Source organism: Methylobacterium sp. Leaf125, from assembly GCF_001423085.1.
In the GTDB taxonomy this organism is placed as follows: Bacteria; Pseudomonadota; Alphaproteobacteria; order Rhizobiales; family Beijerinckiaceae; genus Methylobacterium.
Genome location: NZ_LMNU01000011.1, coordinates 1 through 52,555 on the forward strand (window position 1 = coordinate 1; position 52,555 = coordinate 52,555).

The following is a 52,555-nucleotide window of genomic DNA, read 5'->3' on the forward strand; positions in this document are numbered from 1 at the left end:
CCTGAAGGTCACAGGTTCAAATCCTGTCCCCGCAACCAAACCCAAACGCCAAGAGGCCCGTCGCACAACACACGCGACGGGCCTCTCGGCGTTCTAGGATCCGGCCGCGCCCGGGCCGCGTCGATGCAGCAGGAACACGCCCAAGGCGATCGCCAGCACCGTTGCGGCTGCGGCGAGGCTGAGGATTCGTTCGATCAAGGGCGTGTAGATCCCCCGGACGGCGTCGTACCCGTAGCAGAGCAGGGTGAGCCGATCGGCCAGCGTGCTGCCCCGCCCCTCCCCCGCCTCGATCAGCGCGAGGCGCAGGTCGCGGCCGTTCAGCGCCAGGGGCGACAGGATGCGGGCGACGCGCCCCTCGGGCGTCAGCAGGATCGCGGCGGCCGGATGGGCGATGCTGTCGGTATCCCGGTCGACCACGAAGCGGTAGCCGAGCGCCGCCGTGAGGGCGGCGACGGCCGGTGCCGTGCCGACGAGGGCCCGGACCGCCGAGACGCTGGCTTCCGAGATGCTGGCTTCCGAGACGCCTGCCTTTGAACGTCCGCCTCCGTCGTCGTGCAGCATCCGCCGGGCTGCCGCGACGTCGTCCCGTGGGTCGAGACCCACCAGGACGAAACTGACGTCGCGGCCGGGGGCGAGGCCGGTCGCCGCGAGGGCGGCACCGGTCATCGCCAGCATCGGGTCGCAGACATTGGCGCAGGTGTAGTCGACCGGCAGGAGCAGGGCCGCCCGTTCCCCCAGGGCCGTACCCAGGGTGGTCGGTCCGCTCTCCGCATCGGTGAAGGCAAGCCCGAGCGGCACCCGGGCGTCGGAGGCCGGCGTGACGCCGACGCGCGCGAGGTCGTTCTGGGCCAGACGCGCCAACCCGGCTCCGGGCAGCGTTGCGAGTCCCGCGAGGCCGAGCAGGAGGGCCGCCGGCCAGCTTTGCCTCATCCGGATCGCGCGCCTGCGGCTGCCCTGTCGCATGGGTCCTCTCATGCCCGATTCCGGGCCGGGGCGCAGCCCGCAATGGCGCCGCACGGGGCCGGGATCACGCGGCTCGCGAACATCCCGGCTCGCGCACATTCCGGCTCGCGAACTCTTGGATCGCGAAGTTTTGGGTCGCGCCGATCCGGCTCCTGGGGCAACGCTGTCCGGCGCGGCGGGTGTTCCGTTCGGCCGGTGCGGCGCCGGCCCGGGCTGGATTCGCATCCCGCGGGATGAAAGGCCGGACTGAACCGTAGCCGTCAGATCGCGGTTATCGAGACGGACCGGGAGAAGCGAGTGCGGATGAGACGACCCCGTGACATCCCGGGCCTGATGCTGCGTACCGGCGGGCGCCGCGCCTGATGGCGCAACTCTTCGCGCCCGGCGCCGACGCGCTCCTGCGCCTGGCCCTCCTCTCCGGGGCCGCCCTGATCGCCGGCGGGGCCGTGCTGGTGGCCGGGATCGCGCGCTCGGACTACGTCACCGGCGTGGGGATCGCCCCGGCCCAGCCGGTCCCCTTCAGCCACAAGCACCATTCGGGCGAACTCGGCATCGATTGCCGCTACTGCCACACCACGGTGGAGACGCAGGCGACGGCCGGGCTGCCGCCGACCCAGACCTGCATGACCTGCCATTCGCAGATCTGGACCGGCTCCGACATGTTGAAGCCCGTGCGCGACAGCTACGCCAGCGGCGAGCCCCTGCGCTGGGTTCGCCTGAACAAGCTGCCGCAATACGTCTACTACAATCACTCCGTTCACGTGACGAAGGGGATCGGCTGCTCCACCTGCCACGGGGACGTCACCACCATGCAGATGACCTACCGGGCCAACGCCTTCGAGATGCAGTTCTGCCTCGACTGCCACCAGGCGCCCGAACGCTGGGTGCGCACGCCGGACCAGGTCTGGAACATGAACTGGAGCCCGCCGGCCAACCAGGCGACCCTCGGGCCGCAGCTCGTGGCGAAGAACCACATCCACGGGGGCGACCGGCTCCTCGAATGCGGGATCTGTCACCGCTGATGGCTCAGGACCTCGATCTCCCGCAGCTGCGCCAGCGCCTCGCCTCCGGCGACGGCCCCGCCTTCTGGCGCAGCCTCGATGCGCTGGCCGGGACGGAGGCGTTCCAGGCCTATCTGCGAACCGAATTCCCCGGGGCCGTGCCCCTGGCGCAGGGGCCGGAGCGGCGCGGCTTCCTCAAGCTGATGGCGGCCTCCTTCGCCCTTGCCGGGCTCTCGGCCTGCGATGCCTTCGACGGGCGAGGGCGCGAGGTGCCCTACGTGGTGCAGCCCGAGCGGATCGTCGCCGGTGCTCCCCTGGCCTACGCCACCTCGGCCCTGTTCGACGGCTTCGCGAACGGCATCCAGGTCACCACGCGCAACGGCCGTCCCCTGAAGGTCGAGGGCAACCCGGACCATCCCTGGAGCCGGGGCGGTACCGACGTCCTGGGCCAGGCCTCGGTGCTTGGGCTCTACGACCCCTTCCGCAGCCAGGCGGTGCAGCATCTCGGGCGGCCCGCCGCCTGGTCGGCCTTCCGCGGCGCCCTGCTGGCGCGCCTCGCGGTCCTGCGCGAGACGGGCGGTGCGGGCTTCCATCTCCTCACCGGGCCGGTCACGTCGCCCGCGCTGGCCGCCGAGATCGATCGGCTGCGGTCGGCCTATCCGGGCCTGCGCTGGCACGTCTCGCAGACGGTGCCGCGGGACGGGCTCTATGACGGCGCGCGGCAGGCCTATGGCCGGCCCCTGGAAACCCAGTTCCGGTTCGAGGCCGCCCGCACCCTGGTCAGCCTCGACGGCGACTTCCTCGACGTCGGGCCGGGCCAGGTCGGGCTGTCCCGCCGCTGGATCGACGCGCGCCGGGCCGCGCAGGCCGAGGGCCGCCTCCTCACCCTGCACGCGGCGGCGCCGACCCCGGGGCTGACCAGCGTCAAGGCCGACCACACCCTGGCGGCCGGCTCGGACGACCTGGCGCGCCTGGCCGCGGATCTCCTGCGGATCGCCGAGGGCGCACCCCCGCAGCCGGTGGCCGAGACCGCGGACGGGCCGAGGGCGGCGTGGCTCCGGCGGGCCGGCGCGGCGCTGCTGGCCGCGCGGGGCCGGGGTCTCGTCACCGCCGGCATCGGCCAGCCGGCTGCGGTGCACGCCCTGGTTCACCGCATCAACGGCGCCCTGGGCAACACCGGCACCACGGTGGTGCACACCGCGCCCGTTCCGGTGAGCGGGGCCGAGGACGTGTCCGCCCTGATCGAGGCGATGGCCGGAGGGCGCGTCGGCACCCTGCTGATGCTCGGGGTCAACCCGGTTTACGAGGGCTCGGGCGAGCTCGCCTTCGCCGAGCACCTGGCCCGGGTACCGTTCAAGATCCATGCGGGGACGTATTTCGACGAGACCGCCGCCCATGCCGACTGGCACCTGCCGCTCGCGCACCCGCTGGAGAGCTGGGGCGATGCCCGCTCCCTCGACGGCACCGTGGGGCTGATCCAGCCGACCGTCGCCCCGCTCTATGGCGGACGCTCGGCCCACGAGATCCTGACCCTGTTCGGCTCCGAAAGTCCCGAGCCGGAGACCCCCGCACGGGAAGGACCCGAGCGGGGGCTCGGATTGCTGAAGCGCCAGTGGCGCCGTCCCGGCGAGGACGCCGCCGCCTTCGAGGCCCGGTTCGCCGAAGCCCTGCGCCTCGGCTTCCTGCCGGACACCGCCCTGCCCATGGAGAGCGTGGCGCTGACCGGGCGGGTCGCGGACCCCGTGCCGGCCTCCGCCGCGGAGGATCGGGCCGCCGCGGACCGCATCGAGGCGGTCTTCCGGCCCGACCCCTGCGTCTGGGACGGGGCCTCGGCCGATCTCGGCTGGCTGCAGGAACTGCCCAAGCCCCTGACCAAGGTGGTCTGGGAGAACGTCGTCGCGGTGAGCCCGCGCCTCGCCGAGCGCCTGCACCTCGTCACCGGCGACGTCGTGGCGGTGGAGGCGAACGGCCGACGCCTCGAGGGCGCGGCCTGGATCCTGCCGGGCCAGGCCGCGCACACCGTGACCCTCACCCTCGGCTACGGCCGCCGGGTGCCGGACCACCTCGCGCAGGGGCTCGGCTACGACGCCCAGGCCCTGCGCCCCGCCGCCACGCCCTATCGCCTGCCCGACGTCACCCTGACGAAGACCGGCCGCCGCGCCAGGCCCGTGACGACGCAGGATCTCGGCACCATGCAGGGACACGACTTCGTGCGCGTCCAGGCCCTGGGGGCTCCGAGCGTCGGCGACCCGCCGGGCGCGGTGGTGCCGTCGTTCTATGCCGCGCCGCCCTCGGCGGGGCGCGGCGCGGCGTCCGCGGACGCGGGCGCACGCGCCGGCCGGGCCTGGGGCATGGTCATCGACCTCGATGCCTGCATCGGCTGCAATGCCTGCCTCACGGCCTGCCAGTCCGAGAACAACATCCCGGTGGTGGGACGCGAGGAGGTCGCGCGCGGGCGCTGGATGAACTGGCTGCGGGTGGACCGCTACTATGCCGGCGACCTCGACGCGCCCGACACGCATTTCCAGCCGGTGCCCTGCATGCATTGCGAGGCGGCGCCCTGCGAGCTCGGATGCCCGGTGGAGGCGACGGTGCACGACAGCGAGGGCCTGAACCTGCAGGTCTACAACCGCTGCATCGGCACCCGCACCTGCCAGAGCTACTGCCCCTACAAGGTCCGGCGCTTCAACTACCTCGACTACACCGGCGGCATGGCGCCCGTGGCGCAGCAGCAGCGCAACCCCGACGTCACCGTGCGGGCGCGCGGCGTGATGGAGAAGTGCACCTACTGCCTCCAGCGCATCGCCGGGGCGCGCATCGACGCGGCCAAGGACGCCCATGCGCCGATCCCGGACGGGACGGTGGAGACCGCCTGCCAGGGAGCCTGCCCGACCCGCGCCATCGTGTTCGGCGACCTCTCGGATTCCAGCAGCAAAGTCGCGGCGGCGCGCCGGGACCCGCGCAACTACGCGCTGCTCGGCGAGCTCAACACCCGGCCGCGCACCACCTACCTCGCGAGCCTGGCGCCCGGCGCCGAGCCGGGCCGGGAGGGCTGAGGCGTCATGGCCGGAGCCGTGCTCACCCCCGACACCCCGACCCGCCCCGGCGGGATCGGACGCGCCGTCTCCGATGCGGCCCTGCACGACCCCCTCGGCCGGCGCTGGTGGATCGCCTTCGCGGCGGCCTCCGGGCTCTTGGCCCTGTTCTTCGGGGTGATCCTCTACCTGCTCTTCACCGGCGTCGGCATCTGGAACAACAACAACGCCGTCGTCTGGGCCCTCGACATCGCCTCCTACGACTGGTGGATCGGCATCGCCTGCGGCAGCCTCGCCCTGGCCGGTACCCTGCGCCTGACGGGAACGTCACGGGAGGCCGCGTTCGGGCGCGGGGCGATCAGCCGCCTGGCCGAGGCCAATGCCCTGCTGTGCACGATCGCGGCCGGGCTCTACCCGATCATCCATCTCGGGCGGCCGTGGTTCTTCTACTGGAACCTGCCCTACCCCAACACCCTCGGCCTGTGGCCGCAATTCCGCTCGCCCCTGGTCTGGGACGCCATCGACATCGTCAGCTTCCTCGTGGTCACGGTGAGCCTCTGGTACGTCGGGCTCCTGCCGGACCTCGCGACCCTGCGCGACCGGGCCTTCGCGGAGGCGCAGGCGACGTCCGAGCGCGCCGGACGGCCGCGGCGCTGGCCGATGCTGCGGGTGCAGGCCTACGGGATCGCCGCCGCCGGCTGGCGCGGCTCCGCCTCCCACTGGCAGCTCTGGGCGCAGGCCTATCGCATCATCGCCCTGCTCGGCATCCTGCTCGTGGTCTCGCTCCAGACCGGAGCCTCGGTGATGCTGGCGGGCTCCGTGCTGCCGGGCTGGCACGACACCATCCTGCCCGTCACCTTCCTGGTGAACGCCGTCTTCTCCGGGGTCGCCGTCATCGCCGCCCTGGCGATGCTGGTCCGCACGGTCTACCGCCTCGAGGCCGTCGTCACCCTGCGCCATGCCGAGATCCTGGCCCGGCTCCTGCTCGGCCTCGGGCTCGCCAGCCTCTACGGCTACGCGGCCGAGCTCCTCTCGGGCTTCCTGCACGGCGACGCCTACGCGCGCGCCACCCTGGTGCGCCGGTTCACCGGCCCCCACGCCTGGGCGGCCTGGACGGTGCTGACCTGCGCCCTGCTGCCGGTCCAGCTGTTCTGGTGGGCGCGGTTCCGGCGCTCGCCCCTGGCCCTGGCCCTCGTCGGCGGCCTCGTGGCGGTGGGCGCCTATGCCGACCACGTCATGGTGCTGGTGGTGACGCTGTCGCACGACTTCCTGCCCTCCTCCGCCCTCGACTACCGGGTCGGGCTCTGGGGCCTCGCCACCTTCGCCGGGTCCGTGGGGATGTTCCTCGTCCTGCTGCTCCTGTTCCTGCGCGCCCTGCCGGTGGCCTCGCTCAGCGACCTGCGCCGTCAGGCGGACCCGGGCGACGGCCCGGCTCAGGCACAGGCCAGGTCGGACGCCCCCGCGCCCGATGCCGGCACGCCGATCTGGGCGGTCAGCGCGGAATTCGCGACGCAGGACCAGCTCGCCGCCGCGATGCGGGCGCTCGCCCGGCGCCATCCCAGCCGCGGCGGGAACGTCCGCCTCGACGCCTTCGGCCCGGTGCCGATGGCCGATGCCCTGAAGGCCCTCGGCCGCCACAACCGCTCGGTCCTGCCCTACGCCCTCGGCGCGGCCCTCGCCGGCGGGGCCGCCTTCTACGGGATGTGCGTCTACGCCACCGCGTACGGCTACGTCTTCGACGTGGGCGGACGCCCGCGCTTCTCCTGGCCCTCCTTCGTGGTGCCGAGCATCTCCTTCGCGATGATGAGCGGGACGCTCGCCGTGCACGCGGTGCTCCTGTTCGTGAACCGCCTGCCGCGCCTCAACCATCCGGCCTTCAACATCCCGGGCTTCGGGCGGGTCACCCAGGACCGCTACTTCCTGGCCGCCGAAGCGCGCGGCCCGGATTTCGATGCCGACCGCATCGTGCGCCAGCTCGCCGCCCTGCCCGAGGGCGCCGGGCGGCCGCTCGCGATCGCGCGGGTGCCGCGATGAGGCGCCGGTTCCACCGCCTCCCCGGCCTGCTGCCCGGCCTGGGGCTGCTCCTGGCGCTCGCCGGCTGCGGCGAGGCGAACATGCACGACCAGGCCAAGGCCAAGAGCTGGGACGCCAACCGCTTCTTCCCCCAGGGCATGACCATGCGCGCGCCCGTGGCCGGCACCGTACCCCGCACCGACCCGGCGCGCTTCGTGCCGCGCCCCGCCGTCATCGACGCGGCCCTGCTGGACCGGGGCCGGGAGCGCTACGGCATCGCCTGCACGCCCTGCCACGGCCGCAGCGGCGACGGCCGGGGCATGATCGTGGCGCGCGGCTTTCCGGCGGCGCCGTCCTTCGCGGACGAGCGCCTGAGGTCGGCGCGGTCCGACCGGCTCTACGCCGCGATCACGGAAGGCCACGGGGCGATGTTTCCCATGGGGGCGCAGGTGGCACCGGCCGACCGCTGGGCCATCGTCGCCTATCTCCGCGTCCTGCAGCTGAGCCAGGGCGCCGACGTGGCGAGCCTGCCGGCGGAGGACCAGGCCAGGCTGCGGGACAGCGCGATGCGGGCGGCCCGATGACCGCCGCCCGCCCCCTGCTCCGCCTCGCTGCCGGTCTGGCCGCCCTCGCCCTCGCGGTCCTCCTCGGCGACTGGCAGGCCGGCTACCTGGCGGCCTGGCTCACGCTCCTGGCCCTGCCCCTCGGCGCCCTCCCCCTGGTCGCCGGGCTCGACGCCCTGGCGCCGGAGCGGTTCGCGATCCTGCGCCCCGCCCTGGTCGGCGGCCTGCGCCTGATGCCCGTGGCGGCCCTGCTGGCCCTGCCCCTGATCGCGGTGGTGCCGGTCCTCTATCCCTTCGCGACGGGAACCCCCGCCGCGACCCCGCTGGCGGCGATCTGGACGACGTTGCCGTTCCTCGCCGCCCGCCTCGTGGCGGCCCTCGCTCTCTGGCTCTGGCTCGGCCGCCGGGCCGCGGCGGGACGGGGGCCGGCCGCCCTCGTGCTCGGACTCCACGCCGTGCTGGCGACGCTGGTGAGCTTCGACCTGATCACCGCCCTCGACCCGCGCCTCGGCTCCAGCCTGATCGGGCTCCTGATGCTGGTGGCCTGGAGCGGCGCGGCCCTGGCCGCCGCCCTCCTGGTCACGCGCCGGCCCGAGGCCGGGCTGCTGCCTCTGGCCCTGCTGACGGCGACATGGGCCTTCCTGCACTTCGTGCAGTTCCTCGTGGTCTGGTCGGCCAACCTGCCCGCCGAAGTGTCGTGGTACCTCGCCCGCGGCGGCCTGCTCGGGCGGGGCTTGAGCCTCGCGGGCGGGACCGCCGCCCTGCTCGCCGCCGCCCTCACCCTGCGTCCGGGCCCGTGGACGACGCGGGCGGTGGCGGCGTTGACCCTGGCGGTCCACGCCGGCGAGATGGCCTGGCTCGTCACGCCGGCCGCGCGCGGCGCCTTCGTGGTCACGGGGCCGGACGTCCTGGCCGGGCTCGGCGTCGCCGCCGTCGCCGCCGGCCTCGCCCCGATGCTGGCGCCGCTCCGGGCGCGCCGCGCCCCGATGGACGCAAAGGTCGCCGCATGAGCCCGCCCGAGGCCCCGCGCCGCTCCAGTCTCGCCCTCGTCCCGGCGATCCTCGCCGGCCTGATCCTGCGCCGAACGGGCGCGGTGCCGCCGTCCGCCGCGGCCGCGCCGCAGGATCCGCACGGGGACGACTGGGACTACGAGCGCAGCGACGCAGAGGCCGGCAAGACCGCCTGGGTGATGCTCGGGCTCGCCGGCGCGGTGATCGTCACCATCGGGGCGGTGCTCGCCCTCAACCACCTGGTGCTCGGCCGCCAGCGTGCCGCCCTGCCGCCCCTCACGGCCCAGCAGACCGCCGCGATCCGGCCGCCGCCGCCGAACCTGCAGGCGGACCCTTACGGGGATATCGACGCCAAGGAGGCCGACGAGGCCGGCCGCCTCGCCGGCTACGCCTATCTCGATGCGGACCGCACCCGGGCCCGCATTCCCGTCGACCGGGCCATGGCGCTCATGGCCGGCCGGCCGTTCGACCCGGAGCCCGCCGCACCGGCCCGGGACTCGGCGGAGTCTCCTCAACCCCGGACGGGAACGGCACCATGAAGGCCCAGTCCGCCCTCGCGCTCTGGCCGCCGGCGGCCTCCGCCACGGCGGTGGAGACCGACCACATCATCCTCGGCTTCACGGTGCTGACCCTGCTCCTCACGGTGCCGGTCTTCCTCGCGATCACCTACTTCGCCCTGCGCTACCGCCAGGGCGAGCAGGCCGACCGCAGCACCGACGAGCGCCGCAGCTTCCTCATCGAGATCAGCTGGATGCTGATCCCCTACGTGCTGACGCTGTTCTTCTTCGGCTGGGGGGCGAAGCTCTTCATCGCCTCCCGGCATCCGCCGCCGGACGCCATGGTGGTGGAGGCCGTGGGCCGGCAGTGGATGTGGAAGTTCCAGCACCCCACCGGCCAGTCCGAGATCAACGACCTGCACCTGCCCGTCGACCAGCCGGTCCGGATCCGCATCACCAGCCAGGACGTGATCCACGCGCTCTACCTGCCGGCCCTGCGCCTGCAGATCGCCGCCCTCCCCGACCGGACGACGGAGATCTGGTTCAAGGCCGACCGCACCGGAACCTACCGGCTCTACTGCTCGGAATATTGCGGCACCGACCACTCGGTCATGGACGGCAACCTCACGCTGATGACCCAGGCCGAGTACCAGGAGTGGCTGACCCATGGGGGCGCGCAGCAATCGAACCTGGCGGCGGGCCGGGTGATCTACGAAGCCTACGGCTGCGCCGGCTGCCACGACGGCGCCGTCGCGGGCGTGAAGGCGCCCAGCCTCGTCGGCCTCTACGGCCGCCCGGTCCACCTCGCCGACGGCCGCACGCTCACGGCGGACGCGGACTACATCCGCGCCAAGATCCTCAACCCCAACGAGAACCGGCTCGCCGGCGACGGCGAAGGCGAGGGTGGCGGCCAGGGTGGCGGCAAGGGCAGCGGCAAGGGCGGCTACAAGCAGGTGATGCCGAGCTTTCGCGGGGTGATCCCGGCCGACGATCTCGACCGCCTCGTCGGATACCTGAAAGCCTACGACCGCGTCGCGGAAGGAGCCCCCCGATGAGCAGCGCCGGCACCCTGCACGGCGACGCCGCCGCGCGCGATCCCCATACGCCGTTGCCGACCCTCGACCGGCCGGACGACTACCTCCATGCCCAGTCCACCCTGCGCTCGTGGTTCCTCACCACCGACCACAAGCGCATCGCGCTCCTGTACCTCGCCAGCATCACCGCCTTCTTCGTCATCGGCGCGGTGGCGGCCGGCTTCGTGCGCCTCGCCCTGGTCGTCCCCGACGGCGCGATCATGACCAACGACACCTACAACAAGGCCTTCACCATCCACGGGGTGGTGATGGTGTGGTTCTTCCTCATCCCGTCGATCCCGGCGACCTTCGGCAACTTCCTGATCCCGCTGATGATCGGGGCCAAGGATCTCGCCTTCCCGAAGCTCAACCTGACGAGCTGGTACATCTTCATGACGGGGGCGCTGTTCACCCTGGTGGCGGTGGTGCTGGGCGGCGTCGATACCGGCTGGACCTTCTACGCGCCGCTCTCCACGGCCTTCTCGAACACCTGGGTGCTGCCGGCCCTGATCGGCGTCACCATCGTGGGCTTCTCCTCGATCCTGACGGGGCTCAACTTCGTCGTCACCATCCACACGATGCGGGCGCCCGGCATGACCTGGTTCCGGCTGCCGATCTTCGTCTGGACGCACTACGCCACGAGCCTGATCTTCCTGCTCGCGACCCCCGTCATCACCCTGGCGCTGATCCTGCTCATCGCCGAGCGCGCCTTCCACGTGGGCGTGTTCGACCCGGCCTATGGCGGCGACCCGGTGCTGTTCCAGCACCTGTTCTGGTTCTACTCGCACCCGGCCGTCTACATCATGGTGCTGCCGGGCATGGGCGTGATCTCCGAGATCGTGCCGGCCTTCGCCCAGAAGAAGCTCTTCGGCTACCGCTTCGTCGCCTACGCGGCCATCGGCCTGGCCTCCGTGACGTTCTTCGTCTGGGGCCACCACATGTTCGTCAACGGGCAGAGCGACCTGGCCTCCCTCGCCTTCTCGGCCCTCTCCTTCGCGGTGGCGGTGCCCTCGGCGGTGAAGGTCTACAACTGGACCGCCACGATCCATAAGGGCAGCCTACGCCTCGACACCCCGATGCTGTACGCCATGGGGTATATCGGCCTGTTCGTGCTCGGCGGGCTGACGGGGCTCTACCTCGCGACGCTGGCCATCAACCAGCACATCCACGCCACCTACTTCGTGGTGGCGCATTTCCACTACATCATGGTCGGCGGCACGGTGCTGGCCTTCCTCGGCGGGCTGCACTTCTGGTGGCCGAAGATCACCGGGCGGATGTACAGCGAGCCCTGGGGCCGGATCTCCGCGCTGTTCATCTTCATCGGGTTCAACGTCACCTTCTTCCCGCAATTCATCCTCGGCTACCTCGGGATGCCGCGGCGCTACGCGACCTACCCGCCGGAATTCCAGCTCCTCAACGTGCTGTCCTCCGCGGGCTCGACGATCCTGGCGGCCGGCTACCTCTTCCCGATGGTCTATCTCGTCTATTCCCTCTGGTTCGGACGCCGGGCGAGCGCGAACCCCTGGGACGCCAAGGGGTTGGAATGGGAGACCGCCTCCCCGCCCCCGCCCCACAACTTCGCGGGCGTGCCGCAGGTGCCGAAGGTCCCGTACGACTACCCGATCCAGGCCCCCGAGACCGGGAGCCACCACACGTGAGCGCCGATGTCACCGGTGCGAACCCCGCCGCCGACCCCGTCGGCGTCACGCGCGCCGAGCACTTCGCCACGGTCGGTCAGCAGCGCCACGCCGCGACGCTGGGCATGTGGGCGTGGCTGCTGACGGAACTGCTGCTCTTCGCCGGGCTGTTCCTCACCGCGCTGATCCTGCGCCTGCTCCACCCGGAGGCGGTGCAGGCGGCGGCCGGCCATCTCAAGTTCTGGATCGGGGCCACCAACACCGTGGTGCTGCTCTGCTCCAGCCTGACCATGTCGGCGGCCATCGAGCTCTCGCGGCTGGGCTGGCAGCGGATGATGGTCGGCTGCCTGCTCGCCACGGCGAGCCTCGGGGCGCTGTTCCTGATGCTGAAGGGCTACGAGTACTACGCCGACTACGAGGAGCACATGATGCCCTTCCTGGCCCGCCGGCCCTACGCCCTGGCCGAGCAGCCGGCGACGCGGCTCTTCGTCAACCTCTACTACGTGGCGACCGCACTCCACGCCCTGCACCTGTTCACCGGCATCGCCATCCTGCTCGGCATCACCTGGAAGGCGTCGCGTCCGGGCTTCCTGCAGCGGCACCAGAACTGGATCGAGGTCTACGGCCTGTACTGGCACTTCATCGACCTGATCTGGATCATCGCCTTTCCGGTCCTCTACGTGGTCAACCGGTAGGAGGCGGCGCTGCGCAATCCCCTACATCCCCTCTTGCTCCATGGCCTCGGCCCCGCCGACCGCGCGCTCCTTCGGCGCCGCCTGCGCACGCCGGTGCGCACCTTCCTGGCGCTGCTGGCGCTGCTCGCCATGAACGTGGCGCTCGGGGCGACGCGACCGTTCGAGCAGGTCTGGCTCGTCGAACTCGCGGTGGTCGCCGTCATGGCGGCGATCATCATCCTGGTCTCGATGGAGGTCCGCCACGAGCCGCCCCTGGTGCGCCTGTTCGCGGGGGTCGGGTTCTTCTGGGTCGCGATCCTGTTCGGGATGACCCTGACCGATTACCTCGCGCGCTGAACCGCGTGCGCCGAAGCTCGCGACGCAGGACAACGGCGGGGCTCGCGCCCCGCCGTTGTCCGCTCGGGTGGGTCTCGGCCCCGGACCGGTGCGCTCTGCGCGCCGGCCCTCGGCCGTGGCCCCAGGGCCGTCTCAGTAGGCCGGGCCGCCCGAGGTGGTGCCGTAATTGGCGGTGGGCTTGTTGTTCTGCTCGGCGTTGCCGGCCTTGGCCGAATCGTCCGCGCGGCGGGTGATCGAACCGGTGGTCACGTCATCGAAGGCACCGACGACGCGGCTGCCGGGCGCGGCGGTGACGGGGATGCCGGCCGGGGCGTTGTAGCTCTGCGCGAGGGCGGACGAGACGGGAGCGCTGAGGGTCAGGACCAGGGCAGCGGCGGCGGAAGCAAGACGAGTCTTCATGGTCGTGGTATCCAGATGTACAGGTCCGGTCTCCGTCAAACATTCGAGGAATACGTCCAGGATGTCCGGGGGCCGTTCTTCTTGGTACGATCTCGATATACGACGCCCGCGTTCGGGACGGTGTGCGCTGCAACACGCGATGCATGCGCTCGGCGCATTTCTTCCGGGAAATACCCTCTCCCCTATGCGTGTGTTGCATCACACATCGGAGTGGGCGTCGATGTAATGGCGCAGGGCGCTGGCCGCATTGAGCATGTGGGCGCGCATGCGCCGGGCGGCGGCCTCGCCGTCGCCCTCGGCGATCGCCGCCAGGATGGCCCCGTGCTCCGCGCGCGAGCCCTGGATGCGGTCCCCGTGGCGCAGCTGCGTCCGGCGGAAGCCCGAGAGGCGGGTGCGCAGGGCCAGCGCCTGCTCCTTGAGGAAGCCGTTATGCGTGGCGCCGTAGAGGGCCTCGTGGAAGCTGCGGTTCAGGGTGTCGTAGGCGTCGACGTCCCCGGCCGCGACCATGTCGCCGGAGCGCGCATGCAGGTCCATCAGGTGGCTGCGCTCCAGGGGCGTCATCCGGTAGGTGGCGAGCCGGACGCACATCGCCTCGAACTCGGCGGTGGTCTCGAACATGTCCATGATCCGCTCGGGCGTCATGCGTGTGACCACGACCCCCCGGCGCGGGCGCAGCTCCACCAATCCGTTGAAGGCGAGCTGGCGCAGGGCCTCGCGGACGGGCGTGCGGGAGGCGCCGAAGCGGTCGGCGAGGTCCTGCTCGTCGAGGGCGGTGCCGGCGGCGAGGCGGCCGGCCGCGATCTCGTCGGTGAGCGCGTTGCGGATCTGGTCCGACAGGAGCCCGCGCTCCGCCACCGGTTCGTCCATCGCACCCTCGTCCATCATCCGCTCTCCCCCGGCTCGCTCCCTGCCCAGGACGTGCGAGACCCCATCCGTCATCCCACGATGGCCCGAACCGTGAGGTAGAACAGCGAGGGACCGACGAGACAGCCGATTCCGGTGTGGAAGGTCGCCGTCAGGGCGCCGTAGGGCACGAGCTTCGGGTCGGTGGCGGCCAGGCCCCCGGCGACGCCGCTCACCGTGCCCATCAGGCCGCCGAACGCCATGGCCGAGCGCGGATTGTCGAGGCCGATGAGCTTGGCCACCAGGGGCGTGCCGACCATGACCATCACGGCCTTGGTGACGCCGGTGGCGATGGAGAGCGCCATCACGGCCGAGTCCGCGCCGAGCGCCGCCCCCGTCACCGGCCCGACGATGTAGGTCACGGCCCCCGCGCCGATCGTCGTGATGCTGACGGCGTCGGTGTAGCCGAAGGCCACCGCCGTCAGGGCGCCGACGATGAAGGGGATCACGGTGCCGAGGGCCAGGGCCAGGACGCCGAGGAGCCCGGCGCGGCGGGCTTCCACCACGTCGACCTCGAAGGCGGTGGCCACGATGGCGAAGTCCCGCAGCATCGCCCCGCCCATCAGGCCGATCCCGGCGAAGACCGGCAGGTCGGCGACGCCCTTCTTGCCGCCGGTGTAGAGGCCGGCGACGTAGGCGAGCCCCAGCCCGAGGACGATGGCGATGGCCGAGCCGTGAACCCGGCCGGCGGTGAGGCGGCGGCTGGCGAAATTCGAGACCAGCATCAGGGCACCGACCACCGCGAAGGCGGCCACCAGGCTCTGCTCGACGAAGACGTGTTCGATCATGTGCAGCATGGGATCACGCCTTCCCGACGGAGTGGGGCGGCGCGACGGGCGCCGCGTCGTCGTCGTCGAGGTCGCCGCCGATCACCGCGCCGCCGTGGCGGATCTGGGCGTCCTCCGCCGGCTCCGGCCGACCGAAGCGGCCGAGCAGGGCGACGCAGGCGAAGCAGAGCAGCAGCGAGACCGTGGCGGCGATGAGCACGATGGGGCCGCCGCGCACGGCCGCCACCACGTTCTGCTGCGCGGCCATCGCCACCACGATGGGGATGTACATGGTCGACCAGAACGCGACCCCGAGCTTCACCCCGTGTCCGAGCTTGCCGCGCGCGAGGAGCCAGGACCGCGCGGCGATGAGCAGGATCATGGCGAGGCCGACCCCGCCGACATTGGCCTTCACCCCGAGGGCGACGCCCAGCAGGTCCCCGAGGAAGACCCCGATCAGGGTGCAGAGCGCGAGCAGTGCGACGCCGAAGATGGTCATCGGGCGGCCTCGCGCGTTGTCGGATATGAGATTCGGGCGGCCTGGCGCATGGGACGTCACTCCTGTGTATTCCGTGATTCGTTTTTGATTGTCCTCAGTATACAAGCGATTGACATGAACGCAATTTGGAATACTGATTACCCATGAAAACGGTAATTGGCATTCCATTGGGTGCCGATCGAGCTGGGCGGTATACACGGCCGTGACGAGGGAGCGGATCGGATGATGGATTGGCGTCAGGAACGCACCGCCCGCGACGCGCGCCTCGCACGAGCGCGGCCGCACGCCGACGGGAAGGTCGTGCCGGCGGCCCGGGTCGTCGATCTCCTGGAGGCGATCCTCCAGCCCGGCGACCGCGTCTGCCTTGAAGGCGACAACCAGAAGCAGGCCGACTGCCTCGCCCGGGGTCTCAGCGGCTGCGACCCGGCCCGGGTCCACGACCTGCACATGGTGCAGTCGGGGATCGTCTTGCCTGAGCACCTCGACATCTTCGAGCAGGGCATCGCCCGGCGGCTCGACTACTCGTATTCGGGTCCCCAGGGCGGCCGCATCGCCAAGATGCTCTATGGTGGCCAGATCGAGCTCGGGGCGGTGCACACCTACCTCGAGCTCTTCGCCCGCTACTTCATCGACCTGACGCCGAACGTGGCCCTGATCGCCGGCGTCTCGGCCGACCGGGACGGTAACCTCTATACGGGGCCCAACACCGAGGACACGCCCACCGTGGTGGAGGCGACCGCCTTCAAGAACGGCGTGGTGGTGGCGCAGGTGAACGAGATCGTCGACCGGGTGCCCCGCGTCGACATTCCCGGCGACCGGGTCGACTTCGTGGTCGAGGCCGACACCCCGTTCTACGTCGAGCCGCTCTTCACCCGCGACCCCGGCGCCGTGACCGAGACGCAGATCCTGATGGCCATGATGGCGATCAAGGGCATCTACGCCGAATATGGCATCCGCCGCCTCAACCACGGCATCGGCTTCGGCACGGCGGCGATCGAACTGCTGCTCCCGACCTATGCCGAGCGCCTCGGCTTGAAGGGCCAGATTGCGACCCATTGGGCGCTCAACCCGCATCCGAGCCTGATCCCGGCCATCGAATCCGGGTGGGTGAAGCAGATCCACTGCTTCGGCTCCGAGGTCGGCATGGACAAGTACATCCGCGCCCGGCCGGACGTGTTCTTCACGGGTTCCGACGGGTCCCTGCGCTCGAACCGCGCCTTCTGCCAGACGGCGGGCCTCTATGCCTGCGACCTGTTCATCGGCTCGACCCTGCAGATCGACCTGCAGGGGCATTCCTCCACCGTGACGACGAACCGCGTCGCAGGCTTCGGCGGCGCGCCGAACATGGGCTCGGACCCGCACGGGCGGCGCCACCCCTCCGATACCTGGATGAAGGCGGGGCAGGAGGCCGGCGGCACGGGCGACCCGGCCCTGCGGCGCGGGCGCAAGCTCGTGGTGCAACTCGTCGAGACCTTCGGCGACAAGCTGGTGCCGGCCTTCGTGGAGCGGCTCGACGCCCTCGAGCTCGCGCGCAAGCTCAACCTCGAACTCGCCCCCGTGATGGTCTACGCCGACGACGTCACCCACATCGTCACCGAGGAGGGCATCGCCAACCTGCTGCTGTGCCGGACCTTGGACGAGCGGGAGCAGGCGATCCGCGGGGTGGCCGGCTACACCGATGTGGGCCGGGGGCGCGACCATGCCGAAGTGGAGCGCCTACGTGCCCGCGGCATCATCCGAAGGCCGGAGGATCTCGGCATCGAGCCCCTCGACGCCGACCGGTCGCTGCTGGCCGCGCGTTCGATCAAGGACCTCGTGCACTGGTCGGGCGGCCTCTACGAGCCGCCGGCCAAGTTCCGGAACTGGTGAGGAATTTCGCGTCATGGAGAAGCTGAGCTTCCGCCACACCACCCGGACGGCGCTCCCCGGCACGCGGGCCAGCGCGATCACCGGGGTCGTCGCCTCCGGCAACCTCGAAGTGCTGCTGGAGCGCAACCTGGCGCCCGACGCCTGCCACGTGGAGATCGACACCGCCATCAAGGGCTACGCCGAGGTCTGGGCCGCGGTGGTGGCGGACTTCGTGGCCCGGCGGCAGCCCGGCGGGCTGACCATCACCATCAACGACGGGGGCGCCCGCCCCGACACCGTGTCCCTGCGCCTCGCCCAGGGCGCCCGCCTGATGGAGCTGCCGTGATGGACTGGAAGCCGGTCGCCCTCTCCGCCGAGCCCCGCGACCAGAGCTGGTACGAGGCGAGCGCCCGCGCCCGCCTCGCCGGCCTCCTCGACGTGGACACCTTCCAGGAATTCATCGGCCCCGAGCAGCGGCAGATGAGCCCGCACCTGCCGCTCTTCGCCCTGCCCCGCGCGTTCGACGACGGCATGATCGTCGGACGCGGGCGCCTCGACGGCCGGGACGTGCTGGTCGCCGCCCAGGAAGGCCGCTTCATGGGCGGGGCCTTCGGTGAGATCCACGGCGCCAAGCTCGTCGGCCTGCTGCGGGCCGCCCTCGCCGTGAAGCCCGCCGCCGTGCTGATCCTGTTCGACACCGGAGGCGTGCGCCTGCAGGAGGCCAATGCGGGCGAGACCGCCATTGCGGAGATCATGCGGGCGATCACCCAAGTCCGCGCCGCCGGCATCCCGGTCGTCGGTCTCATCGGGGGCCGGGCCGGCTGCTACGGCGGCGGCGGCCTCATCGCCGGCACCTGCGCGCACCTCGTCATCTCCGAGGGGGGACGCCTCAGCGTCTCCGGTCCCGAGGTGATCGAGACCAACAAGGGCGCCGAGGAGTTCGATTCCCGTGACCGGGCCCTCGTCTGGCGCACCATGGGCGGCAAGCACCGGCGCCTCCTCGGCGCGGCGGATGCCTTCGTGGCCGACACGATCGGGGCCTTCCGCGAGGCCGCCCTGGCGGCGATTCCGGAAGCCCCATCCTTCGACCTCGCCACCCTGGAGGCCGAGCAGGCCCGCTTGGAAGCTCGCCTCGAACGCTTCGGCGACACCCGGGACGCCACCGAGATCTGGGGTCGCCTCGGCATCAACGACCCCGCCGCCGTCCCGAGCCTGACCACCGAGGGTTTCGACGCCCTGCTCGACAGCCTGCCGGAGGGCTCGCACCATGCGCGATAAGATGCCCCTCGACACCCTTCTCGCCTCGCTCTTCCCGGCGGGGCACGCCGTCACGGTGGCGGACGGCCTGATTTCCGGCGAGGGCCCGCTGACCGACGGCCGCCTCGCGGTGATCGGCATCGACGGCGACACCGCGCTCGGACTCGAGGGCGCCTGCTTCCTGGCAGGGTGCGTTCTCGACGTGGTGCGGGCGGGCGGCGGCAGGCCCATCCTCGTCCTCATCGATTCCGACAGTCAGCGCATGAGCCGGCGCGACGAACTCCTCGGCCTCAACGAGTACCTCGCGCATCTCGCCAAGGCGCTGCTGCTGGCCGACGCGCAGGGCCACCCGACCATCGGCCTGCTCTACGGTCACAGCGCGGCCGGCGCCTTCATCGCCACGGCCCTGGCCACCCGCGTACTCGCGGCCCTGCCCGGCGCCCATCCGAGCGTGATGGACCTCCCCTCCGTGGCCCGCGTCACCAAGCTGCCCCTGGAGACGCTGCAGGACATGGCCCGCTCGACCTCGGTCTTCGCGCCCGGACTGGACAACATGGTCCAGACGGGCGCCGTGCAGGCGACCCTCGACCCCGGCAAGCCCCTCGGTCCCCAGATTGCCGCGCTGATCGCGGACAGCCCGGCGGTCGATACCCGCGATGCGCTGGGTCGTGAACGGGGCGGGCGCCCGCTCGCCCACGACATCGCCGCCCAGGTGGTGCGCGAGGCTCAGGTGGTGCGCGGGGCGCAGGACAGGGTGATGCGCGAGGCGCCGGGTGCGTGATCTGGCGCGCCACGACCTCCTCACGGTGGTGCCCGCCGCCTGGGGCCCGCTGCTGGCGCAGCGGCCGGACCTCGACGGGATTCCCCATCTCGCCGATTGGGCCGCGCGCGGCTGGCCGGTGATCGTGCGTCGCCGCGTGCCCGGCGAGGATGGCGCCCTGGTTCCGGCCGGGCTGCCGCTGCCGCCCTCCCTCGGCAAGCGACGCATCGGCTTCGCGCTCCCGCCCGCGGCGGTGCGCCCGCGCTCCGGCCTGACCCTGGCCGAGGCACGCGCGGCCGCGCCCGCCACCTGGCAACCCACCCTCGACGCGCTCCTGGCGCACGGGGCCGTCCACGGTCGCGTGCCCCGGGTGTTCGGCAGCCTGCTTTGGCAGGCCCTGACGGGTTTGCCCTACCTCTCCGCCTCCTCCGACCTCGACCTGCTCTGGCCCGGGCCCGTCGGCCCGGCCTTCCTCGCCGGCCTCGCCGACCTCGCGGCGCAAGCGCCGATGGGCCTCGACGGCGAGATCGGCCTCGCCGACGGCTTCGCGGTGAACTGGCGCGAGCTGCAGGCGGCCGGCCCCGGCGACACCATCCTCGCCAAGGGCCTGGGCCGGCTGGAGCTCCGGCCCGTTTCGGCCCTTCGCGGCGCCGTCCTGACGCCGGCGGCCTAAGCCATGCCGATGCGCGCCCTCTCGTTGAGGCCGGCGGCTCTGTCGGAGATGCGGTTCTTCGCTTCGAGCGTCGGCCGCCCGGACGGTATTGCCCGCCTCGCCACCCAATGTCTGCGTCTGGAACTCGCCACCTATCCCAAGCCCGGCCTCGTCAGCCACGTGGACAGCGGCAGCCATTCCGACATGGATGCGGGCACCTTCCGGGCGAGCGCCTCCGCCCTGGAGCCCTACTTCGTGGAACTCGCCGCGGCCGGCGCTGCGGGCGCAGCGATGGCGCATCTTCGCCGCATCGGGCTGGCGGCGGAGGCGGCGATGCGAGCCGCCACGGGCGGCGTGAACACTCATCGGGGTGCCATCTTCGGCCTCGGCCTCCTCAGCGCCGCGGCCGGTGCCGTGGGGCCTCGCGCCCCGGCCGGCAGTCTCGGCGCCCATGTTCGCGCACGCTACGCCGACGCCATCCTGGACGGGCCCGAGTTGCTGCACGCGCCGGGCGCGCGGGCGCGGCGGCGGCACGGGGTCGGGGGCGCGCCGGCCGAGGCCGCAGCCGGTTTCCCGACCCTCTACGGCACTGGTCTGCCAGCCCTGCGCCGGGCCCGAACCCGGCGCCCCGAATCGCCCGAGGCGGCGCGGGTGGAGGCCTGCCTCGCCTTGATCGCGACCCTCGAGGACACCAACCTCCTGCATCGCGGCGGCCCGGAGGGGTTCGGCTTCGCACGGGCGGAAGCCGCCCGCTTCCTCGCCGCGGGGGGCATCGCGCGGGATGACTGGTTCTCGCACGCGCAAACCCTGCACCAAGCGTTCGTCGCCCGCCGCCTCAGCCCCGGCGGGGCGGCCGACCTGCTGGCCATGACGCTGTTCGTCGACGCCTGGGAGCGACCATGATCGTCGACCGCTCATGACGCTCGCGGCCCTGCTTTCCGGCCAGGGCGGCCAGCATCCCGGGATGTTCGACCTCACCGCCGACCTTCCGGAGGCGCAGGGCCTCTTTGCGGCCGCCACTTCCCTCCTCGGACAGGACCCGCGCGATTTCGTGCGCTCCGGGGAGGACCTGCATACCAACCGCACCGGGCAGATCCTGTGCTGCGTCGCGGGCCTGGCCGCCTGGACCCTGGTGCGGAGGGCGCAACCCGCGCGCTCCGTGGTGGTGGGCTACAGCATCGGCGATCTTGCGGCCTTCGGCTGTGCCGGCCTGTTCGCGCCCGAGACGGTGCTGCAGCTCGCCGCCGCCCGTGCCGAGGCGATGGATGCGGCGGCCGGTCCGGGCTACGGCCTCGCCGGCTTGCGCGGCCTGCCCGCCGCGCGGGCCTTCGCCATGGCCGAGGCGCATGGGTGCCATCCGGCGATCCGCAACGCCGCCGACAGCGTGGTGGTGGGCGGTGCCGTCGCGGCCCTGGACGCCCTCTGCACCGAGGCGCTTGCGGCGGGCGCGGCCCGGGCCGTTCGCCTGCCCGTTCACATCCCCTCGCACACGCCGCTGCTCGCGCCAGCCGCCGAGGCCTTCCGCGAACGCCTTCAGGCCGCCCCCCTGGCGACCCCGTCGCGTCCGGCCCCGCGCCTCCTCAGCGGCCTCGATGGAGCGGCGGTGTTCCGGCCGGAGGCGGGCCTGCCCAAGCTCGCCGCACAGGTGGCACGGACCCTGGACTGGGCCGCCTGCCTCGAGGGCGTCGGCGAATTCGGTGCGACCCGGGTGCTCGAGCTCGGCCCCGGCCACGCTCTCGCCACCATGGCCCGCACAGCCCTGCCCGCGGCGCAGGTTCATGCGTTGGAGGATTTTCGTCGGTCCGACGGTGTGGTCCAATGGATCAGGGACGGGGCTTGAGCCCTAACGGAGTGAAACGCACACGATGCAGTACCGCAATCTCGGCCGCTCGGGCCTCAAGGTCTCGCCGCTCTGCCTCGGCACCATGATGTTCGGCGGCCCTACCGACGAGGCCACCGCCGGCCGCATCATCGAGAGCGCCCGGGGCGCCGGCATCAACTTCCTCGACACTGCCGACGTCTATAACGAGGGTCGGTCCGAGGAGGTGGTGGGCCGGGCGATCGCCCGGGACCGCGAGGCCTGGGTGCTCGCCACCAAGGTCGCCAACCCGATGGGGCCGGGCGTCAACGACCGGGGCCTGTCCCGCGCGTATGTGCTGCGCGCCGCCGAGGCCAGCCTCCGGCGGCTCGGCACCGACGTGATCGACATCTACTACCTCCACAAGGAGGACCACTCCACGCCGCTGGCCGAGACCATCGGCGCCATCGCGCTGCTCGTGCGCCAGGGCAAGATCCGCTACTTCGGTGTCTCGAACTACCGCGCCTGGCGGGTCGCCGAGATCTGCCGCCTGTGCGACGACCTCGGCATCGACCGGCCCGTGGTCAGCCAGCCCTACTACAACGCCCTGAACCGGATGCCCGAGACCGAGCATCTCCCGGCCTGCGCCCATTACGGCCTCGGCGTCGTGCCGTACTCGCCCCTCGCGCGCGGCGTGCTCACGGCCAAGTACGACCCCGACGCCCCGCCCCCCGAGGGCACCCGCGCGGGCCGCCAGGACACTCGCATGATGCAGACGGAGTGGCGCCCGGAATCCCTGCTGATCGCCCGGACCTTCCAGGCCCATGCGACCGCACGGGGCCTGACGGCGGGGCAGTTCGCGGTGAACTGGGTGCTGGCCAACCGTACCGTCACCTCGGTCATCGCCGGACCGCGCACCGAGGCGCAGTGGGACGAGTATCTGGGTGCGCTGGGCTACGCCTTCACGGACGAGGACGAGGCCCTCGTCGACGCCCACGTCGTCACCGGCCACCCCTCGACGCCGGGCTACAACGACCCGGCCTACCCGATCGAGGGCCGCCCGCGGGGGTGAGGGCTTCCCGCAGGGACCCGTCCTGAGGCGGCGCGTCTCCCTTCCACACGGGAGAGAGGCGCGCCGTCGCCGACGAGCGTCGGTTTCTCAGCCCTGCGTCTCGGCCAGATGCAGTTCCACCAGCGCATCGAAGCTCGCGTCGCCCGTGAAGCCCAGTGCGAGGGCGCGGCGCGTGTCGAAGGCCTCCGGCCAGGTCTCGACGATGGCCTGGATCGCCGGGTTCGGCTCGCGCCGGATCAGCGCCACCGCCGCGTCGCCGCCGACCCGGCGCAGGGCCTCGATCTCGTCGGCCACCGTCGCCGAGAGGCCCGGCATGGTGAGGCTACGGCGCAGGCCCAGGGGGGCAAGGTCGATGCGGGCGGCGTGCAGAAGGTACTCGGTGGCCGAGCGCGGGCTGGCGAACCAGTGGCGCACGGTGTCGGGCACCGGCAGGATCGCCTCCTGGCCGGCCAGCGGCTCGCGGATGATGCCGGAGAAGAACCCGGACGCCGCTTTGTTCGGCTTGCCCGGGCGCACGCAGATCGTGGGCAGGCGCAGGCCGATGCCGTCGAGGAAACCGCGCCGGCTGTAGTCGGCCAGCAGCAGTTCGCCCATGGCCTTCTGGGTGCCGTAGGAGGTGGCCGGCGTCAGGATCATGTCGTCCGGGATGACGCCCGGAAGCGGCGGCCCGAACACCGCCAGCGACGAGGTGAAGACCACGCGCGGGCGATAGCCCTCGGCGACGTGGGCGTTCCGGATCGCGTCGAGAAGCAGGCGCGTCGCGTCGAGGTTGACCCGATAGCCTTTTTCCAGGTCGGCCTCGGCCTCGCCCGAGACGATCGCCGCGAGGTGGAAGATCACGTCCGGCCGGCCGATCAGCGCAGCCTCCGCCGCTCCTGGGGTCGAGAGGTCGGCGGCGGCCGTGACGACGGAGCCGGTGAAGCCTGCGGGCGCCGTCGGCTCCACCACGTCCACCAGGGTGAAGGCCCGGGCATCGCCCTGCGTGGCAAGGGCGTCGGTGAGGCGCCGGCCGATCATGCCGGCGGCGCCGAGGATCAGTGCGTGCATGGGTCGTCTGTCTCCGGATGGGGGGTCAGCGCATCAGGTCGAGGGCGCGGGGGAAGAAGTCGCGCCCGCCGAAATTGCCCGATTTGAGAGCGAGCAGCATGGGATCGCCAGGGCCCGAAGCCCCCTGCCCGAGAGTGCGCAGCACCGGCACCCCGGCGGCGATCTCGGGACCGAGCCGGAAGGCCTTCAGGCCGAGCCGGTCCACGACCGCCCCCGAGGTCTCGCCGCCCGCCACGACGAGGCGGCGCACGCCGCGGGCCACCAGGCCTTCCGCGATTCGGGCCAGCGCGTCCTCCAGGGCGTGGCCGACCCGGTCGCCGCCATGACGGGCCTGGAGCGCCCGCACGGTCTCGGGTTCGGCACTGCTGGCGATGAGGACGGGGCCGCCCCCGATGTGCGTGCCGGCCCAGGCCAGGGCGGCCTCGATCTCGGCCTCGCCCGCGAGCACCCGCTCGGGATCGAGGCGGCGCACCGGCATCAGAGCCTCGGCCGCCGCGATCTGGCCGAGGGTCGCCTGCGAGCAGCTGCCGGCGAGGCAGGCGGAAAGCCCCCCCACCGGCGCGCCGAGATCCGCCGCGCTGTCCGGCGCCGAGGCACGCCCGGCCGCGACCAGGGCGCGGGCAAGGCCGAGGCCGAGGCCTGAGGCGCCCACCGAGACCCGATGGCCGAGCGCCGCCGTGCCCAGGGTCTCGAGGTCGGCCTCCCGCACGGCGTCGGCGATCGCCGCGCCAGCGCCCTCGGCGGCGAGCGCCTCGAGGCGCGCGGCCACCGCCTCGGCGCCCCGCGCCACGGTGGCGAAATCCACCAGACCCACGGGCGATGCGCTCTGGCGGCCCAGCACCCGCACGAGATTGGCGTCCCGCATTGGATTGAGGGGATGATCCTTCAGCGGGCTTTCGTTCAGCGGCACCGCGCCGACGAAGAGGTTGCCCTGGTAGACCGTACGTCCGGTTTCCGGGAAGGCGGGGGTGACCAGGGCGATGGTTTCGCCGGCATCGCCGCGCAGGGCGTCCAGGACGGGGCCGATATTCCCTGCATCAGTGGAATCGAAGGTCGAGCAGATCTTGAACAAGACGTGGGCGGCGCCCTGTCCGCGCAACCAGGCCTCGGCCGCACGGGAGCGCACCACGGCCTCCGCGGCCGGGATGGAGCGGCTCTTCAGGGCCACCACCACGGCGTCGACGCCGGCCAGATCCAGGTCGTCGGTGGGGATGCCGATGGTCTGCACCGTGCGCAGCCCCCCCTTGGTGAGCGTGTTGGCGAGGTCCGAGGCGCCGGTATAATCGTCGGCCACCGATCCGAGGGCGAGGCTCATCGGCCGGCCTCCCGGACCTGCGAGGCGCGATAGGGCTCGAACCAGCGCAGGCCCGCCTCCGTGCCGGCGGCCGGGTTGTACTCGCAGCCGACGAAGCCCGCGTAGCCGAGCCGGTCGAGCTCGGCGAAGAGGAAGGCGTCGTTCATCTCGCCGGTGCCGGGCTCGTGCCGGGCCGGGACGCTGGCGGTCTGTACGTGCCCGACCATCGGCATCAGGGCGCGCAGGCGGGTGGTCACGTCCCCGTGCAGAATCTGGCAGTGGTAGAGGTCGAACTGAAGCTTCAGGTTCGGCAGGGCGAGGTCCGTGATCAGGCGGGCGGCGTCGCCGAAGTCGTTGAGGAAATAGCCCGGCATGTTGCGGGCGTTGATCGGCTCCAGCACAAGGTCGAGCCCTTCGCGCGCCACGCGCTCGGCCGTCCAGGCCACGGCCCGGCGATAGGCCGCTTGCGCCTGCGGATCGGCGGCATCGGCCATGCCGGCCATGAGATGAACCCGGGCGACGCCCGTGGCCTGCGCGTAGGTCAGCCCGGTCTCGACGCCCGCCTGCAGCTCGGCGAACCGATCCGGCAGGGCGGCGAGGCCACGCTCGCCCGCCGCCCAGTCGCCCGGCGGCAGGTTGAACAAGGCCTGGGTCAGCCCGAACCGCGCCAGACGCTCGGCGATGGCCTCGGGCGGATGGTCGTAGGGGAACAGGAACTCCACGGCGGTGAAGCCCGCCTGCGCCGCCGCCGCGAAGCGGTCGAGAAAGGCGTGTTCGGTGAACATCAGGGTGAGATTGGCGGCAAAGCGCGGCATGGGCTCGGTTTCCCTTCAGGCCTTGGACGACGGCAGGGTGACCCCGGCCACCTGCGCGTAGAGGCGAGCCACCGAGGCGTCGTCGTCCCGGCCCATGCCGGAGCCGGATGCCATCAGGAACATCTGCAGCGCGGCGGCTGCGACCGGTACGGGGTACTTTTCCGCCCGCGCCATGTCCTGCACGATGCCGAGATCCTTGACGAAGATGTCGACCGCGCTTTTCGGGCTGTAATCACCGTCGAGGACATGCGGCATGCGGTTCTCGAACATCCAGGAATTGCCGGCCGAGGCCGTGATCACCTCGTAGACCTTGCGGAGGTCCAGGCCCTGCTTCGCGGCAAAGCTCATGGCCTCGCTGGCGGCGGCGATGTGCACGCCCGCCAGCAACTGGTTGATCATCTTGAAGGCGGCGCCCTGCCCGGCCGCGTCGCCGAGCTCGTAGAGCTTGCCGGCCATGGCCTCGAGGGCCGGGCGCGCCGCGTCGAAGGCCGCCTTGGTGCCGGAGGCCAGGAAGGTGAGTTCGCCTTCGGCTGCGCGCACGGCGCCCCCGCTCATCGGTGCGTCGAGGTAGTGTCGGCCGGTCTCCTCCAGACGCGCCGCGAGGCGCCGGGCGACGGCCGGGTCCATGGTGGCGGAAGAGACGAACACCGCGCCCGCCCGCATGGTTTCGGCGGCGCCGCCGGGCCCGAACAGCACGGCCTCGGTCTGGGCGGCGTTGACCACGACGCAGACCACCACGTCGGCGCCCTCGGCCGCCGCCGCGGGGTTCGCCGCCGCCCGCCCGCCGGTCGCGGCAAAGCGCGCGACGGCGTCCGCGTTCACGTCGCAGGCCGAAACCTCGAAGCCGGCCTTCAGGAGCGCGCCGGCCATGCCGGCGCCCATGGAGCCGAGGCCGATGACGGCGGCGCGCAGGGTCTGGGTGTTGCTGCTCATGGGGACCTGTCGGGTATCCTGTCGGGAAAGAAGCCGGCGGGGCTGAGCCGCCGACGTCGGCGGTTCAGCGATTGACCACGTGCTTTGGAGTAACGAACACGCAGACCGCGCCGATCACCAGCATGCCGGCGAGGGCATACATGCCGGCGGCGGTGCTGCCGGTGGAATCCCGCAGGGCGCCGATGACGTAGGGGCTGGCAAAGCCCGCGAGGTTGCCCACCGAGTTGATCAGCGCGATGCCGGCGGCCGCCCCGGCGCCGCTGAGGAAAGCGGTGGGCAGGGACCAGAACAGAGGCGCGCAGGTGAGCACGCCGCCGGCGGCCACGGCGAGCGCCGCGATGGCCACGACGGTGCTGCCCGCACTCGCGGCGACCACGAAGCCCACCGCGCCGCAGAGGGCGGGGACGATGAGGTGCCAGCGCCGCTCGCGCATCCGGTCGGAACTGCGGCCGAGCAGGATCATCACGAAGACCGCGAACAGAAACGGGATCGCGCTGACGAGGCCGATGTTCAGGTTGCCCTGGATGCCCGAGGCCTTGACGATGGTCGGCATCCAGAAGGTCAGGCCGTACTGGCCGGTGACGAAGGCGAAGTAGATCAGGCTCATGAACCAGATCCGGCCGTTGCGGAACACAGTGGCGATGGAATGCGGGCTCTGCTCCTTGCCGGCGCCGTCGGCGGCGATGTCGCGCTCGATGACCTGCTGCTCCGCCGGATTGAGCCATTTGGCCTCGGAGGGACGGTTGTCGAGGTAGAAGAACACCGCGAGGCCCACCAGCACCGCCGGCACCGCCTCGACCACGAACATCCACTGCCAGCCGGACAGGCCGTAGGCGCCGTTGAAGGCGTCCATGATCCAGCCGGAGAGCGGGTTGCCGAAGATGCCGGAAACGGGAATCGCCGACATGAACACCGCGATCACGCGGGCGCGGCGATGGGCCGGGAACCAGGTCGTGGTGTAGAGGATCACGCCCGGGTAGAAGCCGGCCTCGGCCAAGCCGAGCAGGAAGCGCATGATGTAGAACGAGGTGGCCGAGTTCACGAACATGAACCCGGCGGAGATGATGCCCCAGGTGATCATGATGCGGGCGATCCAGACCCGGGCACCGACCCGGTGCAGGATCACGTTCGAGGGGACCTCGAACAGGAAGTAGCCGATGAAGAACAAGCCGGCGCCGAGGCCGTAGACGGTCTCGCTGAAGCCGAGCTCCTGGGACATCTGCAGCTTGGCAAAGCCCACGTTGACGCGGTCGAGATAGGCGACCACGTAGCAGAGCATCAGGAACGGCACGAGCCGCCAGAACACTTTGCGATAGGTCTGTTCGACGAAATCCGCTGCGGGCGCATCGACGCCCCGCGCGGTTGCGGCCTGCACGCTCATGTTTCCTCCTGCCGGCGCGCTTTGCGCGTCGCCGTTCTGGCGTTGCACCATCTTATCGCGGCACTACTCGTCTTGGCAGCGCTTGCATCTTGCGTAACAGATGTTGGCAGCGCTGCCAATCTGATTGTTGTGCTCGACTAAGCTTGCTATGGGCTGTGCAGCCCGGGACCAGAGATGAAGGTCGACGATGAACGTCCAGAGGTCCCTGCAGGAGCCCGAGCGCCGACTCGTGACCCTGTCCGATGTGGCCCGCGAAGCCGGTGTCGGCGAGAGCACGGTCTCGCGCGTCCTGCGCAATCAGGGTTCGTTCTCGAAGGCGACGCAGGATCGGGTCGCGGAGGCGGTGGCCCGCCTGGGCTACGTCCCGAACCGCCTCGCCGGCATGCTGGCAGGCTCCGGCTCCACGGCGGGGGCCAAGCTCGTGGGCATCGTGATCCCGTCGCTCACCAACATCGTGTTTCCGGACCTCCTGCGGGGCGCCACGGCGGTCCTCGACCGCGGCGGCTTCCAGAGCGTGATCGGGGTCTCCGATTACGACCCCGAGCGCGAGGAGGCGTTGATCGGCGCCCTCCTCTCCTGGCGGCCCGCCGGCCTCATCGTCACCGGTCTGGAGCACACGCCCGGCGCGCTCGCCCGCCTGCGGGCGAGCGGCATCCGCATCGTCGAGATGATCGACACCGACGGGGCCGGACTCGACATCGTGGTGGGATTCTCCAACCGGGCGGTGGGCTGCGACAGCGCCCGGCACCTCCTGGAGCGGGGCTACCGACGCATCGGCTATGTTGGCCACGACATCACGCAGGATCTCCGCGCCGCCAAGCGGCTCGCGGGGTTCTGCGAAACCCTTCAGGAGGCGGGCTGTCCCCTGGCGGAGCGCGAGATCGCGTCCGGACCGTCTTCGGCCGCGGCCGGGCGGGAAGCCCTGGCGCGGCTGGTCGCCCGCCGGCCCGACCTCGACGCGGTCTACTTCTCCAACGACGACATGGCGCTGGGCGGCTACTTCCACTGCCTGACGGACGGGATCGCGGTGCCGGGACGCCTCGCCCTGTTCGGCTTCAACGCCCTCGACATCGCCGCCGCCCTGCCGCAGCCACTGACCACCATCCGCACGCCGCGCCTGGAGATCGGCGCCGCCGCCGCCGAGCGCCTCGCCGCCGACGGCCCGGCCGAGACCGTCGACCTCGGCTACGAACTGATCGCGGGCGCCACCGCCTGAGATCGCCCCGCCCTCCGGTGACCTGAAGGTATCCCATGAGCGAATCGAAGCTTCGCGAGCAGATCTGCCGGTTCGGCCGCTCGCTGTTCGAGCGCGGCCTGACGCCGGGCTCGTCGGGCAACATCTCCCTGCGTCTCGACGACGGCGGCTGGCTGGTGACGCCGACCAACGCCTCGCTGGGCTTCCTCGACCCGGCGACGATCACGCGCCTCGACGCCGCCGGCACCCTGGTCTCGGGCCATGCACCGACGAAGGAGATCCCACTGCACGCGGCGCTCTACGACAGCCGAACGGAGGCCCGCGCCATCGTCCACCTGCACTCGACCCACGCGGTGGCGGTGTCGATGCTGCCCGAGATCGACCCGAAGGCGGTGCTGCCGCCGCTGACGCCCTATTACCTGATGCGGGCCGGGGCCACGGCCCTGGTGCCGTACTATCGCCCCGGTGATCCGGCAGTGGCGGATGCGATCCGGGGTCTGGCCGGTCGCTACGCCTCGGTTCTGCTGGCCAATCACGGCCCGGTGGTGGCCGGCACCACCCTGGAAAATGCCGTCTTCGCCACCGAGGAGCTGGAAGAGACGGCCAAGCTCTACCTCCTCCTGCGCAACCTCAACCCGCGCCATCTCAGCCCGGGGCAGGTGCAGGATCTCGTCAGCCATTTCGGCCTGAGCTTGCCGGAGCCTGACGGCCACGATCACGACCACGGGCATTGAACGGCGCGCAGAAAAACTCCTGCGCGGCTGAGACCCTTTTCGCGCCGCCACCGCGATCGGCGCCGTGGGCAGAGTTGCGGTGACCACGCGAGGGCCTTCTTGTCAGGCCGCCACCTCGATCTGCGCCGTTGGCAGGGTTGCGGCGATCTCGGCGGCGATGCCGGCCGAGGCGATGTTCTTGGATTTGGCCTCGATCTCGAAATCCGCCCAGGTCATGTGACGGGCCACCAGGGCGTTCACGGCCCGGTTCCACATCATGTCCGAATGGGCCGCGAGATCGCGCCAGTTGTGACCCGCCTCGGTCAGGGCGGCGAAGTCCGGCAGGGCGTCGGCGGCGTGCCCTTCCAGCAGGCCCTCGCGTGAGACGCTGATATGGGCCACGGGGCGCACGCCCCGCCAGGACTCGCGCACCCGCGCGACACGGGGATCGTCGGGCTCGATATACGCGCCCCGGCTCTCGACCCAGTGGTGGTGCAGGTCGAGCACCACCGGCACGACGTCGGCGAGGCCGAGCACCGTGTCGAGGCCGAAGAAGTTCTCATCGTTCTCCACGGTCAAGAGATCGCGGGCGGTCTGGGAGAGCTTCGGCAGGCTCGCGCGAAACCCTTCGATGCCGGGGTCGCGGGCACCGACATGGATGTTGATGTGAGCCCCGTGCGGGTGCCAACCCTGGCCATAGCCGAGCATCGCCATGAGCTCGGCGTGGTGCTCCAGCTCCTCGATGCCGTTGCGCTGGGCTGCCGGGTTCTGCGAGGCGATGACGCAGAACGGGCCGGGATGGAAGCTCAGGCGCACCGCCCCGGCCCGGGCGATCCCGCCGATCCGGGCGAGGCCGTCCTCGACGAGGCGGCGCATCTCGGGCTCGGCGTAGATGTCCTGCGCCACCGCATGGGTGTAGCCGGGCAGGACGTTGCTGGCGATCCGCAGCAGGCGCTCGATCACGGGGCGGGCGGCGACCCAGGTCACCTGGCGCTCCAGGGCGCCGAGGTTGTGGCGCACGAGGCCTTCGAGCTTGTCCCGACGCGCGGCGGGCGCGAGGCTCTTCAGGTGCGCCATGGTGGCGTGGGTGAGGTTCATCTGCAGGGTCGCCTCGCGGGCGGCCTTCAGGGTCTTGAAGGGCTCGGAGGGCGGTTCGAGGATGAACTTGCAGCAGAAGCCGAGGCGGGGTGCGGAATCGGTCGGGGCTGGATCGGTCGAAGTGGGATGCGTCATGGGGCGATAACGCGGTGGAGCGGCATTGGTGCACGGCCGGAACCAGGGACCGGATGCGGTGCGTTGCCCCCGCGCCGACGGCCCCCGTCAGCGCCGGAGTGTTCCATGGACGCCAAGCTCGCAGAGGCCAAGCTGACAGAGGCCAAGCTCGCGGATCAGGTCCGGCGCGCGGCCGACGTCGCCCGTCGCCTGACCCTGGCCTATCCCCGGGGATCGCGCCGCGACGACTTCCCCTTCGCCGTGGTGGCGGCCTTCGACACGGAGATCCGGGGCCGCGTCGAGCGCGACCGCCGGATTGAGGACGAGCGCGACCGGGTGCTCATCGCCGCCGTCAACTTCGCCGAGACGCCGGCCGACGACGAGCCCGAGGCCGTGGAGCCGGCGCGACGCGCCCTCATCGCGGCCATCGACTATCTCCAGGAGGCAACCCTGCGCTTCGGAATCGTCAACCGCGAGGGGGCGCGCCTCGGCTACGGCGAGGCCGGCCAGCGGGTGACGACCCTGGCCTGACGGGCGCTTCGCCGAATTTGTGAGGCCCGCCCTGCGACCGCGGACCCGGCCCGCGCGTTACCCGCACCCGCCGGCGCGATTTCGGCGGTTCGTCCTATCAGCGTGGTTTCCTCCCGATGCGTCGCCTGTTCCCCGTCTTCATCGCCGCCGTCGCTCTCCTGGCGGGGGTGATCCTGTTCACCTTCGTCAAGCACGGCGACACCGCCCACACCCAGCCTGTGCCGGAAGCCGGCGCGAGCGCACGCTGATGCCGCGCTGGTTGCCCCTGGCGAGTGCCGCCCTCCTGGCCATCCTGGTGGTGATCGGCCTCGGGTTCTGGAAGTACGACCGCCTGCAGGAGGCGCGCATCGAGAATGGCGGACGTCCGGCCATTCCCGCCTGCGCGCCCGACCGCGTTGGCGAGACCGGGCTGGCCGCCAACTGCCCCGGCACCGCCTTCCCGCCTGCCAAGGCCCCCTGAGGGTCGAGCCACCCTGAGGAACCGGACGCGGAGTCCGAGGCCCAGAGCGCACGAACGGAGGCTGGACGGATGCGCGGTCCCCCTGCCTGGTCCGGGCGCGGCTCCTTTGCGGCCTTCGTCTTCCTGCAGGGCTGCCTCTACGCCGCCTACGGGATGGTCTCGCCCTTCCTCCCGAGCTTCCTCGACGCGCGCGGGCTCGACGCCTCCGAGATCGGGATCGTTCTCGCCGCCGGAACGCTGATGCGGCTCGTGGCCGGACCGGTGGCGGGGCGGATCGCGGATCGCCTCGACGCCACCCGGGCTGTCCTGGCCGCCGGAGCCGCCGCTGCCGGGCTCCTCGCCTTCGCCACCCTCCTGGGGCACGGTTTTCCCGCGCTCCTCGTCCTGGGCCTGGCGCAGGCCGTCGCCCTCGCAGCCCTCGCGCCCCTGGCCGACGCCCTCACCCTCGCGGCGATGGAGCGGGAGAAGACCTTCGCGTATGGCTGGGTCCGGGGCGCTGGTTCGGCCGCCTTCATCCTGGCGACCCTGGTATCCGGTCAGGCGGTCGCCTGGGCCGGATTGCCCAGCATCCTGGTGTCGAGCGGCCTGCTGTTCCTGCTCACCGCCCTCGCCGTCCGCCGGGTGCCCGCGACCCCACGGATCGGGCACCCGAGTTCGCCGCTTCCGGAGGCGCCCACCCGCAACACCCTGCGTGACCTGCTCGCGGTTCCACTCTTCCGGCGGGTGCTCCTGGTGGCGGCCCTCGTCATCGGCAGCCACGCCCTGCACGAGGCCTTCGCGGTGATCCGCTGGCGCGCGGAGGGCCTCGGCCCCGGCACCGTCAGCCTGCTCTGGTCCCTGGCCGTGCTCTCGGAGGTCGTGGTGTTCGTCCTGTGCGGCTCCTGGCTGCTGGAGCGCCTGGGCACCGCCGGGGCTGCGATGCTGGCGGCCGGTGCCGGGATCCTACGCTGGGCGATCATGGCGACGACGGTGGCGGTGCCGATGCTGGCGATCGGCCAGGCGCTGCACGGCTTCACCTTCGCGCTGCTGCATCTGGCCAATATGCGCCTCCTGGCCGACCTCGTGCCCGCCCGCGGCGGCGCCACTGCGCAGACCCTCTACGCGACTCTCGGCCTCGGGCTCGCCAACACCGTCCTGACCGGCCTGTCCGGGTGGCTCTACGGGCGGTTCGGGGCGGATGCGTTCTGGAGCATGGCGGCGCTCTGTGCCGGGGCGCTGCCCCTGGCGGCCAGCCTCCGGCGCCCTGCCCCGCCGGCCGCCTGACCGCGGATCAGGGCCGGCACGCCCGCAGGAAGAAATCGAGCGAGCGCTTCAGCGTCGCGCGCTTGACGTGGGTCATACCAGGCCGCTCCAGGCCCAGCTCCGTCCGGTCGACGAATCCCCGGATGGTCAGGCCCAGGAAGGCATCGGCCGCGTGCCGGACATCGTCCACCGCGATCGCACCGGAGCGCACGCCGTCCTCCAGGCAGCGCTCCACCAGGGGCACCACCCGCGCCAGTCCGAAATCGTGCAGGGCCCGGGCGAATTCCGGGAAGCGTCCGGCCTCGGCCACCATCACCCGCCGGAACGCGATGCAGTCCGGCGTGACCACGGTCTCGAGGATCGCCAGGGCGATGCGGTGGAGGCGCTCCTCCACCGATCCGGCTTCCGCCGCCACCTTCTCGATGGAGGGCACGTTCTCCTCGATGAAGCGCACGCACACGGCTTCGAAGAGATCGACCTTCGAGGCGAAGCGCGCGTAGATCGTCTTCTTCGAGAGGCCGGCCGAGCCCGCGATGGCGTCGATGCTCGCCGCCTCGAAGCCCTCGGTGAGGAATACGACCCGGGCGGCGTCGAGGACGCGCAGCAGCACGTCGCCCTCGGTCCCGCGCGGCGGGCGACCGAGGCGCCGGGATGGCGACGGCATCACGTCCCTCTGAGCCACGGCGCGGTATCCTCTCCCCGGGAAACGATGCCAGTCCTTTCCGAGGAAGACCAGGGACGCGGCATGATGCGGATGTGGACCCGCCGCGTCCCGACGGCTCCGTCAGAAGAAGGCCTGCAGGCCCGTCTGCGCCCGGCCGAGGATCAGCGCGTGCACGTCGTGCGTGCCTTCGTAGGTGTTCACCGTCTCGAGGTTCTGGGCATGACGCATCACGTGGTACTCGCCCATGATGCCGTTGCCGCCGTGCATGTCGCGGGCGACCCGGGCGATGTCGAGCGCCTTGCCGCAATTGTTGCGCTTGATCAGCGAGATCATCTCGGGCGCCATCCGGCCTTCGTCGAACAGGCGCCCGACACGCAGGGCGGCCTGGAACCCGAGGGCGATCTCGGTCTGCATGTCGGCGAGTTTTTTCTGCACGAGCTGGGTCTGGGCCAGCGGCCGGCCGAACTGCTTGCGCTCCAGGGTGTAGGACCGGGCCCGGTGCCAGCAATCCTCCGCCGCCCCCATGGCGCCCCAGGCGATGCCGTAGCGGGCTCGGTTCAGGCAGCCGAACGGTCCCTTCAGGCCCGAGACGTTGGGCAGGAGCGCGTCCTCGCCAACCTCGACATCCTCCATCACGATCTCGCCCGTGGTGGAGGCGCGCAGGGAGAGCTTGCCCTTCAGGGTCGGCGCGGAGAGGCCCTTCATGCCCTTCTCCAGGATGAAGCCCCGGATCGCGTCGTCGTGGGCGTCGGACTTCGCCCAGACCACGAAGACGTCGGCGAAGGGCGCGTTCGAGATCCACATCTTGGCTCCCGACAGGCGGTAGCCGCCGTCGACCTTCACCGCCCGCGTCTTCATGCCGGCGGGATCCGAGCCGGCATCGGGCTCGGTCAGGCCGAAGCAGCCGATCCACGCCCCCGCGGCGAGCTTGGGCAGGAATTTCTGGCGCTGCGCCTCCGAGCCGTAGGCGTGGATCGGATACATCACGAGGGAGGATTGCACGCTCATCATCGAGCGGTAGCCGGAATCCACCGCCTCGACGGCGCGGGCCACGAGGCCGTAGGCGACGTAGGAGGCGCCGGCGCCGCCGTAGGCCTCCGGCAGGGTGACGCCGAGGAGCCCGCGTTCGCCCATCTTCCGGAACAGCTCCGGGTTGCTGGTCTCGTGCGCGTAGGCCTCGACGATACCGGGCAGCAGCTCCTCCTGCGCGAAGGCCCGGGCGGCCTCGTGGATCGCGCGCTCGTCCTCGGTGAGCTGGTCGTCGAGGAGGAAGGGGTCGTCCCAGGCGAAGCTCGCCGAGGCGGGGGCGGTGGGCGCAGCGGAGCCGGGCGGGCGCGTCGGGGCGTTCATGGGCGGTTCCTCGGGTTTCTGTGTTTCGGCGACCCTATCAGGCCCCGTCCGAGAGGCCACCTGTCCGGCCCGGAATCGGTTCCGGGGTCGGGACCGAACCTGATAGACAGGCGCGGCTTGAAGCGGCGCCCCGGATGCCGGAACGGATGCCGCCCGCACGAGAGGGGAACGGACCATGGTCGAGACGACGGCGCGCGATGACGGCCCCCGCTCTCCTGCGCGGCCTCTGCCGCTCGACGGCATCCGCGTCCTCGACCTCTCGCGCGTGCTCGCCGGGCCCTGGAGCGCCATGTGCCTCGGCGACCTCGGCGCCGAGGTGATCAAGGTCGAGCATCCGGAACGCGGCGACGACACCCGCGACTGGGGCCTGCGTACGGGCCCCAGCAACACCTCGTACTTCGACGCCGCCAACCGCAACAAGCGCTCGATCACCCTCGACCTTGCCACCCCGGAGGGCCTTGCCGTGGCGCGCGACCTCGCCCGCACCTGCGACGTGGTGGTGCAGAACTTCAAGACCGGGGGCGCCGATCGCCTCGGCCTCGGCTACGCGACCTTGAGCGCCGAGAATCCGCGCCTGATCTACTGCTCGATCTCCGGCTACGCCTCGGACGGGCCGGAGGCGACCCGCCCGGGCTACGACATCGTGGTGCAGGGCGAGGCCGGCCTGATGGCGCTCAACGGCGAGGCCGAGCGGCCGCCCCTCAAGTTCGGCCTCGCGGCGGTCGACCTCTTCACGGGGCAATACGCGGCCCAAGGGGTGCTCGCCGCCCTGTTCGAGCGCGAGCGCACCGGGCGCGGGCGTCACATCGAGCTCGCCCTGTTCGATTGCGGATTGGCGCTCACCGCCTATTGCGGGCTGGAGGCGATGGTGCGCGGGCACGATCCTGTGCGCGCCGGCAACGCCCATCCGTCCATCGCCCCCTACGGCGTGTTCCAGGCCGGCGACGGGCCCATCGTGCTGGCGGTAGGCAACAACGGGCAGTACCGCCGCCTTTGCGAGGCGGTCCTGGCGCGACCGGACCTCGCCGCGGACCCGCGCTTCGCCACGAACCTGGAGCGCTCACGCAACCGCGCGCAGTTCCTGCCGGCGATCGAGGCCGAACTGGCCCGCTGGACCCGAGCCGACCTAATCGCCCGGCTGGACGCAGCCGGTATCCCCTGCGGCGAGGTCCTGGGCCTGCACGAGGCCCTGACCTCCGACCGCGCCCGCGCCGGCAATCTCGTGCTGCCGCAGGGCGGCGACGCCGATCCCGCCGCCCATGTTCCTGCCGCCCATGTCCCTGCCACCCCTGTCCCTGCTGCCTACGTCCTGGCCCCACCCTACCGCCTCGACGGAGAGCGCCTGCCCGTCCGCCACATGCCGCCGGCCCTGGGGGCATCGAGCGCCGAGATCCGGGCGGACTGCGCGGCACGGCGGGCGGCGGAGGCCGAGCGCTCCGCGAGCGATCCGGTCAAACCGGCAGGAGCGTGAACCCGAGGCTTTGGCCGAGGAACCGGGCCGTGATCCGACCCGGGCCGGTCAGGTCGAAGGGCACCGAGAGCGTACCCGTGGAGACGAGGCTGCCGGCCGGGATCGTCATGCCACGCTCGCGCGCCACGGCCATCAGGTCGGTGAGTGCGGCCAGGGGATCCGTCGCGTCCTCCCCGGTGACGGCCCGGACCCGCTCCACGCCGTCGACTTCGACCACGAGGCTGCGTGCCACTTCGGCGAGGTCTCCCGTGGCCAGCACGGGGCCGAGCACCAGGGCCTGGAAAGCCGAATTGTCGGCCGCGAAGCTCGGCCAGCCAACGGCACGGCGGTCGACGTAGCGGGACAGCACGAGCTCGAACGCCGCCCGGGTCTCGCCGACGACCTCGGCCGCCGGAACCACGGGAGCGTCGGGGGCGATGTCACGGGCGATTCCGTAGGCGATCTCGAACTCGATCGTCACCGCCCCGGCATGCGGCATCTGCAGTCGGGCCCCGTTCCCATGGAGCCGGTCCCGCAGCACCCGCCCGGCGATGGAGCGGCCGACTCCCGAGCCGCGCTTGCCCTTGTGGCTGCCGATGGCGAGCTTCCAGCCAGCAGACTCCGCACCGAGCGCAGCCACGAGCCGGTCCTGGACGTCGTAGCCCTCGGACATCGTGCGCGGACGTACGGCCTCGGGCAGTTCAACGAGCTGCCGCCCCGCGCGATAGGCCGCCAGCAGCAGGTCCGCGGCAGGCTGGGGATCGAAGGCTTCGGGTACGGCTTCGGGCAAGATATCTGAGGGCATGATAACTGACATGGCGAACCTCTTCGCGGCGTCGGGCCGGATACCCAGCCTCTAGCGGATATTTGCGTCGGCTGAAGAGCGATTCCGGCCGAGTGGGCTCACCCGGCTTTCCGCCTCAGCGCGGGGCGCCGGTGCGAGGGAGATCGGGCGGACGAAGCTGCGCCGTCGGCACCGATCCGGACCCGAAAACAGCCTCGAGGGGGCGTGACAGAACAAGGAGCCGGCCCCGTGGGTCTTCATCAACCGGCGCATTGGCCGAGCCCGGGGCTGAACGATCTTGCCGGCAACCGAATAATGCTGGCTGCGAAAAAGAGACTGCGGCGGCGCCATGATCTTGGGCGACCGGCGTCGGCGTGCAGGCGATCGCGCACGCGCGGCAGAGATATGCCGAGACATGTTGGCAATTTCTATTGCCGGACGATCCATCCTGGCGGGGAACCGATCCGCGGGCGCGGAATTATACTTCCCGACATCACCCTCGGAGGAACGCCACGTGAAAATCTCGACGATTGCCGGAGCCGCTGCCATTTTCGCGATCACGGCCGGGACCGCGCTCGCCGCGCCCTGCAACACCGGTTCGACGAAGGGCACCAGCCCGGGCCAGCAGACGATGAACGACAAGAGCTCGACGGCCGATCAGGGCAGCAAGAACCTCGCGGGCGGCCAGCAGCCCGCCTCCCCCGGAACGGTCGGCGCGATGAACAACGTCGGCGCCAACCAGATGGTCGGTGATAAGCCTGGTTCGGAGGCCAAGAACGACCAGGGCGGCGGCGTCGGCACATCCAGCAAGAACCTCGCGGGCGGCCAGCAGCCGGCCTCGCCCGGGACGGTGGGTGCCATGAACAATGCCGGCGCGAACCAGGAGATCGGCAAGAAGGGCGACGATTGCTGATCGCCTGACGCCGACGGCACCATCAGGACGCCCGCCCGGTCTCGCCCGGGCGGGCTTTTTCATGCGCTTCGCCGGCGGCACCGGACGCCGCCTCCGGGACGGGAGATCCCGTCAGGCATCCCACGCACCGCCGACCAGGGCCTGTGTCCGGCTCCGCAAGGCCTGGAGGCTGCGGTAGCCGACCGAGGCCGCCACCTCGCGCGGCGCCTGTCCATCGACCGCGAGGGCGAGGGCCCGAACGACCCGGGCCCTCGCCCGCCATTGCCCGAAGGTCAGACCCGTCTCCCGGCGGAATCCTCGCGTCAGCGTCCGGCGGCTCAGGCCCGCCCGCTCGGCCCAGGCATCGAGATCGCGTGCTCCCGCCGGGTCGTCGATCAACCCGAGGCAGACCCGGCGGAGCCGGGCATCGCGTGGCAGGGGCAGGGTCAGGCGCGTCTCGGGGGCGCGTCCGATCTCGTCGAGAATGATGGCCTCCAAGTGCCCGCCCCGGCCGGTCTCGTCGTAGAGCACAGGCTCGTTCGTGAGGGCGACCAGCGCCGCAGCGAGGAGGGCCGAGACTTCGATCACCCGGGCCCGACCCGGAAAGCCGGCGATCGCCTCCCGTGCAAGATAGGCCGAGCACATCGCCACATCTCCGTGCATGACGACGGCGTGCGGCAGGCCCGGCGGAATCCACAGGGCATGGCCTTCCGGCACGACCCAGGTCCCAGCCTCCGCCGTGGCCATCATCAGGCCGGCGGTGGCGTAGAGGAACTGGGCCCGCGGATGGTGGTGCCAGTCCGTGCTGCTGCCGGCCGCGAAGGTCTTGGGCATCACCGCGACCGCACGCGGGACAACCTGGTAATCTTCCGCCCGGATTGAGCGCATCGGCGTCTCCCTGGCCCGATCGCGTACACATTCGGCCCGACGCCATTCAACGGGTCAGATAAACGGGAGGCAAGTCCCTGCGGAAGGCGGCCGGTGCGTCGGCACCAGCCGCAGCCCGAGAGGATTCCTGCCGGAGGAGAGGCCCGACCGATGGACGCCGAAACCCTGTCCCGTCGGACTCTGCGCTTCGTCAACGTGGCGCATGCCCTCGACCACTTCGTCCTGCTGATCTACCCCACCGCGGTGATCGCGATCGCGACGCAGACGGGCCTGAGCTACGGCGAACTGATCCAGCTCGCCACCGGCGCCTTCGTGGCCTTCGGGCTCTGCGCCCTGCCGATGGGCTGGCTCGCCGACCGGTTCGGGCGCCGCACCCTGCTGGCGATCTTCTTCTTCGGCTACGGCCTCTCCTGCTTCGGCGTGGCGAGCGCCGGCAACCCGACGGCGTTCATGGTGTGGCTCTGCGTGCTCGGGCTCGCCTCGGCCATCTATCACCCCGTCGGCTCCACCATGCTGGTGAGCCATGCCCGTCGCCTGGGGCGCGACCTCGGCGTGAACGGCGTCTGGGGTAATCTCGGGGCCGCCACAGCCTCCGGCGTGACGGCGCTCCTCGCCACGGCGTTCGGTTGGCAGGCGGCCTTCGTCGTGCCGGGCCTGTTCTGCCTCGCCTGTGGGGCGGCGTTCCTGGCCCTCGTGCCCGGCGACGGCACCGGATCGCAGGGCCAAGCCGGGGCAAGGCCCGTCATCCCGGTCGCGCGCCCGATCCCGCTTCTGCTGGTGTTCGCCTTCGCGATCGTGGCGGGCGGGATGACCTTCAACATCACCACGATCGCCCTGCCGAAGGTGGTCGACGAGCGCGTCGGCGACGGGCTGCCCCTGCTGCTGATCGGATCGGTGGCCACGCTCGTCTTCGTTTTCGGTGCCCTGACCCAACTGCTGATGGGCCGCCTGATCGACCGCTACAGCCTGCCGGTCCTCTTCCTCGGCCTGTCCGTCCTGCAGCCCCTCGGCCTCGGCCTCGCGGCGGTGAGCACGGGCGTCCCGCTCCTGGCCGGCCTCGTGCTGACGATGGCGGCCCTCTACGGGCAGGTCGTGATCAACGACGCAATGGTGGCCCGCTACGTGCCCCCGCTCTACCGCGCCAGGGCCTACAGCGTGCGCTACTTCCTCGGCTTCACCATCAGCGGGTTCGTGGTGCCAATGATCGCCCTGCTGCACGACCGGGGCGGATTCGGCCTCGTGCTGGGGATCGCGGCGGCATTCGGTGCCGTCATCTTCGCCGCCGCCCTCGGCTTCTTCGTCCTCACGCGGCAGCCGGCATCCCGCGCGGTCGCCCCCGCGGCGTGACAAGGGCGGCTCTAGCCCTCGCTGTCCGGTATCGGCTCGGCGCGCAGGAAGTCGAAGTCGCAGCCCTCGTCCGCCTGCAGAACCGACCCGTAGAACAGGTGCGCGTAGCCGCGCCGTGCCCAGTCCGGTCGTTGCACCGGGCCGAGGGCGGCGCGGCGGGCCTCCAGTTCCGCGTCGTCCACGAGGACGTCGATGCGTCGGCCGGCGGTGTCGAGGCGGATGCGGTCTCCGGTCCGGACGAGCCCGATGGGACCGCCGACGGCCGATTCCGGCGTGATGTGGAGCACGACGGTGCCGAAGGCCGTGCCGCTCATCCGGGCGTCGGAGATGCGCACCATGTCCTTGATCCCGCGCGCCAGGAGCTTCTTCGGGATCGGCAGGTAGCCCGCCTCCGGCATGCCCGGCGCGCCCTTGGGGCCGCCGTTCTGGAGCACGAGGACGTCGTCCGGCCGGACATCGAGGTCGGGGTCGTCGATTCGGGTGGTCATGTCGGCGATGGAGCCGAACACCACCGCCCGGCCGGTATGCTGGAGCAGGGCCGGGCTCGCGGCGCTGTGCTTGATCAGGGCGCCGCGCGGAGCGAGGTTGCCGCGCAGCACCGCCATGGCGCCCACGGGCTTTATCGGATCGTCGGCGGAGCGGATCACGGTCTGCCCCGGCACCGCCTCGGCCGCCGCCACCACGTCGCGCAGGGTCCCGCCCGCGACCGTGGCGGCCTCCAGGTCGATCAGCGATCCGAGGTTCCGGAGCAGGGCCGGCACGCCGCCGGCATGGTGGAAGTGCTCCATGTAGTGCTGGCCGGAGGGCTTCAGGTCCACGAGCACCGGCACCGCGCGCCCGAGGGTGTCGAAGGCGTCGAGGTCGATGCCGTGCGGCGTCCGGTTGGCGATGGCGGTCAGGTGGATCAGGCCGTTGGTGGAGCCACCGATCGCCTGCAGCACAACCTCGGCGTTGCGGAAGGCGGCTGGGGTGAGGAGCGCGCTCGGGCGCGGGCCGCCAGACAGGGCCATCTCGGTGGCGCGGCGCCCGCTCGATTCGGCGATGCGGATCCGCTCGGCATGGGGCGCCGGCACCGTGGCGCTCATCGGCAGGGACAGGCCGAGCGCCTCCGTCACGCAGGCCATGGTGCTGGCGGTGCCCATCACCATGCAGGTGCCCACCGAGGGGGCGAGGCGGCCGTTGACGCGCTCGATCTCGTCTTCGTCGATCTCGCCGGCGCGGTGCGCGCTCCAGAGCCGGCGGCAATCGGTGCAGGCGCCCAGCACCTCGCCCTTGTGATGGCCGACCACCATGGGACCCACGGGGATGACCACGGTCGGCAGGTCGACGCTGGCCGCCGCCATGATCTGCGCCGGCAGGGTCTTGTCGCAGCCGCCGATGACGATGACGGCGTCCATCGGCTGGGCCCGCAGCATCTCCTCGGTGTCCATCGCCATGAGGTTGCGCAGGAACATCGAGGTCGGGTGCGCGAAGCTCTCGTGGATCGAGATCGTCGGGAACACCATGGGCAGGCCGCCGGCCAGCATCACCCCGCGCTTGGCCGCCTCGATCAGGGCCGGGGCATTGCCGTGGCACGGATTGTAGTCGCTCGCCGTGTTGGTGATGCCCACGATGGGCCGGTCGAGGGCGTCGTCCGAGTAGCCCGCCGCCTTGATAAAGGCCTTGCGCAGGAACAGGGAGAAGCCCGCGTCGCCGTAGCTGGTGAGGCCCTTGCGCAGACCCTTGCTCATGATGCTCGTCCGGTTCCGGGGATCAGGGGGCCACGCCGGCCCGCGGGTCGACGCGGGCGATGCGCGACAGGAGGTAGTCGACCTCCGCCCGGCCCTGCGCCGACAGGCTCGCGGCCGGTTTGCGCTGGGCGTCCGAGGCGAAGATCCCGCGCTTCCGGAAGACGTACTTGCGCACCGCCAGGCCCAGGGGGCCCTGCTGCTGTTCGTATCGCAAATACGGCAGGTGCGCGTCGAAGAGGTCGTGGGCCGCATCGCGCTCGCCGGCCCGCGACAGGCGCACGACGTCGACGAGCATCTCCGGGAAGGCGTAGCCGGTATTGGCCCCGTCCGCGCCGCGCTCCATCTCGAAGTCGAGGAACAGGCCGCCGTTGCCGGTGAGGATCGCGATGTGGCGCATCGAGCCATCCTGCTCGAAGCCGCGCAGGGCGGTGATCTTGTCGAGGCCCGGCCAGTCCTCGTGCTTGAGCATGACGCAGGACGGGGTCTCGGTGACGATCCGGCGGATGACGGCGGGCGTCATCACCACCGAGAAGGTGAGCGGGTAATCCTGGATCACGAAGGGCACGTCGGGGCCGATCGCCTCGGCAGCGTTGCGGTAATAGGCCACCACCTGGTCGTCGGTGCGCAGGGTGTTGGGCGGCCCGATCATGACGCCGGCCGCACCCAGCTCCATCACCTCCCGGGCGAGCGAGCGCATGGCCGCGAAGCCCGGGGCCGAGACGCCCACGAGGACCGGCACGTCCATGCGCCCGATGACCCGCCGGGCGATGGCCACCGCCTCGGCATGGTCGAGCTTCGGCGCCTCGCCGAGCTGGCCCAGGATGGTGAGGCCGTCGATGCCCGCGCCGAGGAAGAAATCCGACATCCGGTCGAGGGAGGTCTCGTCGACCCGACCGTCGGGATGGAAGGGCGTCGGGGCGATCGGGATCACGCCCTTGATCGCGCTGGTGAGAGCCATGGTGTCCTCCGGAGTAGCAGAATCGCCCGCGCGGCCGTGCCGCCCGGAACCTCGGGGCGTCAGACGCTGGGGATCAGCCCGCCATCGACCCGGGTCACCGACCCGGTGACGTAGGCGGCCCGGGCGCTCGCCAGGAAGGCGACGACGTCGCCGTACTCGCGCGGATCGCCGTAGCGCCCGAGGGGGATCGCGGCCGTGCTCTCGGCCGTCACGGCCTCCACGGCGCGGCCCTCGCGCGCGGCCTTGGCGTTGTCGAGGAACAGGATGCGCTGCGTCGCGATGCGGCCGGGGAGTACGACGTTGACCGTGACGCCGTCGGCCCCGACCTCCCGCGCCAGGGTCTTGGACCAGCCGACCAGGGAGAGCCGCAGCGCGTTCGAGATCGCGAGGTTCGGGATCGGCGCGACGATGCCGGAGGAGGTGCTGGTGATGACCCGGCCCCATTTCCGGGCGCGCATGCCCGGCAGGACCCGGTCGGTGATCGCGATGACCGAGACCACCATGGCCTGGAAGTGCCGGGTCCAGAGCTCGGGCGCCTGGCCCGAGGCCGGCGTCGGCGGCGGGCCGCCGGTGTTGTTGACGAGGATGTCCACGGGGCCGAGCCGCGCCTCGATGGCGGCGACGTGCCCCTCGATCTGCGACAGGTCGGCGAGGTCCCAGGTCAGGGCCATCCCCTCCGACCCGGTCGACGCGATGGCCGCGAGGGTGGGCGCGAGGGCACCGGCATCGATGTCGGCCGCCGCGACCCGGGCGCCCTCGGCCGCCAGCGCCGTGGCGATGGCGCGCCCGAGGCCTCCGCCGGCTCCGAGGACGAGGGCCGTCCTGCCGCGCAATCCGAGATCCATCGGCCGCTCCTCCGCGCTGAACACTCTCGACGGGCGGTCGAGGCGTGTCCCGGGGGCGGTGTGCTCCACCCTCCGGCGAAGGCTGTTCTACAGGCTTGCGGCGGCGGCGATAAGCGGGAGGCGACGACGTTCCGCCGGTCCGGGAGGGAAAACTCGCCGGGCCGGGGCCGGGATCCGGTGACTAGGCCGGCCGCTCAGACCGGATGGGCGCCGGCGTCGATCAGCCGTTGGTAGTGGCCGAGCCAGGCCTGGATCATGCGGACGAACAGGCCGTCGGCGGCCGGGCTGCGCGGCAGGACGGACGGGGAGACGGTGGGGGAAGCGGACATGGCGATCTCGCGCAGTCGGGACGGGGGCGAGCAGGACGCTCGCGATGAGCGTGATCTGGGCCCGATGGTGCGCTGCAGCAATCGCTCTGACGACGGGACGATGATGCGCTCCATGCATGGCGCGGCAGGAATTCCTTAACCCTCCTCTGCGTGGCGCGGCCGAGCCGCCGGCCGCGATCACTCCGCCCTCTGCAGGGCCTCCGGGTTGACGAGGTTCGGAGGCGCGACGCCGCGCAGGATGCACAGCATCGCCTCGGCGGCGCCGAGGCCCATCACCCGCAGGCTCGCGGCACTGGTACCGGCGACGTGCGGGGTCAGGAGCAGGTTCGGGCAGGCGAAGTAGGGATGGTCCGCGGGTAACGGCTGGGTCCCGAACACGTCGAGGGCCGCACCCCCGATCGCCCCCGCCCGCAGGGCTGCCGCGAGGGCGTCGTCGCGCACGATGGGACCGCGCGCCACGTTGATCAGCACGGCGTCGGGCCGCATCCGGCCGATCAGCCCCGCATCGACGAGGCCGCGGGTCTCGGGCGTCAGCGGGCAGGCGACGACCACGGCGTCGCTTTCCGCGAACAGGGTCTCCCGGTCCACCGGCTCGATCAGTCCGCCGGCGGTGTTCGGGCTTCGGGAATGGCCGAGCACCCGCAGGCCGAAGCCGTGGCGGGCGATGGCGGCGACCCGGCGGCCGATCTCCCCGGTGCCGAGGACGCCGAGGGTCGTCCCGCCGATCTCGCCGAGGTCGCTCGCCCGGGATTTCGCCGGGAGCCAGCCGGCTTCGCGCAGGGTGCGGTCCAGGGGCGCGAGCTGGCGGCGCAGGTGGAGCAGGGCCGCGAAAACGTACTCGGCCACCGCCTGGGTGTTGCTGCCGGGCAGGTTGGCCACCGGGATGCCGCGGGCCGTCGCCGCCTCCAGGGGCACGAAGTCGAGCCCGACCCCGTGGCGCACGATGCCGCGCAGGAGCGGCGCGTGGTCGAGGATGTCGTCGGGCAATTGCGCCCGCACGATCAGGCCTGCCGCCTCGGCCGCCAGGGCCCGCAGGGTCTCGGGCCGGGTGTCCGCGGCGGTGAGCACCCGGGCCTCGCCCGAGAGCCGGGCGATGGCCTCCGGATGGATGGGATTGGTCAGGACCACCAGGGGGCGGAGGTCTGGCGATCTTTCTTGCCGGGATACGCTCACGCTGTGTCTGCCTTCGGGAATGCGGGCGGGGCCGATCCGGGATCGGGCGGCGTGCGGTGGCTCAGGGGTCCTGCCCCGCCACCTCGGTGCGGGCCTTGAGGATCTCGATGAGCGCGCGGTCGCGGCGCTCCGTCAGGATCGCGAGCGAGCGGCCGGCAGCCTCCGCCTCGATCCCGGCGACGATCCGGTCCTTGACGTCCTCGGTCAGCTCCGGGGTCCCGAGGCTGGCCCAGCGCCGGACCTGGCTCGGACCGAGGTGGTCGAGATAGTGCCGGATGCCGCCCGCCCCGCCCCCGAGATGATAGGTCATGTGCGGCCCCATCGCGGCCCAGCGCAGGCCCGGGCCGTTGCACAGGGCGGCGTCGATGTCGGCGACGCTCGCCACCCCTTCGGCCACGAGGTTGACGGCTTCTCGGTAGAGGGCCGAGGCGAGGCGGTTGGCGATATGGCCCGGCATCTCGCGGGCGAGCACCACCGGCCGGCGCCCGAGCCGGGCGTAGAAGGCGGCGGCCCGGGCCGCCGTGGCGGGGTCGCCGGCCACGATCTCCACCAGGGGCACGAGGTGGGGCGGGTGGAACGGGTGCGCCACCACGATCCGCTCGGGCCGGGCGCAGTCGGCCACGAGGGCGCTGCGCAGCATCGCCGAGGTGCTCGAGGCGACGAGGATCGACGGGGGCAGCCGGCGATCGACCTCCGCCAGCAGGGCGCGCTTGACCGCCTCGTTCTCCGGCGCGTTCTCCTGCACGAAGCCCGTGCCCGCGAGCGCGTCCTCCAGACGGTCGTGGAAGCGCAGCGTGCCCTGCCCGGTCAGGCCGAGCTCGGCCAGCTGCGTCCGCGCCGCCTCGACCGCGCGGACGGCCGCCGCCGCGAAGCCGGGCGCCGGGTCGTAGGCCGCCACGTCGAGGCCGTGGGCGAGGAACAGGGCCGCCCAGCTGGCGCCCAGGGTTCCGCAGCCCAACACGGTGACCCGTTCGATTTCATCCATTTCAATGGCTGTCAAAACTCTCTCCCGGGCGGGTTTACTTTCGAATCCAGAATACGCTTATTCAACCCTGTACCGACCGTTTTCGCGGCGGACGAAGTGGGCGACACGACCCGCGACCGGAGGAAGCCGATGTTCAAGCGCCACGCGACCGCGCGCGCAGCCCTGCTCGTTCTCGCGACCTTGGGGGGGCTCGGCAGCGCCCGGGCCGAGGATGTGGTGCGCCTCGGCAACCTGAAATTCGCCCATTACGGCGCCATCTCCTACATGAAGGAGATCGCTCCGAAATTCGGCCTGAAGATCGACGAGAAGGTCTTCGCCAAGGGGGCCGACATCTACCCCGCCATGGCGGTGGACCAGATCGACATCTCGGCCTCAGGCGCCGACGGCGCCGTGGCCGCGCGCGGCAACGGCGTGAAGCTCTACGTGGTGGCGGGCTTCGCCAATGGCGGCGTGCGCATCCTGCGCCGGCCCGACCTCGACACCGTCAAGACCCTCAAGGACGTGAAGGGCCTGAAGGTCGCCACCGTCCGCGGCGGCACCCAGGACCTGATGCTCCTGGCCGAACTCGACAAGCACGGGATGACCTGGTCCGAGCGGGCCGGCAAGGACGTGCAGCTGATCTACTTCAACAACTACGCCGACCTGAACCAGGCCCTGGCGCAGAAATACGTCGACGTGATCTGCCAGAGCGAGCCGCAATCGACCCAGGCCATCAGCGCCGGCTACGCCACCGAGGTGGTCAAGCCCTACGACACGCCCATCGGCGTGCCGGTGCGTCCGCTGGTGATGACCGAGAAGATGTACAACGAGCGTCCCGAGGTCGCCGCCAAGGTGCTCAAGCTGTTCGTCGCCGCCACGAAGGCCTTCATCGACGACCCGGCGCTGGCCGAGAAATACGTCCGCGAGACCGTGTTCAAGGGCCAGCTCTCGAGCCAGGATTTCCGCGACGGCATGGCCAACGCCAAGTACACCTACGACGTGCCGGCCGGGCACATGCAGACCACGACCGACTACATGGTCAAGTACGGCCTCGGTAAGATGGTGAACCCGCCGAAATCCGATGCCGAGTGGGTGAAGACCGACCTCCTCGACAAGGCCAAAGCCGAACTCAAGACGAACTGAGCGGACCCATGCATCGGCTCCGCGGCGCGATCGTCCCCCTCGTTCTCCTGATCCTGTGGGAGGTGCTGAGCCGGGCCGGCGTGTTCTCCCCCATCGTGCTGCCGCCGCCGAGCGCGGTGGCGGTGAAGTGGTACCAGGGCATCCTGCCCGGGCTGCCCTACGACCCGGCGACCGAAGGCTACTGGCACTGGGTGTTCTCCGGCGAGATGCCCCACGACGCCATCGCCAGTCTCGCCCGGGTCCTCACCGGGTTCTGCCTCGGCGCCGGCCTCGCGGTGCCGGTCGGGCTCCTCCTCGGGACCAGCGACCGGCTCTACGGGCTGTTCAGCCCGCTCCTCGAGATCCTGCGGCCGATCCCGCCGATCGCGTACATTCCCCTCGCCATCGTCTGGTTCGGCCTCGGCAATCCGCCGGCGCTGTTCCTGATCGCGCTGGGCACCTTCTTCCCCGTGCTGGTCAACACCATCGCGGGGGTGCGCCAAGTGGATTCGATCTACATCCGCGCCGCCCGCAACCTCGGGGCCGGTTCCTGGACGATGTTTCGCCGGGTGATCCTGCCGGCGGCGAGTCCCTTCGTACTCGCAGGCATGCGCATCGGCATCGGCACCGCCTTCATCGTGGTCATCGTCGCCGAGATGATCGCGGTCTCGGACGGGCTCGGCTACCGCATCCTGGAGGCCCGCGAGTACATGTGGTCCGACAAGATCATCGGCGGCATGCTGACCATCGGCGTCCTCGGGCTCATCATCGACGGGGCGATGTCGCGCCTCAACGACCACCTCCTGCGCTGGCATCGCGGCCTTGAACGCTGAACCGGGACGCCTGATCATGTCGGCGCAAATCGAGATCGCCCACGCCAGCAAGGTGTTCGGGACGGGCGACGGCGCCGTGCCGGCCCTGGACGACATCACCGCCACGGTGCCGGAGGGGCAGTTCCTCTGCCTGCTCGGGCCGTCCGGCTGCGGCAAGTCCACCCTGCTCAACGCCATCGCGGGCTTCACCCCGCTCAGCGCCGGGCAGATCATCATGGGCGGCCGCCCCGTCACCGAGCCCGGACCCGACCGCGGCATGGTTTTCCAGGAATACGCGCTGTTCCCCTGGATGAACGTGGAGGACAACGTCCGCTTCGGTCTCGACATCCGGGGCGTGCCGCGGACCGACGCCACGGTGACGGTGGACCGCATCGTCGCCACCCTCGGCCTGTCGGATTTCCGCAAGCGCTACCCGAAGGACCTCTCGGGCGGCATGCGCCAGCGCGTGGCCATCGCCCGCATCCTGGCCCTCGACCCGCCGGTGATGCTGATGGACGAGCCCTTCGGGGCCCTCGACGCCCTGACCCGGCGGACCCTGCAGGACGAGTTGCTGCGGATCTGGGCCGAGTACCGCAAGACGGTGATCTTCGTCACCCATTCCATCGAGGAGGCGATCTACCTCGCGGACCGCATCCTGGTGATGACCTACCGGCCGGGGCGCATCAAGCGCGACATGACGGTGGAGATTCCGCGCCCGCGCGACACCGCCTCGGGCGAGTTCAACGCCCTCAAGCGCGAACTCGCCGGCCTCGTGATGGCCGAGCAGCAGCGCTTTACCAGCGCGGAGCTGCACGGGGCGGCCGTGGATTGAGCGCAGTCCTGGCGCACCGATATCTGGCGCACCGACATCTGGCGACCCGACAGAAGAACGCCCGCAGGCCGGTGGGCCGCGGGCGCTGAAGGTTGTTGCCAATCACCCGAGGACCAGCACGGGCAGCCCGGGAAGGAAAGCGGTTCGGACGCCGGCTGGCAAGATGAAAAGCGTCAATTGATCGGTGCACCTGTTCGGAACGGCCGCTTTTTCAGAATGGCCGCTTCTCAGAATGGCCCTGGGCCCAGGCTCTCCGCCAATTGGAGTGCCTCGAGGACGGCCTTGCCGATGCGGTCCGCCTCGTCCTCACCGGCGGCATTGGCCAGGACGACGGCCACGGGCCGGGGAACCGACAGCGCCTGTGCTCCGACGGTGACCTGAAGCTCGTCGCCGTGGGGCGCTTCGATGCGGCGAAGGCCGACCCGCAGGCCGGCCGCTTCCCCGAAGACGCGCTCCAGGCCTGCCAGGGCCTCCCGGCTCGTGCCGAAATCGCCCGTGATGACATCAGCCATGGGTTCTCTTCCTTCGGGTCGGCGAGGCGGATGCGCGGACCCGGTCGCCGACGGACCCGGCGAAGGGGCGCGGGGCGATCAGGAGGTCGACCATTCCCGCTTGACCTCCTCGGCCGGCCGGTCGAGGCGCACGGTGTTGCCCTCGACGGACTGGACGAAGTCGACCGGGATGAAATGGTGAAGGCCGCCCGCCGCCGCGTCCTTCTTCGTCAGCTTGATCTCGCCCTTGTCGACGTGATCGACGGTGCCGACATGGGCGCCGTCCGAGCCGACCACGTCGGCATGTTCCTTGATCTGCGAGACGTCGACCATCGGTTTCACTCCCTGTTCCCACGTCAACGGGAGCCGCGAGGCGGTGTTCCGGTCGTCAGGAGAAGGGGCCGGATGGGGTGCCGGCCCGGTCGCGCCGCGCGGCGCGCGCCATGTTGATGAGTTCGCGGGCGGTGAGGCCGCCTGCCGAAGTTTGGGGTGTATCCGGCCGCGCGGTGGCGGCTTTGGTGGTCAGGACCGGTCGGCCGAGGGCGAGGCCGCTGGATTGCAGGGTGGTGTCGTGGCTGCGCCAGAGCCGCCGGAGCCGCTGGGCCCGCGCCTTGTCGGCCCGGGTTTCCTCCGTTCGGGCGCCGCGCACCCGCGTGTCGATCTCTGCCGTCATACGTCCCCGTCCCGTTCCTGTGGACAGGCGAATAGCAAAGCTTGCCTGTACGCGACATTCTTGAAGTGGCGCTTCCCTGCGCTAGGGCGTCCCGGCGCAGGGTCTATCTGCCCGGCTGCGCGAGCAGGCGTCCGGGGTCACGCCGAGGGCCCAGGCCAGGTGGCCGAGGGTGGCGAGATCAATCGCGTCGCCCTCTCCCCGCTCCACGGCCTGGATCACCAAAACATCGACCTCGGCCAGGAAGGCCCGGTCCTCCACGGGAAGGCCGAGGCGCAACCGGGCGGCGCGCAGGTTTCGGGCGAGGGTCATCAGGAAGGCGCGCGTTTCGGCGGACCGGTCGGGCATGCCCCCAGATGGGGCCCGGCGCCGAGCGCGGGGCAGGCTCTGCGTCGGGGGCAGGGCTCCAGGTTCCCGATCCTGTTCGCCGCAGGCCCGGCCCTTCATCAATCCTTAACCATGATGCGTCAGGGTGTGCTCAAGCCGGTGGCGCCTTCGGGGTGCCAGACCGGCGACGGCCATGCCGCCGGATCGGGTGACGCCGGATGTACGCGCACCGGATCCTGGCGGGCATGCCCGTCGGATTCGCAGAATCGCGAAACCCTCTGCCCGGATGCGGCGTTGATGCTGATACCTCGGGCAGGGTCTCGCCTCGGGCCCCCGCGTGCTCGGACAGCCTGCCTCAACCCGACGCCTCCGGACGGTGACGCATGGCCCTCCTCTTCGCCCTCCTCCTCATCGGCATCCCCATGGCGCTGGCCGCGATGGAGCTCGCCCGCATGCGCGCCTCGCGCCCTCTCTGAGGAGACGATCCCAGACCCGCGGCGAAGGAGGATCTCCTCCGCAGAGATGCTCCGGCGGGCCTCTCCGAAGGGGTGGCCCCGCCCGCGGTCGATTGGGGGGAACGCGAAGCAGGGCCACACTGGCCATCGGGGGGACGCGGCCAGCCCTTCGACTGTGACAGGCACGTCGGGCGGCGGCATTCACCCACGTTACGTCCCGAGCAAGAAGGGTCCTGTGCCGGGCGGAGCTTCGTCCGAACGGGCCGCAGGGGGACGGCCCCTTCAGAATCGGCTCAGCGCAACAAGCGCTCCTGCAGGAAGCGGTCCTTGCGACGCTTCGAGACGTAGGACCGGGCAGCGTAGCCGAGGGCGAATCCGAGCGCGATCATGACCAGGACGGCCAGGAACTGGAGCAGGAACGAGATCAGGACGCCGAGCGCGATGCCGAGGGCGAAGAGCGCGTAGCCGGTGCCGCGGGTGCGCGGCTTGCTCATCTCCACGGTGGCGGCCAGGCGGGCCACGTGGATGTTCCGCTGGATCGAACCCCGGAGGGATTCGAGCCTTGCGCCGAAAGTGTTGGAGGCGGGCATCGGGCGTCGCTCTGCGTGAAGGCGGGTGGTGAATCGGCCACGCACCAGCCTATCGCAAGCGCATCGGCTGGGTGAAGGGCAGCCCCGAGCAGGCGCTTCGGCTGTCCCGTCCCATCGGCGCTCGTTCGGCGCGGTCGCGGCCGCGTCAGGTCATTCCCGAGGCAGGGCGTACGGCTGTGCTCAGAAGGCGTTGGTGCGGCGGGTGATTTCGGCCAGGACGGTGCGCAGGAGGATCTGGAGGTCGAGGCGCAGGCTCTGGTTCTCGATGTACCAGAGGTCGA

56 protein-coding genes are annotated in these 52,555 nt (G+C 71.4%); 30 read left to right on the top strand and 26 right to left on the bottom strand.

Annotation, left to right across the window (positions count from 1 at the left end; genetic code table 11):
- Positions 1 to 93: 93 nt before the first annotated feature.
- Positions 94 to 930 (bottom strand): electron transporter, encoded by an 837-nt coding sequence (locus tag ASF58_RS10980; protein ID WP_244477282.1) that lies wholly within the window; start codon positions 928 to 930, stop codon positions 94 to 96.
- 395 nt (positions 931 to 1,325) lie between these two features.
- Between ASF58_RS10980 and ASF58_RS10985 the strand changes: the two genes are divergently transcribed.
- From ASF58_RS10985 to ASF58_RS11030, 10 genes are read left to right on the top strand one after another with little or no spacing between them, the layout of a single operon-like run.
- Positions 1,326 to 1,985, top strand: a complete 660-nt coding sequence (locus tag ASF58_RS10985) for a cytochrome c3 family protein (RefSeq protein ID WP_055951607.1) — start codon at positions 1,326 to 1,328, stop codon at positions 1,983 to 1,985.
- Positions 1,985 to 5,020, top strand: a complete 3,036-nt coding sequence (locus tag ASF58_RS10990; RefSeq protein ID WP_055951610.1) for a TAT-variant-translocated molybdopterin oxidoreductase — start codon at positions 1,985 to 1,987, stop codon at positions 5,018 to 5,020. Before ASF58_RS10985 ends, ASF58_RS10990 begins: the two co-directional genes overlap by 1 nt.
- A 6-nt stretch (positions 5,021 to 5,026) precedes the next feature.
- On the top strand, positions 5,027 to 7,033 hold the full coding sequence (locus ASF58_RS10995; protein ID WP_055951613.1) for a quinol:electron acceptor oxidoreductase subunit ActD: 2,007 nt from the start codon (positions 5,027 to 5,029) through the stop codon (positions 7,031 to 7,033).
- On the top strand, positions 7,030 to 7,596 hold the full coding sequence (locus tag ASF58_RS11000) for a cytochrome c (protein ID WP_055951615.1): 567 nt from the start codon (positions 7,030 to 7,032) through the stop codon (positions 7,594 to 7,596). The genes ASF58_RS10995 and ASF58_RS11000 overlap by 4 nt, the downstream gene beginning before the upstream one ends.
- Positions 7,593 to 8,585: a hypothetical protein gene (locus ASF58_RS11005; protein ID WP_055951618.1), complete on the top strand. Its 993-nt coding sequence runs from the start codon at positions 7,593 to 7,595 to the stop codon at positions 8,583 to 8,585. Before ASF58_RS11000 ends, ASF58_RS11005 begins: the two co-directional genes overlap by 4 nt.
- Positions 8,582 to 9,124, top strand: coding sequence for a hypothetical protein (locus ASF58_RS11010; RefSeq protein WP_055951621.1), 543 nt, complete (start codon positions 8,582 to 8,584; stop codon positions 9,122 to 9,124). The genes ASF58_RS11005 and ASF58_RS11010 overlap by 4 nt, the downstream gene beginning before the upstream one ends.
- On the top strand, positions 9,121 to 10,137 hold the full coding sequence (coxB, locus tag ASF58_RS11015; RefSeq protein ID WP_055951624.1) for a cytochrome c oxidase subunit II: 1,017 nt from the start codon (positions 9,121 to 9,123) through the stop codon (positions 10,135 to 10,137). The genes ASF58_RS11010 and coxB overlap by 4 nt, the downstream gene beginning before the upstream one ends.
- Positions 10,134 to 11,813 carry a cbb3-type cytochrome c oxidase subunit I gene (locus ASF58_RS11020; RefSeq protein ID WP_055951626.1) on the top strand — a complete coding sequence of 560 codons (1,680 nt, stop codon included), beginning with the start codon at positions 10,134 to 10,136 and terminating at the stop codon, positions 11,811 to 11,813. Before coxB ends, ASF58_RS11020 begins: the two co-directional genes overlap by 4 nt.
- Positions 11,810 to 12,487 carry a cytochrome c oxidase subunit 3 gene (locus ASF58_RS11025; protein ID WP_055951628.1) on the top strand — a complete coding sequence of 226 codons (678 nt, stop codon included), beginning with the start codon at positions 11,810 to 11,812 and terminating at the stop codon, positions 12,485 to 12,487. Before ASF58_RS11020 ends, ASF58_RS11025 begins: the two co-directional genes overlap by 4 nt.
- Positions 12,488 to 12,520: 33 nt before the next feature.
- Entirely contained in the window at positions 12,521 to 12,823 is a 303-nt protein-coding gene (locus ASF58_RS11030) for an oxidase (RefSeq protein WP_055951631.1), read from the top strand.
- Between the two features lie 132 nt (positions 12,824 to 12,955).
- On the opposite strand, the gene ASF58_RS11035 is transcribed toward ASF58_RS11030, so the two are convergent.
- The 4 genes from ASF58_RS11035 to madL form a co-directional block, all read right to left on the bottom strand.
- Positions 12,956 to 13,222 (bottom strand): hypothetical protein, encoded by a 267-nt coding sequence (locus ASF58_RS11035; RefSeq protein WP_055951634.1) that lies wholly within the window; start codon positions 13,220 to 13,222, stop codon positions 12,956 to 12,958.
- 198 nt (positions 13,223 to 13,420) lie between these two features.
- The gene (locus ASF58_RS11040; protein ID WP_103711842.1) at positions 13,421 to 14,107 is read right to left on the bottom strand and encodes a GntR family transcriptional regulator; all 687 of its coding nucleotides are present in this window, start codon (positions 14,105 to 14,107) and stop codon (positions 13,421 to 13,423) included.
- Positions 14,108 to 14,157: 50 nt separating this feature from the next.
- Entirely contained in the window at positions 14,158 to 14,922 is a 765-nt protein-coding gene (gene madM, locus ASF58_RS11045; protein ID WP_055951637.1) for a malonate transporter subunit MadM, read from the bottom strand.
- Between the two features lie 4 nt (positions 14,923 to 14,926).
- Positions 14,927 to 15,391 (bottom strand): malonate transporter subunit MadL, encoded by a 465-nt coding sequence (gene madL / locus ASF58_RS11050; RefSeq protein ID WP_055951642.1) that lies wholly within the window; start codon positions 15,389 to 15,391, stop codon positions 14,927 to 14,929.
- A 222-nt stretch (positions 15,392 to 15,613) separates the two neighbouring features.
- Between madL and mdcA the strand changes: the two genes are divergently transcribed.
- The 8 genes from mdcA to ASF58_RS11090 are packed head-to-tail and all read left to right on the top strand — an operon-like array spanning position 15,614 to position 22,778.
- Positions 15,614 to 17,260, top strand: coding sequence for a malonate decarboxylase subunit alpha (mdcA, locus tag ASF58_RS11055; protein WP_055951645.1), 1,647 nt, complete (start codon positions 15,614 to 15,616; stop codon positions 17,258 to 17,260).
- A gap of 13 nt (positions 17,261 to 17,273) precedes the next feature.
- Complete coding sequence (gene mdcC, locus ASF58_RS11060; RefSeq protein ID WP_055951647.1) at positions 17,274 to 17,585, top strand: malonate decarboxylase acyl carrier protein; 312 nt, start codon at positions 17,274 to 17,276, stop codon at positions 17,583 to 17,585.
- Positions 17,585 to 18,517, top strand: coding sequence for a biotin-independent malonate decarboxylase subunit beta (locus tag ASF58_RS11065; RefSeq protein ID WP_055951649.1), 933 nt, complete (start codon positions 17,585 to 17,587; stop codon positions 18,515 to 18,517). Before mdcC ends, ASF58_RS11065 begins: the two co-directional genes overlap by 1 nt.
- Position 18,518: 1 nt before the next feature.
- Complete coding sequence (gene mdcE / locus ASF58_RS11070; RefSeq protein WP_055951652.1) at positions 18,519 to 19,277, top strand: biotin-independent malonate decarboxylase subunit gamma; 759 nt, start codon at positions 18,519 to 18,521, stop codon at positions 19,275 to 19,277.
- A complete protein-coding gene (mdcG, locus tag ASF58_RS11075; protein WP_055951656.1) occupies positions 19,270 to 19,929 on the top strand; it encodes a malonate decarboxylase holo-[acyl-carrier-protein] synthase in 660 nt (219 codons plus the stop codon). Before mdcE ends, mdcG begins: the two co-directional genes overlap by 8 nt.
- Positions 19,930 to 19,977: 48 nt before the next feature.
- Positions 19,978 to 20,811, top strand: a complete 834-nt coding sequence (mdcB, locus tag ASF58_RS11080; protein ID WP_055951755.1) for a triphosphoribosyl-dephospho-CoA synthase MdcB — start codon at positions 19,978 to 19,980, stop codon at positions 20,809 to 20,811.
- A 13-nt stretch (positions 20,812 to 20,824) separates the two neighbouring features.
- Positions 20,825 to 21,748 carry an acyltransferase domain-containing protein gene (locus tag ASF58_RS11085; protein ID WP_055951659.1) on the top strand — a complete coding sequence of 308 codons (924 nt, stop codon included), beginning with the start codon at positions 20,825 to 20,827 and terminating at the stop codon, positions 21,746 to 21,748.
- A 25-nt stretch (positions 21,749 to 21,773) separates the two neighbouring features.
- Complete coding sequence (locus tag ASF58_RS11090) at positions 21,774 to 22,778, top strand: aldo/keto reductase (RefSeq protein WP_055951662.1); 1,005 nt, start codon at positions 21,774 to 21,776, stop codon at positions 22,776 to 22,778.
- Between the two features lie 87 nt (positions 22,779 to 22,865).
- On the opposite strand, the gene denD is transcribed toward ASF58_RS11090, so the two are convergent.
- The 5 genes from denD to ASF58_RS11115 all read right to left on the bottom strand — a co-directional run bounded on the left by denD (position 22,866) and on the right by ASF58_RS11115 (position 28,248).
- Positions 22,866 to 23,825 carry a D-erythronate dehydrogenase gene (gene denD, locus ASF58_RS11095; protein WP_055951665.1) on the bottom strand — a complete coding sequence of 320 codons (960 nt, stop codon included), beginning with the start codon at positions 23,823 to 23,825 and terminating at the stop codon, positions 22,866 to 22,868.
- 25 nt (positions 23,826 to 23,850) lie between these two features.
- Positions 23,851 to 25,140, bottom strand: a complete 1,290-nt coding sequence (gene otnK / locus ASF58_RS11100; RefSeq protein WP_055951668.1) for a 3-oxo-tetronate kinase — start codon at positions 25,138 to 25,140, stop codon at positions 23,851 to 23,853.
- Positions 25,137 to 25,934, bottom strand: a complete 798-nt coding sequence (gene otnI / locus ASF58_RS11105) for a 2-oxo-tetronate isomerase (protein ID WP_055951671.1) — start codon at positions 25,932 to 25,934, stop codon at positions 25,137 to 25,139. The genes otnK and otnI overlap by 4 nt, the downstream gene beginning before the upstream one ends.
- A gap of 15 nt (positions 25,935 to 25,949) precedes the next feature.
- The gene (gene ltnD, locus ASF58_RS11110; protein ID WP_055951674.1) at positions 25,950 to 26,867 is read right to left on the bottom strand and encodes an L-threonate dehydrogenase; all 918 of its coding nucleotides are present in this window, start codon (positions 26,865 to 26,867) and stop codon (positions 25,950 to 25,952) included.
- Between the two features lie 64 nt (positions 26,868 to 26,931).
- On the bottom strand, positions 26,932 to 28,248 hold the full coding sequence (locus ASF58_RS11115; RefSeq protein ID WP_055951677.1) for an MFS transporter: 1,317 nt from the start codon (positions 28,246 to 28,248) through the stop codon (positions 26,932 to 26,934).
- A 205-nt stretch (positions 28,249 to 28,453) separates the two neighbouring features.
- On the opposite strand from ASF58_RS11115, the gene ASF58_RS11120 reads away from it, so the two are divergent.
- Together ASF58_RS11120 and ASF58_RS11125 are read left to right on the top strand one after the other, a co-directional pair.
- Positions 28,454 to 29,464 (top strand): LacI family DNA-binding transcriptional regulator, encoded by a 1,011-nt coding sequence (locus tag ASF58_RS11120; protein ID WP_055951757.1) that lies wholly within the window; start codon positions 28,454 to 28,456, stop codon positions 29,462 to 29,464.
- 35 nt (positions 29,465 to 29,499) lie between these two features.
- On the top strand, positions 29,500 to 30,177 hold the full coding sequence (locus ASF58_RS11125) for an aldolase (RefSeq protein ID WP_055951680.1): 678 nt from the start codon (positions 29,500 to 29,502) through the stop codon (positions 30,175 to 30,177).
- A 102-nt stretch (positions 30,178 to 30,279) separates the two neighbouring features.
- On the opposite strand, the gene ASF58_RS11130 is transcribed toward ASF58_RS11125, so the two are convergent.
- Positions 30,280 to 31,389 carry a UV damage endonuclease UvsE gene (locus ASF58_RS11130; RefSeq protein WP_055951683.1) on the bottom strand — a complete coding sequence of 370 codons (1,110 nt, stop codon included), beginning with the start codon at positions 31,387 to 31,389 and terminating at the stop codon, positions 30,280 to 30,282.
- 105 nt (positions 31,390 to 31,494) lie between these two features.
- On the opposite strand from ASF58_RS11130, the gene ASF58_RS11135 reads away from it, so the two are divergent.
- The 4 genes from ASF58_RS11135 (at position 31,495) to ASF58_RS11145 (ending at position 33,622) form a co-directional block, all read left to right on the top strand.
- On the top strand, positions 31,495 to 31,899 hold the full coding sequence (locus tag ASF58_RS11135) for a hypothetical protein (RefSeq protein ID WP_055951686.1): 405 nt from the start codon (positions 31,495 to 31,497) through the stop codon (positions 31,897 to 31,899).
- 116 nt (positions 31,900 to 32,015) lie between these two features.
- Entirely contained in the window at positions 32,016 to 32,147 is a 132-nt protein-coding gene (locus ASF58_RS27465; protein ID WP_274533606.1) for a hypothetical protein, read from the top strand.
- Positions 32,147 to 32,359: a hypothetical protein gene (locus ASF58_RS11140; RefSeq protein ID WP_055951689.1), complete on the top strand. Its 213-nt coding sequence runs from the start codon at positions 32,147 to 32,149 to the stop codon at positions 32,357 to 32,359. Before ASF58_RS27465 ends, ASF58_RS11140 begins: the two co-directional genes overlap by 1 nt.
- A gap of 69 nt (positions 32,360 to 32,428) precedes the next feature.
- A complete protein-coding gene (locus tag ASF58_RS11145; RefSeq protein ID WP_055951692.1) occupies positions 32,429 to 33,622 on the top strand; it encodes an MFS transporter in 1,194 nt (397 codons plus the stop codon).
- 7 nt (positions 33,623 to 33,629) lie between these two features.
- On the opposite strand, the gene ASF58_RS11150 is transcribed toward ASF58_RS11145, so the two are convergent.
- Together ASF58_RS11150 and ASF58_RS11155 are read right to left on the bottom strand one after the other, a co-directional pair.
- Complete coding sequence (locus tag ASF58_RS11150) at positions 33,630 to 34,283, bottom strand: TetR/AcrR family transcriptional regulator (protein WP_156375637.1); 654 nt, start codon at positions 34,281 to 34,283, stop codon at positions 33,630 to 33,632.
- 102 nt (positions 34,284 to 34,385) lie between these two features.
- Positions 34,386 to 35,615 (bottom strand): acyl-CoA dehydrogenase, encoded by a 1,230-nt coding sequence (locus ASF58_RS11155; protein ID WP_055951698.1) that lies wholly within the window; start codon positions 35,613 to 35,615, stop codon positions 34,386 to 34,388.
- 175 nt (positions 35,616 to 35,790) lie between these two features.
- Between ASF58_RS11155 and ASF58_RS11160 the strand changes: the two genes are divergently transcribed.
- The gene (locus ASF58_RS11160) at positions 35,791 to 37,086 is read left to right on the top strand and encodes a CoA transferase (RefSeq protein ID WP_055951701.1); all 1,296 of its coding nucleotides are present in this window, start codon (positions 35,791 to 35,793) and stop codon (positions 37,084 to 37,086) included.
- Here the strand turns inward: ASF58_RS11160 and ASF58_RS11165 are convergent.
- Positions 37,067 to 37,870, bottom strand: a complete 804-nt coding sequence (locus ASF58_RS11165; RefSeq protein WP_055951705.1) for a fumarylacetoacetate hydrolase family protein — start codon at positions 37,868 to 37,870, stop codon at positions 37,067 to 37,069. The two genes, ASF58_RS11160 and ASF58_RS11165, sit on opposite strands and share 20 nt — an antisense overlap.
- 493 nt (positions 37,871 to 38,363) lie before the next feature.
- Between ASF58_RS11165 and ASF58_RS11170 the strand changes: the two genes are divergently transcribed.
- On the top strand, positions 38,364 to 38,762 hold the full coding sequence (locus ASF58_RS11170; protein WP_055951708.1) for a hypothetical protein: 399 nt from the start codon (positions 38,364 to 38,366) through the stop codon (positions 38,760 to 38,762).
- Positions 38,763 to 38,873: 111 nt separating this feature from the next.
- Here the strand turns inward: ASF58_RS11170 and ASF58_RS11175 are convergent, their stop codons facing one another.
- Positions 38,874 to 39,629, bottom strand: a complete 756-nt coding sequence (locus ASF58_RS11175) for a helix-turn-helix transcriptional regulator (RefSeq protein WP_055951710.1) — start codon at positions 39,627 to 39,629, stop codon at positions 38,874 to 38,876.
- Between the two features lie 150 nt (positions 39,630 to 39,779).
- On the opposite strand from ASF58_RS11175, the gene ASF58_RS11180 reads away from it, so the two are divergent.
- Positions 39,780 to 40,976: an MFS transporter gene (locus tag ASF58_RS11180; RefSeq protein WP_055951712.1), complete on the top strand. Its 1,197-nt coding sequence runs from the start codon at positions 39,780 to 39,782 to the stop codon at positions 40,974 to 40,976.
- A gap of 11 nt (positions 40,977 to 40,987) precedes the next feature.
- Here ASF58_RS11180 and ASF58_RS11185 read toward each other — a convergent pair whose 3' ends face one another.
- The 6 genes from ASF58_RS11185 to ASF58_RS11205 form a co-directional block, all read right to left on the bottom strand.
- Entirely contained in the window at positions 40,988 to 42,706 is a 1,719-nt protein-coding gene (locus ASF58_RS11185; RefSeq protein ID WP_055951715.1) for an IlvD/Edd family dehydratase, read from the bottom strand.
- A gap of 22 nt (positions 42,707 to 42,728) precedes the next feature.
- A complete protein-coding gene (locus ASF58_RS11190) occupies positions 42,729 to 43,664 on the bottom strand; it encodes a dihydrodipicolinate synthase family protein (protein ID WP_055951719.1) in 936 nt (311 codons plus the stop codon).
- Between the two features lie 59 nt (positions 43,665 to 43,723).
- Positions 43,724 to 44,509: an SDR family oxidoreductase gene (locus ASF58_RS11195; RefSeq protein ID WP_055951723.1), complete on the bottom strand. Its 786-nt coding sequence runs from the start codon at positions 44,507 to 44,509 to the stop codon at positions 43,724 to 43,726.
- 194 nt (positions 44,510 to 44,703) lie between these two features.
- Positions 44,704 to 44,838 (bottom strand): hypothetical protein, encoded by a 135-nt coding sequence (locus tag ASF58_RS27470; RefSeq protein WP_280137539.1) that lies wholly within the window; start codon positions 44,836 to 44,838, stop codon positions 44,704 to 44,706.
- Between the two features lie 177 nt (positions 44,839 to 45,015).
- On the bottom strand, positions 45,016 to 45,966 hold the full coding sequence (locus tag ASF58_RS11200; protein WP_244477284.1) for an NAD(P)-dependent oxidoreductase: 951 nt from the start codon (positions 45,964 to 45,966) through the stop codon (positions 45,016 to 45,018).
- A gap of 106 nt (positions 45,967 to 46,072) precedes the next feature.
- Positions 46,073 to 46,996, bottom strand: a complete 924-nt coding sequence (locus ASF58_RS11205; RefSeq protein ID WP_055951728.1) for a 3-hydroxyacyl-CoA dehydrogenase NAD-binding domain-containing protein — start codon at positions 46,994 to 46,996, stop codon at positions 46,073 to 46,075.
- Between the two features lie 129 nt (positions 46,997 to 47,125).
- Between ASF58_RS11205 and ASF58_RS11210 the strand changes: the two genes are divergently transcribed.
- The 3 genes from ASF58_RS11210 to ASF58_RS11220 are packed head-to-tail and all read left to right on the top strand — an operon-like array spanning position 47,126 to position 49,741.
- Positions 47,126 to 48,118 (top strand): ABC transporter substrate-binding protein, encoded by a 993-nt coding sequence (locus tag ASF58_RS11210; RefSeq protein WP_082513001.1) that lies wholly within the window; start codon positions 47,126 to 47,128, stop codon positions 48,116 to 48,118.
- Between the two features lie 8 nt (positions 48,119 to 48,126).
- Positions 48,127 to 48,930 (top strand): ABC transporter permease, encoded by an 804-nt coding sequence (locus ASF58_RS11215; protein ID WP_055951730.1) that lies wholly within the window; start codon positions 48,127 to 48,129, stop codon positions 48,928 to 48,930.
- Between the two features lie 16 nt (positions 48,931 to 48,946).
- The gene (locus ASF58_RS11220) at positions 48,947 to 49,741 is read left to right on the top strand and encodes an ABC transporter ATP-binding protein (protein WP_055951733.1); all 795 of its coding nucleotides are present in this window, start codon (positions 48,947 to 48,949) and stop codon (positions 49,739 to 49,741) included.
- 227 nt (positions 49,742 to 49,968) lie between these two features.
- On the opposite strand, the gene ASF58_RS11225 is transcribed toward ASF58_RS11220, so the two are convergent.
- From ASF58_RS11225 to ASF58_RS11245, 5 genes are all read right to left on the bottom strand, one after another.
- Positions 49,969 to 50,253: a hypothetical protein gene (locus ASF58_RS11225; RefSeq protein WP_055951736.1), complete on the bottom strand. Its 285-nt coding sequence runs from the start codon at positions 50,251 to 50,253 to the stop codon at positions 49,969 to 49,971.
- 78 nt (positions 50,254 to 50,331) lie between these two features.
- The gene (locus ASF58_RS11230) at positions 50,332 to 50,565 is read right to left on the bottom strand and encodes a DUF2171 domain-containing protein (protein ID WP_055951739.1); all 234 of its coding nucleotides are present in this window, start codon (positions 50,563 to 50,565) and stop codon (positions 50,332 to 50,334) included.
- 55 nt (positions 50,566 to 50,620) lie between these two features.
- Positions 50,621 to 50,905, bottom strand: a complete 285-nt coding sequence (locus ASF58_RS11235) for a hypothetical protein (protein ID WP_055951742.1) — start codon at positions 50,903 to 50,905, stop codon at positions 50,621 to 50,623.
- A gap of 81 nt (positions 50,906 to 50,986) precedes the next feature.
- Positions 50,987 to 51,250 carry a helix-turn-helix domain-containing protein gene (locus ASF58_RS11240; protein ID WP_055951745.1) on the bottom strand — a complete coding sequence of 88 codons (264 nt, stop codon included), beginning with the start codon at positions 51,248 to 51,250 and terminating at the stop codon, positions 50,987 to 50,989.
- Between the two features lie 727 nt (positions 51,251 to 51,977).
- Positions 51,978 to 52,274: a hypothetical protein gene (locus ASF58_RS11245; RefSeq protein WP_055951748.1), complete on the bottom strand. Its 297-nt coding sequence runs from the start codon at positions 52,272 to 52,274 to the stop codon at positions 51,978 to 51,980.
- Positions 52,275 to 52,555 lie beyond the last annotated feature (281 nt).

What these genes read in the sequence shown, in the direction of transcription:
- ASF58_RS10980 (WP_244477282.1), bottom strand. Translation starts at nt 930, where the DNA reads ATGAGGCAAAGCTGGCCGGCGGCCCTCCTGCTCGGCCTCGCGGGACTC.
- ASF58_RS10985 (WP_055951607.1), top strand. Translation starts at nt 1,326, where the DNA reads ATGGCGCAACTCTTCGCGCCCGGCGCCGACGCGCTCCTGCGCCTGGCC.
- ASF58_RS10990 (WP_055951610.1), top strand. Translation starts at nt 1,985, where the DNA reads ATGGCTCAGGACCTCGATCTCCCGCAGCTGCGCCAGCGCCTCGCCTCC.
- ASF58_RS10995 (WP_055951613.1), top strand. Translation starts at nt 5,027, where the DNA reads ATGGCCGGAGCCGTGCTCACCCCCGACACCCCGACCCGCCCCGGCGGG.
- ASF58_RS11000 (WP_055951615.1), top strand. Translation starts at nt 7,030, where the DNA reads ATGAGGCGCCGGTTCCACCGCCTCCCCGGCCTGCTGCCCGGCCTGGGG.
- ASF58_RS11005 (WP_055951618.1), top strand. Translation starts at nt 7,593, where the DNA reads ATGACCGCCGCCCGCCCCCTGCTCCGCCTCGCTGCCGGTCTGGCCGCC.
- ASF58_RS11010 (WP_055951621.1), top strand. Translation starts at nt 8,582, where the DNA reads ATGAGCCCGCCCGAGGCCCCGCGCCGCTCCAGTCTCGCCCTCGTCCCG.
- coxB (WP_055951624.1), top strand. Translation starts at nt 9,121, where the DNA reads ATGAAGGCCCAGTCCGCCCTCGCGCTCTGGCCGCCGGCGGCCTCCGCC.
- ASF58_RS11020 (WP_055951626.1), top strand. Translation starts at nt 10,134, where the DNA reads ATGAGCAGCGCCGGCACCCTGCACGGCGACGCCGCCGCGCGCGATCCC.
- ASF58_RS11035 (WP_055951634.1), bottom strand. Translation starts at nt 13,222, where the DNA reads ATGAAGACTCGTCTTGCTTCCGCCGCCGCTGCCCTGGTCCTGACCCTC.
- ASF58_RS11040 (WP_103711842.1), bottom strand. Translation starts at nt 14,107, where the DNA reads ATGATGGACGAGGGTGCGATGGACGAACCGGTGGCGGAGCGCGGGCTC.
- madM (WP_055951637.1), bottom strand. Translation starts at nt 14,922, where the DNA reads ATGCTGCACATGATCGAACACGTCTTCGTCGAGCAGAGCCTGGTGGCC.
- madL (WP_055951642.1), bottom strand. Translation starts at nt 15,391, where the DNA reads ATGACCATCTTCGGCGTCGCACTGCTCGCGCTCTGCACCCTGATCGGG.
- mdcA (WP_055951645.1), top strand. Translation starts at nt 15,614, where the DNA reads ATGATGGATTGGCGTCAGGAACGCACCGCCCGCGACGCGCGCCTCGCA.
- mdcC (WP_055951647.1), top strand. Translation starts at nt 17,274, where the DNA reads ATGGAGAAGCTGAGCTTCCGCCACACCACCCGGACGGCGCTCCCCGGC.
- ASF58_RS11065 (WP_055951649.1), top strand. Translation starts at nt 17,585, where the DNA reads ATGGACTGGAAGCCGGTCGCCCTCTCCGCCGAGCCCCGCGACCAGAGC.
- mdcE (WP_055951652.1), top strand. Translation starts at nt 18,519, where the DNA reads ATGCCCCTCGACACCCTTCTCGCCTCGCTCTTCCCGGCGGGGCACGCC.
- mdcB (WP_055951755.1), top strand. Translation starts at nt 19,978, where the DNA reads ATGCGGTTCTTCGCTTCGAGCGTCGGCCGCCCGGACGGTATTGCCCGC.
- ASF58_RS11085 (WP_055951659.1), top strand. Translation starts at nt 20,825, where the DNA reads ATGACGCTCGCGGCCCTGCTTTCCGGCCAGGGCGGCCAGCATCCCGGG.
- ASF58_RS11090 (WP_055951662.1), top strand. Translation starts at nt 21,774, where the DNA reads ATGCAGTACCGCAATCTCGGCCGCTCGGGCCTCAAGGTCTCGCCGCTC.
- denD (WP_055951665.1), bottom strand. Translation starts at nt 23,825, where the DNA reads ATGCACGCACTGATCCTCGGCGCCGCCGGCATGATCGGCCGGCGCCTC.
- otnK (WP_055951668.1), bottom strand. Translation starts at nt 25,140, where the DNA reads ATGAGCCTCGCCCTCGGATCGGTGGCCGACGATTATACCGGCGCCTCG.
- otnI (WP_055951671.1), bottom strand. Translation starts at nt 25,934, where the DNA reads ATGCCGCGCTTTGCCGCCAATCTCACCCTGATGTTCACCGAACACGCC.
- ltnD (WP_055951674.1), bottom strand. Translation starts at nt 26,867, where the DNA reads ATGAGCAGCAACACCCAGACCCTGCGCGCCGCCGTCATCGGCCTCGGC.
- ASF58_RS11115 (WP_055951677.1), bottom strand. Translation starts at nt 28,248, where the DNA reads ATGAGCGTGCAGGCCGCAACCGCGCGGGGCGTCGATGCGCCCGCAGCG.
- ASF58_RS11125 (WP_055951680.1), top strand. Translation starts at nt 29,500, where the DNA reads ATGAGCGAATCGAAGCTTCGCGAGCAGATCTGCCGGTTCGGCCGCTCG.
- ASF58_RS11130 (WP_055951683.1), bottom strand. Translation starts at nt 31,389, where the DNA reads ATGACGCATCCCACTTCGACCGATCCAGCCCCGACCGATTCCGCACCC.
- ASF58_RS11135 (WP_055951686.1), top strand. Translation starts at nt 31,495, where the DNA reads ATGGACGCCAAGCTCGCAGAGGCCAAGCTGACAGAGGCCAAGCTCGCG.
- ASF58_RS27465 (WP_274533606.1), top strand. Translation starts at nt 32,016, where the DNA reads ATGCGTCGCCTGTTCCCCGTCTTCATCGCCGCCGTCGCTCTCCTGGCG.
- ASF58_RS11140 (WP_055951689.1), top strand. Translation starts at nt 32,147, where the DNA reads ATGCCGCGCTGGTTGCCCCTGGCGAGTGCCGCCCTCCTGGCCATCCTG.
- ASF58_RS11145 (WP_055951692.1), top strand. Translation starts at nt 32,429, where the DNA reads ATGCGCGGTCCCCCTGCCTGGTCCGGGCGCGGCTCCTTTGCGGCCTTC.
- ASF58_RS11155 (WP_055951698.1), bottom strand. Translation starts at nt 35,615, where the DNA reads ATGAACGCCCCGACGCGCCCGCCCGGCTCCGCTGCGCCCACCGCCCCC.
- ASF58_RS11160 (WP_055951701.1), top strand. Translation starts at nt 35,791, where the DNA reads ATGGTCGAGACGACGGCGCGCGATGACGGCCCCCGCTCTCCTGCGCGG.
- ASF58_RS11165 (WP_055951705.1), bottom strand. Translation starts at nt 37,870, where the DNA reads ATGCCCTCAGATATCTTGCCCGAAGCCGTACCCGAAGCCTTCGATCCC.
- ASF58_RS11175 (WP_055951710.1), bottom strand. Translation starts at nt 39,629, where the DNA reads ATGCGCTCAATCCGGGCGGAAGATTACCAGGTTGTCCCGCGTGCGGTC.
- ASF58_RS11180 (WP_055951712.1), top strand. Translation starts at nt 39,780, where the DNA reads ATGGACGCCGAAACCCTGTCCCGTCGGACTCTGCGCTTCGTCAACGTG.
- ASF58_RS11185 (WP_055951715.1), bottom strand. Translation starts at nt 42,706, where the DNA reads ATGAGCAAGGGTCTGCGCAAGGGCCTCACCAGCTACGGCGACGCGGGC.
- ASF58_RS11190 (WP_055951719.1), bottom strand. Translation starts at nt 43,664, where the DNA reads ATGGCTCTCACCAGCGCGATCAAGGGCGTGATCCCGATCGCCCCGACG.
- ASF58_RS11195 (WP_055951723.1), bottom strand. Translation starts at nt 44,509, where the DNA reads ATGGATCTCGGATTGCGCGGCAGGACGGCCCTCGTCCTCGGAGCCGGC.
- ASF58_RS27470 (WP_280137539.1), bottom strand. Translation starts at nt 44,838, where the DNA reads ATGTCCGCTTCCCCCACCGTCTCCCCGTCCGTCCTGCCGCGCAGCCCG.
- ASF58_RS11205 (WP_055951728.1), bottom strand. Translation starts at nt 46,996, where the DNA reads ATGGATGAAATCGAACGGGTCACCGTGTTGGGCTGCGGAACCCTGGGC.
- ASF58_RS11210 (WP_082513001.1), top strand. Translation starts at nt 47,126, where the DNA reads ATGTTCAAGCGCCACGCGACCGCGCGCGCAGCCCTGCTCGTTCTCGCG.
- ASF58_RS11215 (WP_055951730.1), top strand. Translation starts at nt 48,127, where the DNA reads ATGCATCGGCTCCGCGGCGCGATCGTCCCCCTCGTTCTCCTGATCCTG.
- ASF58_RS11220 (WP_055951733.1), top strand. Translation starts at nt 48,947, where the DNA reads ATGTCGGCGCAAATCGAGATCGCCCACGCCAGCAAGGTGTTCGGGACG.
- ASF58_RS11225 (WP_055951736.1), bottom strand. Translation starts at nt 50,253, where the DNA reads ATGGCTGATGTCATCACGGGCGATTTCGGCACGAGCCGGGAGGCCCTG.
- ASF58_RS11230 (WP_055951739.1), bottom strand. Translation starts at nt 50,565, where the DNA reads ATGGTCGACGTCTCGCAGATCAAGGAACATGCCGACGTGGTCGGCTCG.
- ASF58_RS11235 (WP_055951742.1), bottom strand. Translation starts at nt 50,905, where the DNA reads ATGACGGCAGAGATCGACACGCGGGTGCGCGGCGCCCGAACGGAGGAA.
- ASF58_RS11240 (WP_055951745.1), bottom strand. Translation starts at nt 51,250, where the DNA reads ATGCCCGACCGGTCCGCCGAAACGCGCGCCTTCCTGATGACCCTCGCC.
- ASF58_RS11245 (WP_055951748.1), bottom strand. Translation starts at nt 52,274, where the DNA reads ATGCCCGCCTCCAACACTTTCGGCGCAAGGCTCGAATCCCTCCGGGGT.